Source organism: Paenibacillus sp. MB22_1, from assembly GCF_047200555.1.
In the GTDB taxonomy this organism is placed as follows: domain Bacteria; phylum Bacillota; class Bacilli; order Paenibacillales; family Paenibacillaceae; genus Fontibacillus; species Fontibacillus phoenicis.
This window is the reverse complement of the sequence record NZ_JBLADV010000002.1, coordinates 1,713,187-1,770,857: the sequence shown is the minus strand read 5'-3', so window position 1 is coordinate 1,770,857 and position 57,671 is coordinate 1,713,187. Positions and strand designations below refer to the sequence as shown.

General features: G+C 53.2%; 41 protein-coding genes and 1 pseudogene (1 of these 42 running past the window's edge). 17 read left to right on the top strand and 25 right to left on the bottom strand.

All coding sequences use genetic code 11. From position 1 onward, the window contains the following. Positions 1-108: 108 nt before the first annotated feature. The 5 genes from ACL02P_RS19990 to ACL02P_RS19970 all read right to left on the bottom strand — a co-directional run bounded on the left by ACL02P_RS19990 (position 109) and on the right by ACL02P_RS19970 (position 7,190). Positions 109-882, bottom strand: coding sequence for a GNAT family N-acetyltransferase (locus ACL02P_RS19990; RefSeq protein ID WP_412837952.1), 774 nt, complete (start codon positions 880-882; stop codon positions 109-111). Next, positions 879-1,877 (bottom strand): glycosyltransferase, encoded by a 999-nt coding sequence (locus tag ACL02P_RS19985; protein ID WP_412837951.1) that lies wholly within the window; start codon positions 1,875-1,877, stop codon positions 879-881. The genes ACL02P_RS19990 and ACL02P_RS19985 overlap by 4 nt, the downstream gene beginning before the upstream one ends. A gap of 271 nt (positions 1,878-2,148) precedes the next feature. Further along, positions 2,149-3,120 carry a phosphotransferase gene (locus tag ACL02P_RS19980; RefSeq protein WP_412837950.1) on the bottom strand — a complete coding sequence of 324 codons (972 nt, stop codon included), beginning with the start codon at positions 3,118-3,120 and terminating at the stop codon, positions 2,149-2,151. A gap of 155 nt (positions 3,121-3,275) precedes the next feature. Then, positions 3,276-6,359 (bottom strand): stalk domain-containing protein, encoded by a 3,084-nt coding sequence (locus tag ACL02P_RS19975; protein WP_412837949.1) that lies wholly within the window; start codon positions 6,357-6,359, stop codon positions 3,276-3,278. 171 nt (positions 6,360-6,530) lie between these two features. Further along, positions 6,531-7,190, bottom strand: coding sequence for an MOSC domain-containing protein (locus ACL02P_RS19970; RefSeq protein ID WP_412837948.1), 660 nt, complete (start codon positions 7,188-7,190; stop codon positions 6,531-6,533). Between the two features lie 215 nt (positions 7,191-7,405). Between ACL02P_RS19970 and ACL02P_RS19965 the strand changes: the two genes are divergently transcribed. Next, positions 7,406-7,825, top strand: coding sequence for a hypothetical protein (locus ACL02P_RS19965; protein ID WP_412837947.1), 420 nt, complete (start codon positions 7,406-7,408; stop codon positions 7,823-7,825). A 68-nt stretch (positions 7,826-7,893) separates the two neighbouring features. Here ACL02P_RS19965 and ACL02P_RS19960 read toward each other — a convergent pair whose 3' ends face one another. Further along, a complete protein-coding gene (locus tag ACL02P_RS19960; RefSeq protein WP_412837946.1) occupies positions 7,894-9,825 on the bottom strand; it encodes an LTA synthase family protein in 1,932 nt (643 codons plus the stop codon). 85 nt (positions 9,826-9,910) lie between these two features. Next, a complete protein-coding gene (locus tag ACL02P_RS19955; protein ID WP_412837945.1) occupies positions 9,911-12,460 on the bottom strand; it encodes a beta-mannosidase in 2,550 nt (849 codons plus the stop codon). Between the two features lie 276 nt (positions 12,461-12,736). Here ACL02P_RS19955 and ACL02P_RS19950 point away from each other — a divergent pair, with 276 nt between their 5' ends. The 9 genes and pseudogenes from ACL02P_RS19950 to ACL02P_RS19910 all read left to right on the top strand — a co-directional run bounded on the left by ACL02P_RS19950 (position 12,737) and on the right by ACL02P_RS19910 (position 25,383). Then, positions 12,737-13,930 (top strand): transposase, encoded by a 1,194-nt coding sequence (locus ACL02P_RS19950; protein WP_412837944.1) that lies wholly within the window; start codon positions 12,737-12,739, stop codon positions 13,928-13,930. A 214-nt stretch (positions 13,931-14,144) separates the two neighbouring features. After that, positions 14,145-15,143: a substrate-binding domain-containing protein gene (locus ACL02P_RS19945; RefSeq protein ID WP_412837943.1), complete on the top strand. Its 999-nt coding sequence runs from the start codon at positions 14,145-14,147 to the stop codon at positions 15,141-15,143. Continuing rightward, positions 15,133-17,058 carry a cache domain-containing sensor histidine kinase gene (locus ACL02P_RS19940; protein WP_412838269.1) on the top strand — a complete coding sequence of 642 codons (1,926 nt, stop codon included), beginning with the start codon at positions 15,133-15,135 and terminating at the stop codon, positions 17,056-17,058. The genes ACL02P_RS19945 and ACL02P_RS19940 overlap by 11 nt, the downstream gene beginning before the upstream one ends. Further along, positions 17,055-18,296: a response regulator transcription factor gene (locus ACL02P_RS19935; protein WP_412837942.1), complete on the top strand. Its 1,242-nt coding sequence runs from the start codon at positions 17,055-17,057 to the stop codon at positions 18,294-18,296. Before ACL02P_RS19940 ends, ACL02P_RS19935 begins: the two co-directional genes overlap by 4 nt. 193 nt (positions 18,297-18,489) lie before the next feature. Next, positions 18,490-19,548, top strand: a complete 1,059-nt coding sequence (gene chvE, locus ACL02P_RS19930) for a multiple monosaccharide ABC transporter substrate-binding protein (RefSeq protein ID WP_412838268.1) — start codon at positions 18,490-18,492, stop codon at positions 19,546-19,548. A 95-nt stretch (positions 19,549-19,643) separates the two neighbouring features. Further along, entirely contained in the window at positions 19,644-21,173 is a 1,530-nt protein-coding gene (mmsA, locus tag ACL02P_RS19925) for a multiple monosaccharide ABC transporter ATP-binding protein (RefSeq protein WP_412837941.1), read from the top strand. Positions 21,174-21,177: 4 nt separating this feature from the next. Continuing rightward, entirely contained in the window at positions 21,178-22,341 is a 1,164-nt protein-coding gene (gene mmsB, locus ACL02P_RS19920) for a multiple monosaccharide ABC transporter permease (protein WP_009223865.1), read from the top strand. Between the two features lie 308 nt (positions 22,342-22,649). Further along, positions 22,650-24,229: pseudogene (locus tag ACL02P_RS19915) on the top strand (oleate hydratase). 152 nt (positions 24,230-24,381) lie between these two features. Continuing rightward, entirely contained in the window at positions 24,382-25,383 is a 1,002-nt protein-coding gene (locus tag ACL02P_RS19910; protein ID WP_009223863.1) for an Rpn family recombination-promoting nuclease/putative transposase, read from the top strand. A gap of 35 nt (positions 25,384-25,418) precedes the next feature. Here ACL02P_RS19910 and ACL02P_RS19905 read toward each other — a convergent pair whose 3' ends face one another. The 6 genes from ACL02P_RS19905 to ACL02P_RS19880 all read right to left on the bottom strand — a co-directional run bounded on the left by ACL02P_RS19905 (position 25,419) and on the right by ACL02P_RS19880 (position 31,876). Beyond that, entirely contained in the window at positions 25,419-25,604 is a 186-nt protein-coding gene (locus ACL02P_RS19905; RefSeq protein WP_009223862.1) for an aspartyl-phosphate phosphatase Spo0E family protein, read from the bottom strand. Between the two features lie 204 nt (positions 25,605-25,808). Beyond that, complete coding sequence (locus ACL02P_RS19900) at positions 25,809-27,221, bottom strand: helix-turn-helix domain-containing protein (RefSeq protein ID WP_412837940.1); 1,413 nt, start codon at positions 27,219-27,221, stop codon at positions 25,809-25,811. A gap of 196 nt (positions 27,222-27,417) precedes the next feature. Continuing rightward, positions 27,418-28,311 (bottom strand): aldo/keto reductase, encoded by an 894-nt coding sequence (locus tag ACL02P_RS19895; RefSeq protein ID WP_412837939.1) that lies wholly within the window; start codon positions 28,309-28,311, stop codon positions 27,418-27,420. Between the two features lie 25 nt (positions 28,312-28,336). Continuing rightward, entirely contained in the window at positions 28,337-28,630 is a 294-nt protein-coding gene (locus tag ACL02P_RS19890; RefSeq protein WP_412837938.1) for an L-rhamnose mutarotase, read from the bottom strand. After that, positions 28,631-30,190 (bottom strand): IS5 family transposase, encoded by a 1,560-nt coding sequence (locus tag ACL02P_RS19885; protein WP_412837309.1) that lies wholly within the window; start codon positions 30,188-30,190, stop codon positions 28,631-28,633. Positions 30,191-30,442: 252 nt separating this feature from the next. Next, complete coding sequence (locus tag ACL02P_RS19880) at positions 30,443-31,876, bottom strand: aldehyde dehydrogenase (RefSeq protein ID WP_412837937.1); 1,434 nt, start codon at positions 31,874-31,876, stop codon at positions 30,443-30,445. 375 nt (positions 31,877-32,251) lie between these two features. Between ACL02P_RS19880 and ACL02P_RS19875 the strand changes: the two genes are divergently transcribed. Beyond that, positions 32,252-32,809 (top strand): molybdopterin-dependent oxidoreductase, encoded by a 558-nt coding sequence (locus ACL02P_RS19875; RefSeq protein WP_412837936.1) that lies wholly within the window; start codon positions 32,252-32,254, stop codon positions 32,807-32,809. Beyond that, a complete protein-coding gene (locus ACL02P_RS19870) occupies positions 32,691-32,999 on the top strand; it encodes a molybdopterin dinucleotide binding domain-containing protein (RefSeq protein WP_412837935.1) in 309 nt (102 codons plus the stop codon). Before ACL02P_RS19875 ends, ACL02P_RS19870 begins: the two co-directional genes overlap by 119 nt. 68 nt (positions 33,000-33,067) lie before the next feature. On the opposite strand, the gene ACL02P_RS19865 is transcribed toward ACL02P_RS19870, so the two are convergent. From ACL02P_RS19865 to ACL02P_RS19825, 9 genes are all read right to left on the bottom strand, one after another. After that, positions 33,068-33,514 (bottom strand): Hsp20/alpha crystallin family protein, encoded by a 447-nt coding sequence (locus tag ACL02P_RS19865; RefSeq protein ID WP_009223855.1) that lies wholly within the window; start codon positions 33,512-33,514, stop codon positions 33,068-33,070. A 575-nt stretch (positions 33,515-34,089) separates the two neighbouring features. Further along, positions 34,090-34,938: a DsbA family protein gene (locus ACL02P_RS19860; protein WP_009223854.1), complete on the bottom strand. Its 849-nt coding sequence runs from the start codon at positions 34,936-34,938 to the stop codon at positions 34,090-34,092. A 166-nt stretch (positions 34,939-35,104) separates the two neighbouring features. Further along, positions 35,105-37,297: an alpha-galactosidase gene (locus ACL02P_RS19855; RefSeq protein ID WP_412837934.1), complete on the bottom strand. Its 2,193-nt coding sequence runs from the start codon at positions 37,295-37,297 to the stop codon at positions 35,105-35,107. Positions 37,298-37,333: 36 nt separating this feature from the next. After that, positions 37,334-38,152, bottom strand: coding sequence for a carbohydrate ABC transporter permease (locus tag ACL02P_RS19850; RefSeq protein ID WP_412837933.1), 819 nt, complete (start codon positions 38,150-38,152; stop codon positions 37,334-37,336). After that, positions 38,152-39,030, bottom strand: coding sequence for a carbohydrate ABC transporter permease (locus ACL02P_RS19845; protein ID WP_260070076.1), 879 nt, complete (start codon positions 39,028-39,030; stop codon positions 38,152-38,154). Before ACL02P_RS19845 ends, ACL02P_RS19850 begins: the two co-directional genes overlap by 1 nt. A 66-nt stretch (positions 39,031-39,096) precedes the next feature. After that, the gene (locus ACL02P_RS19840) at positions 39,097-41,274 is read right to left on the bottom strand and encodes a histidine kinase (RefSeq protein WP_412837932.1); all 2,178 of its coding nucleotides are present in this window, start codon (positions 41,272-41,274) and stop codon (positions 39,097-39,099) included. 46 nt (positions 41,275-41,320) lie between these two features. Then, positions 41,321-42,262 (bottom strand): hypothetical protein, encoded by a 942-nt coding sequence (locus tag ACL02P_RS19835; protein ID WP_412837931.1) that lies wholly within the window; start codon positions 42,260-42,262, stop codon positions 41,321-41,323. 722 nt (positions 42,263-42,984) lie between these two features. Next, entirely contained in the window at positions 42,985-44,199 is a 1,215-nt protein-coding gene (locus ACL02P_RS19830) for an IS256 family transposase (protein WP_174351738.1), read from the bottom strand. Positions 44,200-44,483: 284 nt separating this feature from the next. After that, entirely contained in the window at positions 44,484-47,852 is a 3,369-nt protein-coding gene (locus ACL02P_RS19825) for a DUF5107 domain-containing protein (protein WP_412837930.1), read from the bottom strand. 121 nt (positions 47,853-47,973) lie between these two features. Here ACL02P_RS19825 and ACL02P_RS19820 point away from each other — a divergent pair, with 121 nt between their 5' ends. Next, on the top strand, positions 47,974-48,921 hold the full coding sequence (locus tag ACL02P_RS19820) for a helix-turn-helix domain-containing protein (RefSeq protein ID WP_412837929.1): 948 nt from the start codon (positions 47,974-47,976) through the stop codon (positions 48,919-48,921). A gap of 34 nt (positions 48,922-48,955) precedes the next feature. Here the strand turns inward: ACL02P_RS19820 and ACL02P_RS19815 are convergent, their stop codons facing one another. From ACL02P_RS19815 to ACL02P_RS19805, 3 genes are all read right to left on the bottom strand, one after another. After that, on the bottom strand, positions 48,956-49,324 hold the full coding sequence (locus ACL02P_RS19815) for an MmcQ/YjbR family DNA-binding protein (RefSeq protein ID WP_412837928.1): 369 nt from the start codon (positions 49,322-49,324) through the stop codon (positions 48,956-48,958). 111 nt (positions 49,325-49,435) lie between these two features. Further along, complete coding sequence (locus tag ACL02P_RS19810; protein ID WP_412837927.1) at positions 49,436-49,705, bottom strand: glycoside hydrolase family 95-like protein; 270 nt, start codon at positions 49,703-49,705, stop codon at positions 49,436-49,438. Continuing rightward, a complete protein-coding gene (locus tag ACL02P_RS19805) occupies positions 49,627-51,816 on the bottom strand; it encodes an AraC family transcriptional regulator (RefSeq protein ID WP_412837926.1) in 2,190 nt (729 codons plus the stop codon). The genes ACL02P_RS19810 and ACL02P_RS19805 overlap by 79 nt, the downstream gene beginning before the upstream one ends. Positions 51,817-52,169: 353 nt before the next feature. Between ACL02P_RS19805 and ACL02P_RS19800 the strand changes: the two genes are divergently transcribed. The 4 genes from ACL02P_RS19800 to ACL02P_RS19785 all read left to right on the top strand — a co-directional run. Continuing rightward, positions 52,170-54,386, top strand: coding sequence for a helix-turn-helix domain-containing protein (locus ACL02P_RS19800; protein WP_412837925.1), 2,217 nt, complete (start codon positions 52,170-52,172; stop codon positions 54,384-54,386). Between the two features lie 42 nt (positions 54,387-54,428). Further along, entirely contained in the window at positions 54,429-56,036 is a 1,608-nt protein-coding gene (locus ACL02P_RS19795; protein ID WP_412837924.1) for an extracellular solute-binding protein, read from the top strand. A 248-nt stretch (positions 56,037-56,284) separates the two neighbouring features. Further along, positions 56,285-57,232 carry an ABC transporter permease gene (locus tag ACL02P_RS19790; protein ID WP_009223835.1) on the top strand — a complete coding sequence of 316 codons (948 nt, stop codon included), beginning with the start codon at positions 56,285-56,287 and terminating at the stop codon, positions 57,230-57,232. Between the two features lie 17 nt (positions 57,233-57,249). Beyond that, positions 57,250-57,671, top strand: partial view of a carbohydrate ABC transporter permease gene (locus tag ACL02P_RS19785; protein ID WP_009223834.1) — the start only. It continues 451 nt past the right edge of the window; only the first 422 of its 873 coding nucleotides appear in the window; the start codon lies at positions 57,250-57,252; its stop codon lies beyond the right edge, outside the window.

The window sequence follows — 57,671 nt, the reverse complement described above, 5'->3', positions numbered from 1 at the left end:
GGAACCTAAACCTATAGTTCATAAGTTTGTAATTTCGCTTACACCCTGATAATTCCTGCTCAGGCAAAAAAAATAAGGGCAATCGGTATCCGACTGCCCTTTCCGTTATCAGCTATTGAGAACTCTGTAATGATATTCCGACACGACCGTAAAGCCAAGCTTATTATAGAGCTCCAACGCCGGTGCGTTGTTCGCCAGCACTTGCAGGTGCATACCTTCCGCGCCGTTCTCTATCGCCCAAGACGCTAGCGCACGCAGGAGGCGGCCGGCGATCCCCTTGCGGCGGTGGCGTGCATCGACAACAACATTGCTGATCCCGGCCCGGCCCTCCTCAATGACCACGGTAGCTAAGCCCACCGGCTCACCCGCTTCATAGATTGCCACAAACGCCTTAGGTGTGGGCATTGCTGTAAAGATCGACGTATATCCGGCCCGGCGTTCCTCCGGAAATCCCTCCATCCGTAGAAATGCGTCCATCCATGACTCGACCGGTCCCGCTTTATAAACCAACTCCACATCGTCAGCCTCGTAAACGGTGGATCGCTGAAGTACATCCTGGCTAGAAGCCGCCAGCAGCAGGCAGTTCATCGAGATCTCATACCCCGCCGCGGCCAGCAGCCCATCCAACTCTTGAGGTGAAGATTCACTGACGTGAAAGCAGGGTCTCAGTCCACGTTCCCGGTAAAAGTGCTCCACGATGGCAAGCCAATCGCCCTCTGGAAAAGGTCCGGCTGCCAGCACACTGTTCGCTCTTGTTGTGACGCCGTCGTTTGCCCGAAGCCGCCAAGTGCCAAGCCATTCCAACTCGCGCGGAGGCCACCCACTTGCGGCCAATTGCTCCAATCGATCAGCTACCTCGGTTTCTTCCGTCCGCCCGCTCATTTGAGCCACTCTCCAAAGAAGCGCTCGTATCCTCTCTTCATCACTGTCGCCGAAAACTTCTCAAAGGCGTAATCCCGGTTGTCCCTGGAATACTTCAGCGGTGAGGCTGCCGCCATGTTGACCAGTTCAAACCAGTTGTTCTCGTTGCCGGCAAAGGCGTGACGGGAGCTAATGTGACCATAGCAGGGATGCTCCGGCTTGACGACGATTTTGCCCATCGCGAGCGCTTCGGTCAGCGGCATTGCAAAGGTATCAAACCGGGAGCAGCTCCAGTACACCTTGGCCGAGTTCATCAGCGAAAACACTTCATCCTGGCTTAACGCAAACCGCAGGGTGACGTTGTGGGGGATGTTGTATTTTTTCACACTTTCCTTGTAACGCTCCCCGCCAAACACCATCACGACGTCCTTGTCCGGATTTTGCCGCGCATATTCCAGCACCAGGTCCGGCCGCCGGTTCTCCTCGTCCCGTCCGATCCAGAGTACCCGATTCTCCACGATAACCGAGGGGTCAAAAAACCGCTCCGCCAACGTTTCGTTAAATCCGATGGGAATCACGTCCACATCCGTCACACCGAACACGTCGTTCATTTGCTTCCGCAAAAACTCCGTCTGTACGATCGCCTTGTCCACAATCCCGTAAAACGGCTTCATCATCTCATACCCGGTCAACGCCGGGTCAGGGAAACTGTGTGGGAACAGTACGCTCTTGGGGAGGAACATTTTGAGAAAAGTAAACCCGGATACCGTATAAATCACGTGCTCGATGTTCTGCGAATAAATTTGGTCCAGCACGATATCGTAATTGACCAGATCGCCCTTCTCGTGCTCATAGCCGGGAAGCCAATCGTGTCCGCTGACATGGCGCTCCGGCGAGATAAATACAACCTCCACGCCTAGCTCCCGGCCGATGTCGCGTAGCCGCTCCGCAAACACGCGCGGGCCTTGGGCTTCCGTAAACTGAATTTTTCGCATGACTAAACCGATTTTCTTCATTTGATCCCGCCTCTAGTTGATATAGTAATATGTGCTTGCCACGTCATGTCTTGCTTCGTCAACCGCTAACGGACCTGAGGGACGTTAATCGCTACGAATTCGGGACTACGAGGTTTTAACGGACTTGAGAGACCTTATTGTAGGCAAATCCGATAGAAACACCTCTTTATAGCCCAAATAGCGGCTTTCAGGTCCGTTAAAGCGGGAAATATTCCGAAAATGAGCTGATAAGGTCACTACAGTCCGTTAGCAGATCGTAAGTGTTCATATGCTACCCATGGTTCTCCAGCAGTTCAAGGCATCCGTCCAAGCCGTCCAACGTCTCTTCCCGCTGTCGCAGCAGCCCTTCCGTCGTCCACACGCCGCCGCCTCGGTGCAGATCTCCTTCGATTAACAAGAGCATCCATATCGAAAAGATCGCAGCAAACCAAGCGTACTCCCGGATCATCACATCCTTGCCCCATGGCGTGCCCTGTTTATCCGCTTCCGTAAGATAGGTTTCAAGCAGATGCATCCGATCCTCTGCCGACATCCTCTTCGGAAACCGGGGATGCGACATGTCGATCAGATGATACAAATCCCAATACGGGAGGCTCCGGTGCGCATGCTCCCAATCGAGCAACACCACGCGCCCCGCCTCTGTCACGGCGTAGTTGCCCTGATGCAGATCGCCGTGCGACAGCACTTGCCGTTGGGCTGTGAAGCCGCGACCGTCCCGGACCGCTGAGACGACTGCCGAATCCAACCATTGATCCGGCAGTCCCCGTCCGCTAAGGACAGCCGACGCCTCTTCCCGCCGCTTCAGCACATCTGCGGCGATGGCTGCGATGCCGGGCTTCGGGCCTTGGGCAAGCAAGCCCGGCCATTGTTCCGCGGGAGCCGCGTGCAAGCGGGCCAGCTGCTTGGCTGCCGCCTGGGCGTACACCAGCCGATAGACATGGTCCAGCGGCCCGAGGTTCTCGAAGATCGCCCAGCTCTTGGCGCCGCTCCCCTCCGGCGAGGCGGCAAGCAGCATCGGTGCGGTGATCTCAGGCAGCTCCGCCAGTACGTTCCGGTACACCCACGCCTCCCGGTCTGCCGATTCACCGTTCGTCAGCGGCTTGAAAATATAGCTCTGCCCCGGGGCGATATAGATCCGCTCCACCCACTGGCCGTTCATGCCTTGGTACACCGGTTCCCGGCGCCAGATCTTGCCTTCATCCAGCGTTCCGTCCGCTTTGACCACTTCATCGATGTTCTGCATTCGGTTTCCTTCCCGCTCCCTAGTTTGACCTTAATGTTACATAAATTTTGAAAAGATTGTCAATCCGCCGCCGGCGTATAGCAAATTGCAGGCAAAAAAGAGCGGCGCCTTAAGCGAACCGCTCTTTTCTGAATATTTTTCTATTTACAAATAGCTTATGGTGTGGCTGGCGTTGTTACTGAAATGGGTCCGGTAATGGCATAGTTGGTGGAACTGCTCATATCCGGAACGGTAATGACGTAAACGTTGTAGGTGTTGTTCTCCAAATCCAGCAGATTACCTTGATAATCTTTATCCAAAACAGCCGAATAAGGTCCTGACTTCGAAATAGCTGCCCCTTGGTAACTTTCGGATGCTACGATACCTGAAGCCCCCGAGGTTGGGACTGCAATGACAAGATATCTGCTGATGCTTTGATCATTGCTTGGTTTGCTGAAAACCACCTCAATGCCGGAGCCATTCACCACAGCGCTCACATCCGTTGCAGCAGATACAGGTACGGTGCTTGGATCAACCTTTAGCTTCACTTGACCGGAAGGACCGGACAACAGATTCGTCATACCTGAACCGGATTTTGCTACCGTCAGCACAAATACTTGATAGGTCGTGTTGGCATCCAACGGTACGCCATATGCTGTATTCGGCTTGCCTAAAGAAACCTGAATGTTCCGTCCGTTCGGTTTCACAGCGGTATAGTTATCTTCCAGAGTCACCGTATTGGCATATTCCAGATTAAAGCTGCTCACATTCGCTGCCGGAACAACCATAATGCGGTATTCCTCAACGTTGCTTTCATTCGGCTGTTTGTTGAAGCTTACCACGATATCGCTGTAGGAATAACCGCTACCTGTGACATCAGCCGAAACGCTTAATGGCTGAAGCGCTGTGCTGTTCACCAGCGTAACCTCGTTCGAATATCCCGACAGGACGTTCGATCCGCCGCCGCTTGCGGCAACCGACAGGACGTACACCCGGTAAGGAACTCCGTTGCGAATCGCTTCTCCATCGGTGTCCTTCGCGCCGTTAAGGTTTACGCTTAAGGTAGCCCCGTTTTTGTTGACAGTCGTATAGTAGTTCGACGAATTGGCTGCGTTCAGGTTAAAGCTCTTCGTCGCTTTCACCACAAATACCCGGTAATGGCTAATATACGTTTCATTCGCAGCACGGGTAAAGGTTACCCGCAGATCACGGCCGTCCCCATAATCGCTGACGTCCGCCGCACTCAAGTTCGAGACCGCGCTAACCATATTGTTCGACAATGTAATCGGCGAGGAGTAAGAAGACAAGGCGTTGCTCAGGTTATATCCGCTGCTGGCTACCGACAGGACAAACACCCGATAGCTGACGCCGTTACGGATCGTCGCTCCGTCAACATCTCTCGCCCCCGATTTCAGAACCGTGGAGAGCGTATAGCCGCTCTTGCTCACCGTCGTATAGTTTGCGCTGCCGACATTGTTGGCCTTGGCTAATGTAAAGTTATTCGCATCCGAGGTTTTGACCACCAGGATCCGATAGTTGCTAATATACGTTTCATTCGCAGCACGGGTAAAGGTCACCCGCAGGTCACGGCCGTCCCCATAATCGCTCACATCTTCGACAGTAACGTTCGATACCATATCCACCGTGCTGCCATTGGTTAACGTAATCGCAGCCGAAGCGGACGACAGCGTATTGGTCCCTGCGTAAGCTCCGGTGCCCACGGCCATAACGAATACCCGATAGCTGACACCGTTGCGAATCGTTGCCCCGTCTACATCCCGCGCATTGGAGGACAAGGCATATGACGTAATATTCGAACCAGTCTTATTAACCTGCGTATAGTTTACGTTGGATACCAGGTTTGCTTTTGCCAGGCTGAAGTTGGCATAGTCGCTGGCTTTCACAACGAAGATCCGGTACGAGCTGATCCGCGTTTCATCCGAGATCCGGCTGAAGCTCACCCGCAGGTCACGGCCGTCGCCATAATCGTTCCAGTCTTCCACCTTCGTGATGACCGGTGCGATAATCGAGCCTTGCGCGAGCGTGATCGCGGAGGAGCCGGACGACAATTTGTTCGAATATCCCGTATTATTGCTCACCGATAACACAAACACCGTGTAGGACACGCCATTCTTGATCAGTTCTCCGGACGTATCCCGAGCGGAAGAGGCCAGCTGGCCGGTTAATGTCGAACCGCTCCCTGATTTGGACACAAGCGTAGAGTAGGAGCTCGGCAAGTTGTTCGACGTGCTCAGTGTAAAGCTGCTAGCGTCCTTCGTCTTAACGACGAACACGCGATAGTTGGCGATGTTGCTTTCATTTTGCGCTCTTGTAAAGGTGACGCTCAGGTCGCGGCCATCGCCGTAATCGCTCACGTCGCTGACCTTAACGTTCGATGGAGCCGCTACGGAAACGGTATTGGTCAACGTAAAGGCCGGTGATGGATTCGACAACGTATTGGCGCTGTTGCCTTTGCCAATCACCAATACATAAGCAACGTAAGATTGATCCTCACGAATGGCAGCCCCGTCAACGTCCCGTGCGCTGGCCGACAGCGTTAAGGACGGATCGGATCCCGACGGAGACAACGACGTGTAATTGGCCGATCCGACTTTTTGGGCTGCTGCCAGATTAAAGCCGGAAGCATTTGATGCTTTCACGATCATCACGCGATACTGTTCAACGCGCGATTCGTTCGAGGATTTCGAGAAGCTGATCTGCAAATCCCGTCCATCCCCGTAATTTCCCACATCACGGGCAGTGACGTAGGCCACCGGACTAGGATCACTCCCGCTATCCGAGCCACCCGATCCGCCCGAGCCGAAGCCGGAGTTGATGGTAACGATTTTGGCGGAGTTGCTCCACCCCACTTGCTGCCCTAACGCCTCGCTGACGAAGCGAACGGGCACCATCGTTCTGCCTTTGATGCTTTGCGCCGGCACGTCGAGCAAGACCGTCTCATTGTTGATGGTTGCCGAACGCGACATCAGCTTCAGCGTGATGGTCGTGCCGTCTTTGTAGGCGGTAACGGTTTTCAGCGTCTGGTTGTAATTCACCTTGGCATCCAGCGCTTCAAAAATCGCCCGGAGCGGCAACATCACCCGTCCGCTAATGATGACCGGGGCCTGGTCTGTAGTCAGCCGGTTGCCATCAATGTAGATGCTGATTGGCGTAGCCGCTTGCGCCGTCGTCTGTTGAAAGATTGGTATGATTAACAATGCGGCTAAGAGCGAAGCCCAAATTTTTTTCAAAAATCTCATCCTCCCCATGCTAATGAACAGCTAAAGAAAAAGTAACTCTTCCCATTTGACGTGTTATGCCAAGCAAAAGTTTCTATGTTTGCCGCTTGTAAAAAAATTTCACTCCCGGATGCCTATCCCCGAACAAAAAAATCCGCTTCCCATCACGGGCAGCGGATTTAATGGAAGACGCTATTTGCCGGCCAATCGATTCAACCGGGCCGTCAACTGTTCACGCCAGCTGGCTGACAACTCCTCCACGGCTAAAATACGCCGGATCCCTTCGGCATCCTCTTTGTCGACGTGCATTACGCGGTTGGCAAACGCCAGCGTGACTCCTGCGGGGTGCCTCTCGACAAGCTCCAGTTGATCCCCGGGCCGAACCTCTCCTTCCTGGAGCACCCGGAAATAATATCCGGTGTATCCGGTTTGCTGGATCGCCTGCGGCAGCTCGGGCAAACCATGCTTAACGCCCAGCTTGAAGCAAGGCTGCCGTGGTTGGCTGACCTGAACCATCGTGCCGCCCATACGAAACCGGTCACCGATGCAGATCTCGTCTTCGAGCATCCCTTCGGTCGTGATATTTTCCCCAAATGCCCCAAGTTCCAAGGTGATCCCGAACTTCTCCTCCCAATAAGCATAGCGCTCGTACGGATAAACGCAGACCGCCTTGTCCGGTCCCCCGTGAAATTTAAGGTCCGCTTGCTCATCACCGGCAAAATTCACCGACGATAAATACCTCGCTTCCGTCACCGGCATTTTGAATATGCCTGTTCGTATTGTTTTGCCTTGATGCTCCACCTCGATCGGCTTTCCCACGTTGAGCGAACGAACTGTCATATGATCGCCCATTCCTCTCAGCCCCCTCTGTTCCGAAATTCAGCGTGAAATAAATTCCATTATAAGGGACAACTTCATCCAGCACCACCTTATATTCCAAGGGAGCTGCCGGACGATTGAAACTTACCGGGCACCTGAACCGTATTACTAATAGGCATCAATGATCTCACGACAATCATTTATTACGATGAATACTATCCCTTGCACCAAAGAGAGGAATTAAATCTATGAAATTTAAGCTTAAAAAAGTCGTTATTCTCGGCACGATGGCCCTTGTCATTACGATAAACCCCAGCATGTCCAGTTTTGTAACCAGCCTGACCTATGCGGCTCACCCCTCCAAGCAATCCAGCCTCAGCAATAAGGCGGAGCGTCCGGAGGACGAGCTGAACCGGGTGCTTGGCGCTTCCTCCGACCGGGAGGTTTACGACGCTTTGCTTGAAGGCCAGTCGCTGGCGGATATTGCCGAATCCCGCGGCCAAGATGCGAACCAGGTTGTCCAGCTGCAAATTGCCCAACTGCAGGAGCAGCTGCAGAAACGGTTAGACGAAGGCAGCATCACCCGTGAAGTTTATGAGCTTCAGCTGCAAGAGCTGCCGGAGTTGGTTGCCGAGAGCGCGAAAACGAGGTATACAATCCTCGGCTAATTTATTAAAACGAAGGCCCTGCGATGGACCGCTTATTGCTTGCGGTATCCAGCAGGGCCTTGTTGCGTTTATTTTCCCCGTTTCGGGAGGAGCTTGACATATTCATCGGAGAGCTTCATCAGCTGCAAAATGTAATCGTAGTCGCTGCGGTACGGCGCAATATCGGTGACAGGCTGCAGTGTGTCCAGTGAAACCGCGGTGCCGTCGTCAAAGCCAGCGCCCGGCACGAACATGACTTCATCGTTAAAGAACGAGCCTGTCGGCAGATAATACCGCATCCCCACCACATTACGGTCCAAATTCAACAGGTCGTGCCCGAAGGCGGTAAATCCCTCATTCTCCAGCGAGATTCCGAGAAGATTGGCTACGGTCGGCAAAATATCGACCTGGCCTCCGGTGCGCTCGACGACTTGACCTTGTTCTTGGCCAGGGATGTGAATGATCAGCGGGATGTTGAACCGGCTGATCCGCTCGTCGTAAGCGATCCCCAGCTTCTCACTGATTTGCTTAGCGGGAACGTCCTTCTCCTGAAGGCCAAAGTGATCCCCATAGAACACCAGCATCGTATGGTCCCACAGACCCGTTTGCTTCAACCCGTCAATCAGCTTGCCGATCGCATAATCCGTGTAGTTGACCGCCTCGATATAATTCCCGAGCATCGTGCCTTCTAGATCGGCCGGCAGTTCGATTTGGCGGCGATCCTTCGGCACGACAAACGGATTATGGCTTGAGGTGGTGACGAATTGGGCGTAAAACGGATTGCCTTGCGCCTTTAGCTCGGCCAGCTTTTCGACGCCAACCCGGTACATTTCCTCATCGGACGCGCCAAAATCGTTAAAATGATCGTTTGTATAATACGGCTTATCGTAATATTTATCGAAGTTCAGCGCCGGGTACATTTTGTTCCGATCCCAAAATGTCACCTTATTGATGTGGAACGTATTCGCCGTGTACCCGTATTTTTGCAGCAGGCGCGGCAGACTGGGAAGCTCCCGATCACCATAGCCGGTCGACATCGCCTCCGCAGCTGTCGGATAGATCGACGTATTGGACATAAACTCGGCATCGGACGTATTGCCGGGGCCGATCTGCTGGAACACGTGCGGGAAATAGAAGCCTTCCTTCGCTAAACCGTTAAGTACGGGCGTAATTTCTTGACCGTTAATTTTCAGGTTCAACGGGAAGTTCTGGAACGACTCCATCTGCACGATGATCAAGTTCATCCCTCGGGCTGCGCCAAAATAAGCCGGTACCCCTGTAACATCCATTTTGTAAGGATAGCTGCTCTCAAGCTGCCGGACTTTGGCCGCCGTCTCCTGCAGATTACCTTCCGCGATCATCCGCTCTTCCTCCTGGTTGCGGATCGCCGCATCGACCTGGAAGTTAAAGAAACCTACGCTTTCGGCGCGCACCAGCTCGTTGTCGATGTCTTTTCCCCAGCGGATATAAAGGCCGGACAGCATGAGGCTGACGATCAGGACGAAAGCCACCCCCACCTTCCACGCCAACGAGCCGCGCGGCCGGTCGTTACGGAAGCTGAGGCTCCCCGCCAGATAGAATCCCCGGGAAGCCCGGCGCCTGCGAGCCGTACGAAAGATGCGAACCGCAATCAGCACTGGCAGATCGATGAAATATAGAAATTGTTCAGGCCTTAGCAGCGAAGCAACGCTGGCTTTGACCTCAGGAACCTGGTTGAGCCCGCTCAGCACCGCATACGTTGGTACCGTGCCAAAGTAGGCGTTATATACCGTCGCCGCAAACAGGGTCACGGAGATAATCCAGTTCAATCCGAGGTACACTCCCCATTTGACCTTAGCCGGCGTCAACAGCTCAACCAAACACATCAGCGCCAGCACCGATAGCCATTCACCGGGCAATCCCTGAACCCCAAGGCTCCCATAGAAAAAATATCGCAGCAACAACAGCTTCATGCCAATTAGCACGAACGTTACGACGAAATGAATTCGACTTGAGTTACTTGAGTTACGTATGATCTCCATCTCTTTTCTCCGGAATTTACCGTGTTTTTACATAGCACGCAATTTCTATTTGTTTATTATAACACGGTAAAATCCAGAGTCGAATTTAGACGAAATCAGCCATGGAGCGGACGGTCAGCTTGCCGGGATGGCCCGCGACAAAGGGCTCTGCGCTGCCTGTGCCGCCCCGCCGCCGGAACTCCACCGTTACCGGAATGCCAGGAATTAGATCAAAGTAATTATCGGAGAAAATCCCTTCTTCTTCCGCCGAAATCCATACCTGGCGCGCCAAGACATCGCTGACCAGGGTATAACGGCTTCCGCCGCTGCCGGCCTCTTCTTGAAGCGTAATGTTCGCCTGCGGCAACGAAAGTTCTCTAGCCGAAGCGAAGTAAAAAGGCTTGCTGTCCACGGCCTGCCCCTCGATCTCCAGGACCGCATGCAGCACGACCTGGCGCGGATCATGGCCTTCCAACCATTCCGCCCGACTGAACACCGCAGCTTCAACAACCGCATCTGCAGCGGCGTGAACCTCCAACGCCTGTTCTTTCAACGAGGCCCCCTGGAAGTCATACAGCGACAACCGCAAGCGGCCCGTAACCGGCTTCTGCAGATCAGACACCACGCTAACCGAGATCGGGCCATTCTCCGGCTCGTAAATCGCCAGCATGACCTCGCGGAAGCTGCGGCGTACCGCATACTGCAGCGCCTTCCAACGTCCGTAATAGTCCATCCCCGCCCAGGACGCCACCGGCCAGCAATCGTTCATCTGCCAGTATAGCGTCCCCATGCAGTAAGGCTTGTTGCGGCGATGTGCTTCAATTGCCGTACGGATCGCCTCGGCCTGCAGCACCTGACTCATGTACAGGAACGAAGGGAAATCCTTCGGCTCCGGCAGATAAAGGTCCATGTACTCCTTGATCAACTGGTTCCCTCGGCCATTCTTCTGATGGGCCAGCATGATCTCGGACTCCAGCGCCAGCTCGCTCTCCGGCGCGTAAGTCAGCACCGATTTCAGCTCCGGAAAGGATTGAAAGCCGTATTCGCTCATGAAACGGCCTACCCGGAGGTTATAGTTATCAAACGGCTCAACCGCATGCCAGACCCCCCAGTAATGGACGTCCCCTTCACCGGTGACTTGAAGTGCATGTTGATCCGCGTCCCCCGTCAATCTACGGATCGGCGAAGACGGCAAGTAGGCGACGCCGCCGCCATGACGTTCCACGGCCTGAGGAAGAATTCGATGGAAGATCGCCTCGTAATCCGCCCAAATCTGTTCACGCTGCTCTGCGGTGTAATTCTTTTTCCACCCCCAGCCCCCATCCTCGACATAGTGGGCCCAAGCCGAATCGATTTCATTGTTTCCGCACCACAATGCGATACAGGGATGATTCCGCAACCGCTTGAGGTTGTCCTCCGCTTCCCGCGTAACGCTGTCCAGAAACTCCGAATCCCCCGGGTACATACTGCACGCAAACATGAAGTCCTGCCAGACCATGATTCCGTATTCATCGCACAGCTCGTAGAAAATATCCTGCTCATAAAGGCCGCCGCCCCAGACGCGAAGCATATTCATGCCGCTTTCGGCTGCCGTGGCGATTTCATGGCGATAACGCTCCTCCGTCACTTCAGTCAAAAAGCTGTCGTTCGGGATATGGTTCGCCCCTTTGGCGAAAACTGGCACGCCGTTTAACTCGAAGCGGAAGCAAGCCCCTGCATCGTCCTTCTCACGAACCAGCCGGATGTCGCGCAGCCCGGTTCGAACAGACGCTTCGGCGACCGCTTCCTGCCCGCCGTCCGTCACAAGCTTGGCATGGAAGTTATACATCGCCGGTTCGCCCAGCCCCCGGCACCACCACAGCTTCGGCTCCGCAATGACCGCCGACACCTCTACTACATTCGTTCCCGGCTCTAATACCACAGGACGTTCCCAGGTCAACTCGCCGTCAGTGAGCTGCAGCTGACCTTCCCAGCGCTCAGCAGTTTCAATTTCTACCACGGCCGTAAGCTCCGCAGCCGAGACGTTGACCCGGTCCTGGCGAATGAACAGGTCACGAATCACCGGGCCGCTCCAGCCCTCAAGCCGCACCTCGCGCCAAATCCCGCTGGTCACAAATCGCGGCCCCCAATCCCAGCCGTAATGATACGGCGCTTTGCGGGCAAACACGCTGACCCGGCGGTCGCCTAACCCGCCCAGCTCCGATTGGTCGTTCGCCGCCGGCAGGCCATACCCCAGCTTCTCGAGCTTAGGCAAATCCTCCGCGATGGGAGAGCGGAAGCGTACGGCAACCGTATTGTCGCCTTCGCGCAGCAGCGGCTTCACATCGATTCGCCAAACGCGGAACATATTGTCGGCCGACAAGACGTGCGTCCCGTTCACCGTGACATCGGCATACGTATCCAAGCCGTCGAAGACAAGCTCCAACCGCGGCAAAGCGGACCAAGCCTCATCCAATTCGAAGGAGGCTTCGTATTCCCAATCTTTTCGATCAATCCACTGCAGGTCATGCTCGTTAGTTCCATAGAACGGGTCAGGGATCAACCCGTTGCGGTGCAGATCCGTATGCACGGTGCCCGGCACGCGGGCCGGCTTCCACTCTGTCTCATCACTCGCTTTGAAGCTCCAATGCTGGATTCGATAACTATGTTTGTTCATATGTCCTCCATCAAGTTGTAAGTTACCGTTCATTATATACTAATTCCGTTATGATTTGTTATATATTTGTTAGTGATTTTGCAGATCAAATTTTTATATGATCTTTCTTTGGGATTAAAGGTGAGCTATAATTGTAAAATTACTAATTGAGCGTTTTGCAGTAATCTGAGGCCTTGAGCCGTAAGGATTTTCGGACATAAAAAAGGGACTTCACCCCAACTTGGAGAAGTTTTCAAGTGACCGAACCCAAAAACCTCAAGGATGGAGGAAGTCACTTTGTATATTCTCCAAGAATGTCTGTTTTCCTTCGAAGAACTTTTAAACATTCAACCCAAGGAGAGATGGCCGATCTTCTTCAGCTCTCTCGATCTGAGACCGTATGCCAAGGAACTGAGAAGCCGTTCACCCCGAGGCGCTGAGGGATACTGCAGACAAGGGATTCTACGAGCACTCTTGGCTGCGCCGCTTGAAGGAATAAGTACCTTTTCAGGGTTGCATAAGCGTTTGGATACGGATCTCCGGTTTCGTTATCAGTGTGGTCTTCCGCTGGATCGAGAAGCTCCTTCCATATCCACATTAAGCCGAGTCTTCTCAGAACTGACGAGAAAGGACTTGGCAAAACGGCTTTTTGAGGATTTGGTCACACGCTGTCAGCAGGAAGGTATCATAGAAGGCAGTAACGTCGCCATAGACAGCGCCGCTCTCCGCGCTTACGAGAAAAAGCAGCCCAAACGCAAAAGCGAGCAAACGGGTAATGCGAACTGGGGCGCAAAAATTGATTCCTTCGGCAATAAAATCACATGGTTTGGTTACAAAATTCATCTGGCGGTCGATACGAAAAGTGAATTGCCGATCGCCTTGGAAGTAACGCCGGCGCATGTCAATGATGGAGAAATGGCGCCGGGCCTGATCGAGAAAACAGCGTCCAGGACGAGCACACGATTTTTCATACTCGATGCGGGCTACGACCAAATGAAAGTTTATGAGGCCGCCCGCAACGTCAAGGCACAAGCCATCATTCCCCTTAATCTTCGGGGGGAGAAGGAACCGCCTGCTGGCATGACCTCGAACGGAACACCGTGCTGTTCCATGGGTTATGCGATGACATACTGGGGAGTTGACGGCGATATGCATAAATTTCGCTGCCCGCATGCCACGGGTAAAGTCGACTGTCCGCTTGGCATGGCTGCCTGCTCGTCTTCAAACTATGGAATGGTCGTCAAAGTAAATGCGAAGGATGATCTCCGGCGATACAGCATCCCTCATCGGGATACAAAGCGTTGGAAGGAACTTTACAATGAACGAACCAGCGTAGAACGCTGCAACTCCCGATTGAAAACCTATTTGACGGCAGACGCCGCACATGTCCGGGGCATTCAGAAAGTCACAACTCACCAGTATTTGAATGCCATTGTTCTGCTTGCATCTGCGCTCGCCGTTTCTCATCATTCAAAACGGGCTGCCGCTTAAAAAATGAGCTGTTCTAAAATTCTGCAAGTCTGCCCTTTTCTTCATCCATATAATACCATTTTCGAAAATTACCCCTTAACGACAGTGAATATGCTATCGCTTCTTCTCTGAAACGGAATTATGCAAAACACTCAATTATCAATTTCGACGAATCATAGTATGATGTTGTCGAAAGTGAATCACTTGGCAACTCTTCTTATGAAAGGGGTTTCATATGAAGAAGATTTGGATGGTGTACTTGCTGCTCTTCGCTTGCTTTGCGCTATACGTGCTCGATTACCGCTCCCAGATTCGTTTGAACGACGAATGGAATTCCGGGGGCCTCCGAGGTTCCATCGATGAGAAATACGTGATGGTGACGTTTCAAATGGGTATCGACTATTGGAAAAGCGGGCTGAAAGGCTTCGAAGACGCCGCCCAGGCGCTAAACGTCTCCGTAGAATACCGCGGCTCCACCCAGCGCGATATTCATGAGCAAATCACGGTGTTGGAGCAAGCCATTGCTAAAAAACCGGCCGGCATCGCGATCTCCGCGATTCATCCAACCGAACTCACCGCCACGATTAACAAAGCGGTCGACGCCGGCATTCCGGTCGTCTTGTTCGATTCCGACGCCCCCGGCAGCCGCGCTTTTTCCTTCCTTGGCACCGACAACTATTCCGCCGGCGTTGAGGCCGCGCGGAAAATGGCCGAGCTCACCGGCGAACGCGGGGAGGTCGCCGTCGTCACCGTGCCGGATCAACAAAATCATCAAGAACGCACCGAAGGTTTTTCCGATACCATTACCCAGGAATTCCCCAACATGCACATTGTCGCCACCAAAAACGGCAAAGGCGATGAGCTGTACTCGCGGCAAGCGGCGGAGGAAATTCTGCACGACTTCCCCGAAGTCGCAGGCATTTTCACCACCGAAGCCAACGGCGGTATCGGCGTTGCGGAGGCCGTAAAGGCCTTTGGCCCGACCTCCTCCAGTCCGAAGATCATCAGCTTCGACACCGATAAGGGCACCTTGGACTTGGTCAAAAGCGGAGATATCGCCGCCACGATGGCCCAGGGCACCTGGAACATGGGATATTGGTCGCTGCAGCTGCTCTTTTCGTTGAAGCACGATTCCGATGGATCTTCGCCCCCCGGCCCTCGCGTTCCCCAGCGTTTGGATACCGGCATCACCGTCGTCACACGGCAGAATGTGAATGATTACTATGCGAAATAGATATGGAAAGCGGTCCTGGGAAATCCGTCGTTTTTCGCTGAATAACTTGCCCATCCGCTACAAATTAATCGTCCACTTTATGTTGATCAGCATCCTTCCTTCGATCGGGCTGGGCGTGCTGACGAATTGGACGGTCGACCGCATTATCGAACGGCAGATTACGAACAACACGCTGCAGTTAATTGGCAAGGTGAACCGGTCGTTGGAGACGTATGTGGAGAATTTGCAAAACATGACGTTCCTCATCTCCTTTAACCCGGACGTGCTGCAGTTTCTCGAGAACAACAACGAGGCGGAACTCGTTCTATCGGCACCGTCAGTCAAAACACCTCCACGAACAACAACACCGGTAGATACCGATCACTACGAAATTCGCAAGTTCCTGCAGGGCTTCACCACCTTGTATTCGGAAGTCGCGGGCATTCTAATCGTCAACAGCCGCGGCGAATATATCAGCAACGAAATGTATGCCCGCACCGCAGAAAACCTGACCCGGGAAGAGTGGTACCAAGAAGCGGTCCGCAATAAAGGAATCTTTAAGATCATCGGTCATCCGCGAGACCGCAACGTCACTACGCATGTCAACTACAAGGACAGTGAAGTCGTCTCTGCCGTAAGGGCGATTCTCGACCCCGAAACCCAGCAGGTCAAAGGCGTCGTCTTAATCGACCTCAAACTGCGGGTCATTGCCGAGACCGCTCAGGACGTTCGTTTGGGGAAAACGGGCTATCTAACGGTGGTGGACGGCAACGGGGAACTGATCTATGCCCCGCCAGCCCCCTATATCAACCGCGTTCCGCTGGAGCGGCTCGGTCAGGACGGCTCAGGAACCTACGCAGAACGGGTGGGCGGCCGCGATTTACAGTTCATCTACCGACATTCGCCGTTTACAAACTGGACGACGGTCGGCGTCTTTTCCATGGCGGAGTCCGCTACGGAAATGCAGGAAATTCGTTTTTACGTGGTTAGCTTTGTTTTTATCGTCTGTTTGCTGGGGATGACGGCCTCTTTCTATCTGGCTCACACGATTTCCAGGCCAATCGGGCAGCTGGCGTCCTTTATGCAAAAAGCCCAGTCCGGCGATCTGACCATTCGCCACTGGAGCGACCGAACCGATGAAATCGGCCTGCTTGGCCGCCGTTTCAACGCCATGCTGCAGCAGATCCACCGACTGCTCTCCCTGACCGAACTGCAGGAGCGTCAGAAGCGGGAGGCGGAGCTAAGAAGCCTGCAGGCGCATATCAAGCCGCATTTTTTGTACAATACCCTGGATACGATTCATTGGATGGCCCGCCGCAACGGCTCGGAGGATATCGCGGAAATGGCGGAGTCCTTGTCGAAGCTGTTCCGAATCGGCCTTAGCAAGGGGAATGACATCATCCCCCTGAACGATGAAATCGAGCATGTTCGCAGTTACTTGCATATTCAACACGTCCGTTATCAAAGCAAACTCGATTACTCGCTGCACATCGCTCCGGAAATTCGCGGTGTCTATGTGTTGAAGCTGATCCTTCAGCCGATTGTGGAAAATGCCATCTACCATGGAATCAAGGAACGCCGGGGGCCGGGCCGCGTGGTCATCGAAGCCGCCGAGGATGCCGGCATGTTGGTGATCACCATCCGGGATGATGGGAAAGGCATTCCGCCGGATAAGCTGGCCCGGCTGCAAAAAGAACTGCAGTCCGCAGGCACCGCGGATGGCCGGGAAAAGGGCTCCGAACCGGCAGGGGCATCCAATGCAAGCGAAGGCGGACAGGGATATGGGATGCTGAATGTGCAAGCTCGGATCGCATTAACCTTTGGTCCGAAATATGGCCTGACGATCCAAAGTGAGGAAGACCGAGGAACCGTAGTAACCGTCACCCACCCGATCATTCGGGATGAACAAACCCGTTGGGAGAGGATTGAATCATGAGCGGAACCTACTCAGAAACTCGTTGGAGGGTGCTCATCGCCGACGATGAGTGCATTATTCGCGAAGGGATACGCGACAGCGTGGACTGGGAGAGCTTGCGCCTTACGGTAGTAGCTGAAGCGGAGGATGGCGAGGAGGCGCTGGAGAAGGCGATCCGGCACGACGTCCACATCATGCTCGTTGATCTCAACATGCCGATCATGGACGGGATCGAACTTATGAAGCAGGTGCGTGAGCGGCTGCCGGACTGTAAAATCGTCATCATCACCGGCCATGACGAGTTTGCTTACGCCCAGAAGGCGATTCGCCTTCAGGTCAAGGATTACATCCTGAAGCCGGCCAATCCCGAGCAGTTAGAGAAAGTCCTGCGACAGGTGCGCGGAGAGCTGGAGGAAGAAGCGTCCAGGCAGCAGCAATGGCAGCAGGCCTCGCGGCAGCTGTCCCGCAGTTATCCGCTTCTGAGGGAGCGATTTGGCCAGCAATGGCTGGACGGGGGCATGACCGCCGCTGAAATCTCCGAGCAGCTGCGGTTCTTGCAGCTGCCGGACGCCTGCCCGGATTGGCTGGGCGTCATCCGCTTGCCAGAACCCGCCGCCTCGCCCGCTTTGTTCAAGGAGGACGAACGGCAGCTGTATAGCTTTGCAGTGGAGAATATCGCCGCCGAAGTACTTGCCTCCTATCCCAAGACGATCTTCCGCGACCCCTTTGGCCTGATCGTTGTCCTGCTGTGGGGGGTGGAAGCTGAGGCCGATTTTTACCGTATTGAAACCTTGGTGCGAACCCACTTGAAAATCGCTGCCGAGGTGTATTTGGCCGAGGGCGCTGGTGACGTGCTGGAGCTTCCTTCCGTATACCGGAAAGCGAAATCCGCCGTGAACAAGGAGAACGCCGTTTCCCCGCTGGTACGCCGGGCCAAGCAATATATGCTGGAGCATTTCAGCAACAGCGGGCTGACGCTGGAAGCGATGGCGCAAGCCCTGCAAACTTCCCCGGCTTATTTAAGCCGCATGATCAAGCAGGAGCTGGGCACCACGTTTAACAGCTATTTGACGCAGCTCCGCATCCGTCGGGCGAGCCGCCTATTAATCGCCACCGAGCTGACAATAGCCGAAATCGCCGAGCAAGTCGGCTACGAAACTCAACACTATTTCAGCACGGCGTTCAAGCGCGCGACCGGCCTTTCCCCACTGCAATACCGCAAAGGCGCATTTGAACATGAAGATGCTCAGGGGGAGTAAATCTCCCCCCTCTCAGCCTCCTATTTTGGAGTCATGCCCCTCCATAAAGGTTCGATTTTTATAAAAAGAGTCAAACCACTGTAAATACGACCTCCCCCTTCGCTTGCTATACTCCGAACTGTAAACGCATTCATTTCAAGCATAGGGGGAATCGACTTTGAAGAAGGTAACGGCCATTTTACTTACTTTGGTGATGGTATTCGCCCTCGCGGCTTGCGCCAACGGCGGAAACGGCGGCAGCAGCGGATCGGGCAACAGCGAGAAAGGAACGATCGGCATTTCCATGCCCACGAAATCGTCCGAACGCTGGGTGAACGACGGCAACAACATGGTCAAGGAGTTTCAGGCTCTTGGCTATGGTACGGATCTGCAATACGGAGAAGACGTCATCGAAAACCAGGTGTCCCAAATCGAAAACATGATCACCAAGGGCGTCAAAGTCCTTGTCATTGCGGCCATCGACGGAGGCTCACTAACCGATGTGCTGCAAAAAGCCCACGATCAAGGCATTCAAGTCGTCGCCTACGACCGGCTGATCATGAACAGCGAGTACGTTGACTACTACGCCACCTTCGATAACTTCAAGGTTGGCGTGCAGCAAGCCTCCTACATTGAAGAGAAGCTGGGACTTAAAGAAGGCAAAGGCCCATTCAATATCGAGCTGTTCGGAGGCTCTCCGGATGATAACAATGCCTACTTCTTCTATAACGGCGCCATGTCTGTGCTGCAGCCGTACATCGATTCCGGCAAGCTCGTCGTACGCAGCGGTCAAACCAAAATGGAGCAAATCGCCACGCTGCGCTGGGACGGCGCCACCGCCCAGGCTCGCATGGACAATTTGCTGAGCGCTCACTATACCACGGAGAATATCGACGCCGTGCTTTCCCCTTATGACGGAATCAGCATCGGCATCCTCTCCTCGCTCAAAGGTGTGGGTTACGGCTCCGGAAGCAAACCGATGCCGATCGTAACCGGCCAGGATGCCGAGCTGGCCTCGGTCAAATCGATCCTTGCCGGAGAGCAAACGCAAACCGTCTTTAAGGATACCCGCGAGCTGGCGAAAAAGGCGGTCTCCATGGTCCAAAGCATTCTGGAGGGCACGGAAGCCGAAGTCAACGACACGAAGACTTACGATAACGGCGTGAAGGTGGTTCCTTCTTACCTGCTCGAACCGGTCTCTGTCGACAAGGACAACGTTGAATCGGCGCTCGTCGACACCGGCTACTACTCCAAGGAAGATCTGGGACTCTAAACATCATTAACTTGTGGTGACCGGCATAGCGGCGGACGCGGATTCGGGCGGCCGTCGCTGTGCCCGTACCGTGAGCGAAAGGCCAGGTGACGCATGTGAGCAACACGATTTTGGAAATGCGGGGCATTACGAAGACGTTCCCGGGGGTCAAGGCGCTCAGCAATGTCAATCTCAAGGTCAAATCCGGGGAAATCCATGCCTTGTGCGGGGAGAACGGGGCAGGCAAATCGACATTGATGAAGGTGCTGAGCGGCGTCTATCCGCATGGCTCTTATGAAGGCGAGATCTTGTTCGAAGGCAAGGTCTGCGAATTTAAAGATATCAAAGAAAGCGAGCAGCTGGGGATCGTCATTATCCATCAGGAGCTGGCGCTGATCCCCTACCTCTCCATCGCGGAGAATATTTTTCTTGGCAATGAACAGAGCAAGCACGGACGGATCGACTGGAACGAAACGACGGTGAAAACCAAAGCATTGCTGAAACGGGTGGGCTTAAACGAATCCCCGGCCACGCGCGTATTGGAGCTGGGCGTCGGCAAGCAGCAGCTGGTGGAAATCGCCAAAGCCTTAGCCAAACAGGTCAAGCTGTTAATTTTGGACGAACCCACGGCCGCCCTAAACGAAAATGACAGCGAAAACCTGCTGGAGTTGATCCTGGAGCTGAAGAAACAAGGCATCACCTCCATCATCATTTCCCACAAATTGAACGAAATCAGTAAAGTTGCCGATTCGATTACCATTCTTCGGGATGGCCGGACGATTCAGACCTTAGATATGAAGGCCGATCAGGTGACCGAGGATCTCATCATCAAGGGCATGGTTGGCCGCGATCTTACCCACCGTTATCCGGAGCGGGTTCCCCGGATCGGTGAAGTGATCTTTGAAGTCCGGGGTTGGGAGGTCACCCATCCACAGCAAGACGATCGGAAAGTGCTGGACAATATTAATCTCAATATCCGTCGCGGAGAGATCGTGGGGATCGCCGGTTTGATGGGAGCCGGCCGGACCGAACTGGCGATGAGCTTATTCGGCCGATCCTATGGGCGGCATATTAAAGGTCAGCTGTTCCTGCATGGCAAAGAGGTCCGATTTAACGACATCAGCCAGGCGATTAAGCATGGCGTCGCTTATGTCACCGAAGACCGTAAGCAGTATGGCTTAATTTTGATCGACGACATCAAACGCAACATTTCGCTGGCTTCGTTAAAGAAGCTGTCCCGCCGCGGCGTGATCAATGAACGGGAGGAAGTGTTGGTCGCGGAGGAGTACCGGAGCAAGCTGAACATTAAAACGCCCAGCATTTTGCAACAAACGGTCAACCTGAGCGGCGGCAATCAGCAGAAGGTCGTCCTCAGCAAGTGGATCTTCGCCCAGCCGGAAATTTTGATTCTCGATGAGCCAACACGCGGCATTGATGTCGGAGCCAAATATGAAATCTATTCGATCGTCAATCAACTGGCAGACGAGGGCAAAGGCATTTTGTTCATCTCCTCGGAGCTCCCGGAGATTCTCGGGATGTGCGACCGCATCTACGTCATGAGCGAAGGCCGGATCACCGGGGAAGTGCTACGCGAGGACGCCACCCAGGAAGTATTGATGAAATCCATGACTCGAGGCAGGGGGTAGACCGATGCAAGCGGTTAGCGAACTTTTTCGAAAAAACATACGTCAGTACGGCATGATTATCGCCTTAATCTTCATCACCATCTTGTTTCAAATTTTGACGGGCGGCATCTTACTCAAACCGCTCAACATTACGAATCTGATCTTGCAAAACAGCTACATTTTGGTGCTGGCCATCGGGATGGTGCTTGTGATCATCACTGGACATATCGATTTGTCCGTCGGCTCCATCGCCGCCTTTATCGGGGCTTTGGCTGCCATCATGTTGGTGGATTTTCAGTTGCCAACGTTCCTTACCATTATCATTTCACTGGTGATCGGCGGGCTGATCGGTGCCTGGCAAGGATTTTGGGTCGCTTACGTAAAAATCCCCGCCTTTATCGTCACATTAGCCGGGATGCTGCTGTTCCGGGGCTTGACGATGATCGTGCTTGGCGGCCAGTCGATCGCACCATTCCCGAAATCGTTCCAACGCATCAGTTCCGGCTTCATTCCCGACTGGTTTGGCGGCAGCAGCCTTCATATCCTGACGATTCTGCTTGGTCTGGCGCTCTCCCTTCTCCTCATTTGGCAGGAATGGAAGGAGCGGCGAACCCAGCTCAAATATCAGTTTGAGGTCGCGCCGATTTGGGTGTTCGTCACGAAGCTCGTACTGCTCGTTGCCATCATCAACATATTTACCTTTGTGCTGGCAACCTACAACGGGCTGCCGAACATCTTGATCATCCTGTTCTTCCTGATCGTCATTTATTCGTTCGTTATGAACCGAATGGTGGCGGGCCGCCATATCTATGCGCTTGGAGGCAATGAGAAGGCCGCCAAACTCTCCGGCGTCAAAACCAAAAAGGTGACGTTCTGGGTCTTCGTCAACATGGGCGCCCTGGCTGCACTGTCCGGCCTGATCTTCGCCGCCCGCCTCAACTCGGCTACGCCGAAGGCCGGGACGAACTTTGAGCTCGACGCGATCGCGGCCTGCTTCATCGGTGGCGCCTCTGCCTCCGGCGGCATCGGTACCGTCATCGGCGCGATTATCGGCGGCCTGGTCATGGGCGTGATGAACAATGGCATGTCGCTGATCGGGCTTGGGGTGGATTGGCAGCAAGGCATCAAAGGGCTGGTCCTGCTTCTCGCCGTCGCTTTCGATATTTACAATAAGTCGAAGACGACTTAACCCCAGGACCTTGATGTTCCTAAACCTCCGCTATCGATTTGGCGGAGGTTATTTTTTTGAAGGCTAGCTTGAGCGGGAGTATAATGAAAGACAGGATGATCTACCTATTTTTTCCACAAAGCAGGTGATTCCCTTGTCCAGCTCCCATCTGACCAAGGCGAAATCTGGCTGATTCCGTCGGAATCCTAGACACTCCTTAGGGAGTGTCGTTTTTTTATACAGGCGCCCTGCATTGTTGATTTCGCTCGCCCCCAAGACAGATTACATTGAAATTGTTCCATTCATCACATTCTTTGGAGGTGAAAGTTATGTCTGCAGATCGTCACACCCATCACGTTTATTTTGTTGGCGGAGGGATCGCTTCACTGGCGGGGGCCGCGTTCCTGGTTCAGGACTGCGATTTTCCCGGCCAACATATTCATGTGCTGGAGGAAATGAAGGTGCTAGGCGGCAGCAACGATGGTGCCGGAGACGGTGAACGCGGATATGTGATCCGCGGCGGCCGAATGCTGAATGATGAGACTTATGAAAATACATGGGATTTACTGCGCTCCATCCCTTCCTTAGACCATCCGGAGCTCTCGGTGCGAGATGAAATCATCGCTTTCGATACCGCCCACCCAACCCATTCCAACGCAAGGTTAGTAAACCGAGACGGCCAAGTGGCGGACGTCACCTCGATGGGCTTTGATATGGCGGACCGGCTTGCGATGGTCAAGCTGATCATGACCCCGGAAGAGAACCTGGGCACCGCGCGAATCAATGACTGGTTTGGCCCGCATTTTTTTAAGACAAATTTCTGCTACATGTGGGCAACAACCTTTGCCTTCCAGCCCTGGCACAGCGCCGTGGAGTTCAAAAGATACATGCTTCGGTTTATGCATGAATTCCCGCGAGTCCATACGCTGGAGGGAGTCACCCGCACACCTTATAACCAATACGACTCCGTCATTCTCCCGCTGCAAAAATATTTGGAGGGGCACGGCGTAGACTTTTCGCTGAAATGCACAGTTACGGATCTGGACTTCCGCGAAGGCGATGAAATCACCGTGACGCGGATGCACTATCTGAAAGACGGAGAGCCCCGAGTCCTGGATTTAGGAGAAGGGGATCTGGTGATCGTCACCAACGGTTCGATGACCGAGGGCTACAGCCTGGGCTCCATGAACACCCCGCCGAAGCTGAACGGCAAAGGCAGCTCTTGGCAGTTATGGGAGCGGATTGCCGCCAAGAAACCGGGCCTTGGACGTCCATCTGTCTTCGCCGACCATATCGACGAGTCCAAATGGGAGTCGTTTACGGTGACTTGTCAGGGCTCGCGCTTTTTTGACCGGATGGAAGCTTTCTCCCGCAACAAGACGGGAACCGGCGCACTGGTGACCTTTAAAGATTCAAGCTGGTTCATGTCCATCGTGCTGGCTCATCAGCCGCATTTCCGTAATCAGCCGGAGCATGTGAAGGTCTTCTGGGGCTATGGATTATTCCCGGATGGCATTGGGGATTATGTGCCTAAAAAAATGTCCGAATGTACCGGTGAGGAGATTCTCACCGAGTTGCTGCACCATCTCCACTTCCAAGAAGACATGGAAGCGATCTCTCCACCGCCAACTGTATTCCATGTATGATGCCGTTCATCACCTCGCAGTTCATGCCTAGAGCGATTGATGATCGGCCGAAGGTTATCCCGGACGGCTCCACAAATTTAGCATTTATCGGCCAATTCTGCGAAATCCCGGACGACGTTGTCTTCACTGAAGAATACTCTGTTCGGACGGCCCGTATGGCCGTGTATGGCCTGTTGGGACTGAACAAGCCGATTGTCCCTATCAATCAGTACCAGTACGATGTACGTACGTTGCTGCAAAGCTTGGTCACTTCCTTCCGCTAAGAATGGACAGGGGTGATAAAAATTGCCAAAACGACCCATTTCGGATAAACTAGGCTTAATTGAATCTTAAGCAAAGTGAAGCACACTTACGCATCTGTCCATCTTGGCGCGCGTAGTGTGCTTTTTTGCGTTTGGAAAGGAAGTGTGACCTGTTGTTGGTATCAACATCATCTTTAGTCCAACAAGTCGGTGAGGAATCGCAAAGCGGGAACTATGGGAAGAAAATCATCCCTCATGACGAAGCGTTTAAAAAGCTGTTGCATACGTTTTTCGCGGAATTTATCGCATTGTTTTTTCCTGAACTTGAATCGCAGCTGGACTTCAGCCAAACCCGTTTCCTTATGCAGGAGCAGCTTGTGGATGTGGTGGGAGAAGAAGCGCGTACGCTCGATCTCCTGCTGGAAACCAAATATATCGGTACGGATGCCTTCATCCTCATCCATCTGGAGCCTCAATCGTACCGACAAGCAGACTTCCACGAACGGATGTTTATCTACTTCAGCCGGCTCTTTGAGCGGCACCGGAAAGAGCACCAGCTCATCATCCCTATCGCCATCTTTACATCCGCAGAGAGTAAAAATGAGCGAAATTCCTTAAACATGTCGATTCTGGGAGAGGATATCCTCCAATTTCGGTTTCTGAAAGTCGAGCTCATCAACCAACCCTGGCGCAGATTCATTGATTCCAACAACCCCGTGGCTGCTGCATTACTCGCTAAAATGGGCTACAATAAAGGGGAGGAACGGGAGCTCCGTCTAGCCTATCTGCGCATGCTGCTGCAGCTCAGCCAAAGACTGGATCAAGCCCGTCTAGCGCTAGTGATGTCTATCGCCGATTTATATTTCGAGCCGGATCCCCGGCAGGATGAAGAAATGCTTCGGGAGCTGGCGAAACAATATGCAAAGGAGAGTGAAGTGATCATGGAATTAATGCCCGCATGGATGCGTCAAGGATATGAGAAAGGGTTGGAAGAAGGCCTGGAGAAAGGTATAGAACAAGGGATCGAAAAAGGATTTGAAAAAGGGATCGAACAAGGCACCCTCATCGAACGCCGGCAAATCGCGCGCAGGTTGTTATCCAAGGGCTTCACTCTGGAAGAAATTGCGGATATGACCCAATTGTCTATCGAGGAAATCAAGAAGATTATGAATTAAGGAATTAGCCAACGGACAAAGAAAAGAAGCCGCATCTACGCGATCGGCTTCCTTCTTCGGTAATTGGAATATATGACTTGGCTATATTTATTTAACAAGCGGTCAAGAACAACCGACTGATGGAGAACCCGTGCATGGCGCATTCCGTATCTCTGTGCGAGCCGATTTAATTCTTGTCTTTCCAATTCGATCCGAAATCTGATTTTTTCAGAATTGTTCATCACTATCACCCTAGGAACATATTAGAAGAGGTTGCCAAATATTGCATAATGAGACCTAATGCAAGAAACAAAAAAATTCCATTTTTTGAAATGGAATTTTAAAATAGGGCCAGTAGGATCTAGCCAAGCCTTATTATAGATTTCTATTAGTAAATGAATTAACCCCATCCGTGAGAAAATAACGTCATAGCTACCGGATAAAAGCTAACCATAATTATAGCCGAAACCGCCCAAAATGCTTTCTTTTTCATTTTCCCACACCTTTCTACATAACTCAGAATAAGTATTGCATTGTTTCAAAGAGGCGTGCTTCCGATGCAACTCAAATAATGCCATATTATTAACTATCAGATCTTTGCTGTTTAACAATATACTTAACTCCATACTGAATAAGAGATGATATATCCCTTCTTCATATAGAGCTTTTCGAAAATAATAGAGTGCGTAGTTCTGAAAAAAAACTGCACGTCTAAATATAAGTGATGGCTCTTTGTAATTCGATTTTGATGTCTGTTTGATTTTTCTATAATCATCAATATCATCGGAGAATTTATTTAAAATTTCATCGATAAAGTAATTATGTCGATTAGACGCCTCAATTAACGTGGTTAGCCCTTCAACAATTTCACCTGGATGCTCTTCAAGGAATTTTACATACTCCCCTATCAACTCTTGATTTCCTGATTTGATATCCATGCACATCCAGTTAGCGTATGCAAACATCTTAAGTTGCTCTACTTCGGCTTTCCCCGCTTCATCGAGACCCTCAAACCAGCTCAAATCTGCATACTTCGGAATCCACTTCTTGGATTCTTCAAACATTCCACGGTACTCATAAGAGCTAGATTTAATTAAATAAGCTCTTCCATAATAGTAGACCAATGGACGTTTAGGTTTGAAGTCTTCATCCATCCAGATGCGTCTGTTGTAAAGGGCTTCGGTGAATTGACAGAGCTCATCCGCATAATTCTCAACTTCAGACCAATTAAATCTCAGTGCGTAAATCTCAGTTAGCATCAGTAAACCATCGAGAGCATAGGCTTCAGGCAACCGATATCTGTAAGGTAAAAATTGCAATGCAGCTTTAAAGCCTCTTCTCGTATCAGTTTGAAATATTTGAAATATCCGATAATAACTCATCGCCAAGCGTTCGGAGTGGCTAGATCGCTCACTTTCGATAACGCTTTCATAGAGTATAACCGCAGCCTCTTTCCAACCTTGTTCATACATCATTTCGGCTGTATCGAAAATGCCCGCGATTTGTTTCAAATCCTCTAACAAACGGTTTAGAACCTGTTTAATGCAGTCATGCTTCTGCAACTCGGCGCATCTCAGCAGGAACGGCCGCAGCCTCCTCCAATGCGGAGCCGTTGAAGTAAAACATTCATCTGCGTATAAATCGTAAAAGTGTCCTTCAGGCAACCCCATCGCAGCCGTAATCCGATCCAATTGTCCGATGGCAATCGGCCGGTTCCCGTTAATAATTCCGCTTAACGTTCCGACGTTCACCCCGGCGGATTCCGAGAAACGGTGCAGGGTTGTCCCTTCGCTCTTGATGTAATCTTCCAGTTCTGCGCGAATCGTGGTTGTAGATATCAAAAAATTATCACCCCCCAATTCCGCGACCTTCTGCGAGCCAAAGGATTCTCGGCTAACAGAGGAGTCAAACGACATCCAATGACATCAAGCAACACCATATCCTACTAAACTTCCAATATATGTTTACATATTAATCCTAAATTTGACAATTGTCAATATGAAAAAAGACCGATAAGCAAACTTTTTGTCTGCTTATCGATCTTTATGGGGGTTCTTAGATTTCCAGCTCCGCCGCAGCCGCATTAGCCTCCACTTGCGCAGGGTTCTTGCAGCCCGGAATCACCGTGCTGACAACAGGATTCTTCAGGCACCAGGCCAAGGCCCACTGAGCCATGTCCACACCCTCCGGCACTTCATTCCGCCGAATCTCTTCCACTTCCTCCAGCTTGCGCCGGGTGCTTTCCGGATCATGACGATGGCGTACATCGGTTTCGCTGAACACCGCGCCCGGTTTATACTTGCCGCTCAGATAACCGCTCGCCAGAGGAACTCTTGCAAGCACACCGAGTTGCTGGCGCTCGCAGGACGGGAACACCCGATTCTCCGGCACGCGGTCGAGCCGGTTATAAACCACCTGAATCGCCTCCACCCCTACCTTCGATGAAGCTTCGGTCTGATGCAGGTTGTCGTTGCTGCCGATCGACGTGCCCAGATGGAGGATTTTCCCGGCTTGCTTTTGCTTATCCAGCAGCGTCCAAAGTTCATCATTATCAAACGCCGCATCCGGGCCGGAATGAAACTGATACAGATCGATATAGTCCGTCTTCAACGCTTTCAGCGAAGCATCAAGCTGTTGTAGTACCGCCGCAGCATCAAAGCGGTCCGTCCGCGTAAACCGTTCATGAAATTGATGCCCAAATTTCGTGGCGATCAGCCAGTCCTCCCGGTTGCGCCGGCTCAGATAATCCCCGATAAACGATTCGGACAGATGGTCGCCATAACATTCTGCCGTATCGATCAGATTGATGCCCAGCTCCCGGCCCCGATCCAAGATCGCATCCACTTCCGCTTGCGTGTAGTTTAAACCCCACTCCCCGCCGAATTGCCAAGTTCCAATGCCGACCACGGAAACGTTGAGACCGGTTTTTCCTAATGTCCGATATTTCATGTTCAAGAATCCCTCCGATTCGCCTCTATTTCAAGTAAAATACCTCGCGCATCGGCACGATCGGCTGCGGCTCATTAAAGTCAAACGAACCCTCCACCATGCCCGACGTAATTGCATTCCACCGCTGACACACCTCGCTGGCCGCAATGTACTTGAACGCCGCGTCCGGATCATCGCATTCAAAGCAATAGAAGAACTGATTCCCCTGCTGAAAAATCGAATAATTGCGAATCCCGGCTTTGCGATGCTCCTCCAGCACCTCGGGCCATGGGTTCAAATGCATCTCTACATAGGGCTTGCTGAACAATATTCGTTCCATCTACACCCAACGCAAGTCTCTAAACCCAAGCAGTCTGAAAAAATGCAAAAAGAGAACACGCAGTCGCCGCTCCAGATTCATGACCAGAAACTGAAGGGCGATGACGGTCAAACTGGTTTCGGCGCCACGCGCCCGAATGCGACCTAGGCCCAATTTGCGCTTGCCTTCTCCAAATTTTCCTTCGATCGCATTACGCTGTACAGCGTCCTGGCGCTCTTGCCGACGATCGGCGACTTCACTTTGCTCTTTCGAGGGTCTGCCGAGCTTCGGGCCACTAAGGCGAATCCCTAGCGTTTTGCAATAGTTCAGGTTGTCTCGATTGCGGTAGATTTTATCGGCTAGAATGACGGCGGGATAATACCCGAATCGCTGTTTGTACGCTTCCACCGATGCTTGCAGCGTGGTTGCCTCGTTGAAGCTGTCCCATTGTGCCGTTTCGATCCAAGCGTAACCGTCCACCAGACTGACGGCGATTTTGGCGCCGAACTCCACGTTCGCTCCAGCTTTGCCTCGAACCATCGGACGTACATGCGGCTGTTCGATACTCACGATGCGATCGGCGACGACATGCGTATTCTTCTCTAGCATTTCGCGCTGCTGACGGTAGAGCTCCGAGATGATCAGAAGCTGGCGATAGTGTCTTTTGCTCAGTTCCGTGAGAGGCGTATACTTCAAGAGGGCTTCAATAATCCGCAGATTCCGTCCCACGTAGCCAAGTTGCTTTTTGATCGCTTTGCGGATCACCTTGCCCGATGCCTTGCGTTGCTTGGAAACACTCAGGTACGATTTTCTGGCTTTCTCGCGGTACGTGCGCGGCTTCTCCATCGCTCCGACATGGGGACGGTGCAGCACGTCGATGATGTCTTCCAGGATTTCACGGGCGTGATTCAGCAGCCCCAAGTCAGTCGGATACTTGATGTCCGCAGGCGCGCATGTCGCATCCAGCATGAGGGTGCCCTTGTTCATGACTTCCGCTGTCGGTGCGGCTGTAGATGGCAGGACGTGTAGCTTTTTCGCCATGTTGCGGGGTTTCTTCGCCACAACAGGGGGCTCCTCGGGAATAGAGAAAGCGTCCCCTACCTCCATGGTGAGCTGCGAGCCGCCCGCGTCGTTGTCGTCGTCATCGCGATCTCGCTTGGACGATTTCGGTTTCGCCTCGACCTCTCGCTCTGCTTGCAGCGCGGCTTGGGCGATCCAGTCGTTGACTTCAGCTAGGATTTCCAAGCCGAGCCGTTCCCGAAAATGCGTGAGCAGGGAGTGATGAAACGGCACTTTATCGACATACGCGGTGTAGCCCAAGAAGAACTGCAAATATGGATTTTCCTGGATTTGTAAGGTGGTCTCGCGGTCACTTAAACCAAGGCGCTCTTTGATGATGAGCGAGCCGAGGGCGATACGTGCCGAGTATGCCTTTTGGCCGATGGCTGGGGACTTGAACGAGCTCACATATTTCTCTTCTACTTTGTCCCAAGGGATGATCGCCGCAAGCTGCACCCACCGATTGGTTGGATTTAATTTTCCGCCAAAGGGCAAATAGAAGTTTTCCAACAAGTCTGCCATATCTCGATTCAGCACGAACACTTTCGCTCACTCCATCTGCAAGGTTTTTTACCGATTTTCCGTGTTTTCTTTGCAGATGAATTCGACAAAAGTGCCTCTAAACCCTTGTGAGATAAGGATTTTTTGATTATTCAGCAAGCCCTACATAAGCCTCCAGTTGATCTTCCTTCACCTGCCAGGTCCAGGCAAATTTCCGGCTTGGACTGATTTCCATGATCATCCCTCCCATGAAATTTTCATACCATTAGCATACTACTTGAAAAAACGTCGAATCAGCTTCAGCTTGCCAGCCGTATAAGGCGGATAGATGAAGCTCAAGTTCACCCGCGTTGACTTTTTCAGCACGCTTTTCCGATGAGAGAAGGTTTCATAGCTGTAACGGCCGTGGTAGGCTCCCATCCCCGAAGAGCCGACACCGCCAAAGGGCAAATACGGGCTCACCAGATGCATGACCGTATCGTTCACGCACCCTCCGCCAAATGAAACGGACTCCATCACCTTCCGTTCCGTGGCGGCATTGCTCGTAAACAAGTACAACGCCAGCGGCTTGGGCCGCTCACCAATCTCCCGGAGCGCCACATCTAGGTCTCGATAGTCCAGCACCGGCAAAATCGGTCCAAAAATCTCTTCCTGCATCACGGAGTCTTCCCAGCTGACGTTGTCCATAATCGTTGGCCCCAAATACAGATCCTCACGGTCTCCGTCCCCGCCAACCACAACTTTGGACGGCTCAAGCAATCCCATCAGTCGGCTCCACTGCTGCTCATTCACGATCCGCCCGTAGTCAGGGCTTTGCCTTGGATCCTCACCGTAGAAGGCTTTGATCTGCGCCTTCATTTTGGCAACCAGCTCCGCTCGCACCGACTCGTGAACGAGTACATAGTCCGGAGCCACGCAGGTCTGACCTGTATTTAGGAACTTGCCCCAAACGATACGCTGCGCAGCCAGATCGAGGTCCGCCTCTTGATCCACGATGCAAGGACTCTTCCCGCCAAGCTCCAGGATAACCGGCACCAAATGCTCCGCAGCGGCCGCCATGACGATCTTTCCAACCCGAATACTTCCGGTGAAAAAAATAAAATCCAGCGGCGCATGGATCAGCGCAGACGTCGCCTCCGGCCCTCCCTCTATGACTCGTATGTAATCGGGTTCAAAATATTCGCCAAGCATCTCGGCGATCACCCTGGAGACATGAGGGGTATACTCCGAAGGCTTCACGATCGCGGCGTTTCCCGCAGAGATCGCTCCGATCAACGGGTCGATCACCAGCATAAACGGATAGTTAAACGGGCCGATGATCAAGGTCGAGCCGTAAGGCTCCCGATAGATGTAGCTGCTGGAGCCGATATGGGCCAGCGGAGTTCGAACCCGCTCCGGCTTGGCCCAACGCCTCAGATGCTTTATCACGTAGCGGATGCTGTCGTAAGCATAACCCACTTCCGTGCTGTAGCCTTCAAATTCAGGCTTGCGCAAATCTCGCTGCAGCGCTTCCAAAATGCGCGTTTCATAACGTTTAATCGCGGTCTTCAGACGTTCCAGCTGACGCAGCCTGAATTCTACCGGCCGCGTGGCACCGGATCGGACGAATTGCTGCTGCGCGCGGACGACCTCCGAAATAGTTTGCTCTAAGGTTTGCGCCGGTTGCGGTTCGGTTGGAGCTTGGGTAGAATTTGCAATTTGGCTCAAGGCGGTTCCCTCTTTTTCCCGAATAATCAATGTCATTCCTGTCTGTCTCTTCTATTGTAACCCGAAATGGGGGAGCTGGGCATCTTTGGACATTAAGCTTCAATTCAGGTTAGCGGCGTATGATGGTCTTGCCTGCTGCCAAGCCCTATCTATCTTGGCTTGAGGCGAACCTCAATGCAACACGGAATGGAGTGAAAGACCCATGAGCGAAAATCTCAAGAGGGCCGGCCGTCGCACTTCGAAAAAGAAGCTGGCCATTTATTTCCTCGTGCCTCTTTAGGGGCATTGGCGGGATTTTATATGGTTTGGTGGACCGCTATTTGATCGAGCATGTGGAAGTGGTTGTAACTCACCTATTACGTGGCAGATGTGCAAGTGAAGGATGCTCAGGTGCTGCAGTCCGCTTTTGCAGAAGACAGCTTTGGACGTAACATCACACAGACTACGTACCGGGATCCCCTAGGACACGATCCGTCAAGTGGCTCGGGGATTCGCCGGGGCAAAGCGCGGAATGGTTCTTACCGCGCGGGGGTTGGAGCAGCAGGTGAACGGCGTGGAGCATACGCTGCAGTACATGTCGTCGTCGACCTGTTCGAGACGGAGACGTCCGCCTACGCGGATTGGCTGCTGCCCGGCACGTCCTTCCTCGAAGTGGAAGAGACGATGACGAACCTCGAGGGCCGGGTGTTCTGCCGGCCCCGGGTGTTTGAGCCAGCCGGCGCGGCGCTGCCGGACGCCTGGCTGCTGTGCGCCCTCGCCGAACGGCCGGGCCCGCTTGACCACGCTGCGCGGGTCGCTGGAGGTCGCCGCCAAGGTGACGGCGGACATCCATCCGCGCACGAAGTTTGTCCCGTTCCATTGGAGCGGCGACTTAGCTGTGAACCGGCTGACGAACGACGCCCTGCACCCCGTCAGCCGAATGCCGGAGTTTAAGATCTCCGCCGTTAGGGCGGAAAGCGTGGAAGCGGGGGACACTGGTTCCGGCGCAGACACAAGTGCTGACGGCGCTTCTTGGGGCAGCGCCCGGGACGACGGGGAGGCCAAGTACACTGCTGTGCAACACACCGCCGAGCGCACCGCTGATCCCGCCGCTCTTGTGGCATCTCGTCATGAGCGAAGCTGATGATTTATGTAACACAAAGGAGGCTATCCTCTCCAGCAAATTTGCTGGAGGGATAGCCCCTGTTTATATTAATCGCCGTCTTGAATTTGGATGCGTTTAGAGCGGGTCGGTTGCCGTTTCGGCACCTCCAGCTTCAGAACGCCATCCTTCAAGGACGCGCGAATATCTTCTTCAGCAATGTCCTGCACGTAGAATCTGCGTACGTATTCGCCGTGCCGGCGTTCCTTCCGAACGATTTGATGGTTCGTATCCTCCATGTTGTGGTCTTCATTACGAACCGCTTTGATTGTCAAGTAAGGTGCGGCATAGTCGATCTCGATGTCCTCTTTTCGGAAACCAGGCAATTCCGCTTCAACCAGATACGCTTGATCCGTTTCACGGATGTCCGTTCTGAAAGAAAGCGGCGAATTTTTAAACGGTGCAAAAAAGTCATCATTGAACACATCATTAAACGTTTTAGCCAACTGTCCAAACGCATCTTCCCTGTGTCTGCCAAAAGGAATCAAATCAAACATGATTATTCATTCCCCTTTCTTTAGTTTGACCTTATTTGACCTTACATCCTCATTATATGCTTCCACGACCAAAGTGACAAAAGTGATTTTAGCCCAAACAGCCTTGTATCGGGCGATTTTCGCGAATTTTTCCTCGTCGCTTAGGGCTTGACTTTTGATTTGACCTTCTTTGACCTTTGATCTTCACCAAATTTCCTCATAAAGATTTTCTGTCCTGCTGCCCTTTGGATATGGAAGTAACGCTATCGTTAAGATACCTCGAGATATCGCAACCTATTCATGGTAAAAGTAAGATAACGAATTTATATCCTTACTGTTTACATGCCCGGACTAATGGTTTTTACATGGAGGTGGAGTTCTTGAACAAAACCATCAAACTTCGCATCGTCTGGATCATCCCAAACGTATTAATGTATCTTTTTTTCATCGGTATTGGTACTTTTATACTTTGCAATGCGAAGGGTCTAAGGGAAATCCATCGATTTGGCTATCTAAAAACTCGAAGGCTACGAAAAAAGCGACTTCAACGTCGCTTTTCATAAGACTTAATATGAATATCCTATTATGTCCGTGAATTAGTCGGTTTCCGCCAGCTCCGCCTCAATCGCCGCCGCCAACTCCTCGTAGGAAGCGCTTGGCAGCAGCTCCCCGTTCACCATGAATTGAGGGGTTCCGTTGACCCCGTAGTAACCACCTGTTTTGAAATCTTCTTTGACCGGCAGCATGTAGGTATATTCTTTTAAATCCTTCGCGAACCGATCATAGTCGATCCCCTCGATATTCTTCTTCACGAAGTCCAGCAAAAAGTCAGGTGTCGCCCAAATTTTCGTCTCATCGCCTTGGTGTTCATACAGCTTACGCTTGAACTCCCAGAACTTCTCATTACTCTGCGCCGCGATCGCTTCGCCCGCGCTGGCCGCCATGATCGAATCCCGGTCAATAAACGCATAATTAATGAAAAATAACTCGATTTTACCGGTATCGATGAAGTCCTGCTGCAGCTGGTCCATATAAGTTTCTTCCCACTTCTTGCAGGCCGGGCATTTGAAATCAGCGAACTCGATGACTTTGACCTTGGCGTTCGGATCGCCCAAATGCGGCTGTTTCTCATACTTCAAGCCCTCGGCCGTGTAGTCGCCTTTGATTTCCGTGTAGTTCGGGAGATCCTTTAATTCAGAAGTATCCGAATCTTTCAGGAACACAACAGCCAGGGTGATGACCAAGACTCCGATTAAAATGAGAGAACTAACGAAAATCAAACCGGATTTCGTACTCCCCCGACCGTTTTCTGATCTGCTGGCAGCTTTACCTGCCTTCCCCTTGCCTATGTTCTTGTTGTCAGGGGTTGTCCGGTTGGATACCGTCTTGTGGGTTGAGGCTGGTTTCCCGCCGCCGCTCCGATTGCTTCCCTTGTTATGGGCCATCCGCTATCCTACCTCCATATGGATTCGTTTCGTCCCCATTCTAGCGTATGGCCCACGGCAAGGGACGTAATTTAGGTCACAGAGTGCTGCTTCTTCAACTCCTCGATTTGTTGTTCGAGTCTTTGGAGGCGTTTATGCACTCTATAGAAATACGGTTATCATTCTGTTATAACCGCCGCAAGTATACAAACCGGCTGGCGTAATCGCCGGCCAAGGTCAGCGGCAGGCCGAGGCGCATCAAGGTGGAGCCGTGCCAGACGTTGTCTTCGGCCAAGTCGGAGGCGGAGCCGACGGGTTGGGCCGCGCGTTGATCGGCGGTGTTGTCCGCCTCCGCGGGTAGTGCCTCCCCCGGCACTGCAACCCGATACCGTGCATCCGGCTCTAACCCCCGCAGGCGCAGCCGCAGCTCCGCGTCGCCGAAATATTGTGCCTGCCGAAAGGCAAACACGGCGATTTCATCCCGGTCTCGGGCCACATACTGCCATGCGGCGACATCACCTTCCGCAAAAGAGGCCAGCCGATACAAATCGCCCTCAGCCACCAGATGACGCACCTTTTTATACAGCGCCACATAACGGCTGGCTTCGGCTATTTCCGCCTCGGACCAGCGGGCGATGTTCGCGCCGATGCCCAGCCCGCCCAGCATGGCGCTGTGGAAGCGGAACGACAGCGGCAGCCGCCGGCCGTTCATACCGTGCGGGGACTCCGTGACCCAGCACATCATGACGGAGGGGCTGTAGGCGTAGGAGAAGCCCTCCTGGATCGTCAGCCGGTCCCGGGCATCCGTATTGTCGCTGATCCAAGCCTGGTCCGCAAACCGCAGCATGCCGAGATCGATCCGCGAACCGCCTCCGGCGCAGGTCTCGAACTCCACCCGCGGGAAACGGCGCAGGAGCTCGGCCCAAATCTCGTACAAGTGGTTGACGTGCTTGATCCATACCGACTCCTCGGCGTGCTCGTGCAGCGGGATTGCGCCCGGCTCCGTGATCGTGCGGTTCATATCCCATTTGACGAAGGCGATGTCGTAGGTACTGAGCAGATCCGTCATAAACTCAAGCACAAACGCCTTGACCTCCGGCTTGCCCAAGTTCAGCATCAATTGATTGCGCAGCAACGTTCCTTCACGCGTTGGGAATTGATAGACCCAATCGGGATGGTTCCGGTACAACTCGCTGTCCGGATTGACCGATTCGGGTTCAACCCACAGTCCGAAATCCATGCCAAGCCGTTTCACCTCGTCGATCAACTCCTGCAGTCCGTTCGGGAATTTCTGAGGGTTCACCTGCCAGTCGCCGAGACCGGCCCGGTCGCTGTGGCGCGCGCCAAACCAACCATCGTCGACGACAAACCGCTCCGCGCCGATCCGGGCCGCCTGTTTAGCCAACTCGATTTGCTCCCGGACGTTCACCGCGAATTCCGTCGCTTCCCAGGAGTTGTACAACACTTTTCGTTCCCGTGATCCGGGCAGCACGTAGTCCCGTTGATAGTTGTGCAAATTCCGGCTCATCTCTCCGAAGCCGCCGGAGACAAAGCCCCCCGTAAACACGGGGGAGGTGTAGCTCTCCCCGGGGCCCAAGGTAAACGCCCCATCGAAGTCATTGACCCCGCCGACAACGCGGACATGGCCAAAGGTGGTGGATTCCAGGACGATTTTCCAGTTGCCGCTCCAACTTAACGCGCCGAACCAAACGTTCCTGGATATCTCGTCCGCCTTGCCGCCATCCAGCGCAAACCAAGGATTGGCATGCGCACCGGTGAAGCCCTGCCGCGATTCCAGCACCTTTTTGCCTTCGGTGAGCGGGGCCCGCCGGAGTTGGTATTCACCGGCCCAGCGGCCGGTCACATGCGTCAGCCGGACGGACGGCTCGGCTGGGGCAGACCAGGCCGCCGCCATGACTTGATCGATGCGAATCGGCGTCCCCTCCTCGTTCACTACCTTGACCGAGCGTTCAATTAAATCATATTCCTCAATGACCCGGTAATGCAGCTCCACCCGCAAGCGATAATACTCGTCGCTCAGGCGGACCATCAATTGGCCGCCCCGCTCGCTACTTCCCATCTCGTATCCTTCATAACGCAGCCGCAAATCGCGGACGCCGTTTTGGAACCTCACCTTCAGGCAGGGCTCTGCATATAAAGTACCGCCCCAACCTCCATACTCCTCTCGTTCCCGATTCACCTCGGCATCGAAGGAACTGTGGTGACGGAGGTGAAGCAAATCGGCGCATTCCGCAGCCTCCACGGGCTCCCCCCAATAAAGGTGCTGCACCGTCCCGTTTTCGTTAATGCCAAATACATAAGACGAGCTTTTCATGCGGATATCAAATATTTTCCCTGCTTCCAAAACCTGAATCGCCAAATGAATAACCTCCTCTTCCCGCTTTGTCCCGTAACCTCAGCCTTTGACCGCGCCAGCCGCGATCCCTTTAATGATAAACTTCTGCATCAGCAGGAAGAACGCGATGACCGGAATCATGCCCATGACGGCATAAGCAAACGCCAGGTTCAAATCACTGCTGTATTGTCCGAAGAAGAAATACTGCTGCAACGGGATCGTACGGTACTGGTTATCCTGCAAATACAATAGCGGCAGCAGGAAGTCGTTCCAGATGTACAAGGCGTTTAAGACGACAACCGTCGCCGTCACCGGTTTGAGCAACGGGATAATAATTCGGGCAAAAATGCCCGGCGTACTGCAGCCGTCGATTTTGGCCGCCTCCTCGATCTCGCGGGAAATTTGGCGGATGAACGCAGCGTAGAACAGCACGCCCGTCTGAATTCCGAACCCGCCGTAGATGAGAATGATCCCCCAATGCGTGTTCAGCATCTCAAGGGTTTTGCCGAGTTTGTACAACGGCAGCATGGTGACCTGGAACGGAATCATCATGCCGGACAGAAACACCATGAACATGATGTTGTAAAACGGCTTATTCCTTCTCGCAATGGAATAGCCGGCTAACGCAGATACCAGCACGATCAGTACGACGGAAACCCCCGTGACGATCAGGCTGTTCATAATCGCTAAAGGAAATTTCGATGTCTCCCAGGCATGGACGTAATTGGCGAAATCGAGACTGGAAGGCAAGGCGTAGAAGTTATCGAACGTTTGCTTCGCCGTTTTAAACGACATCAACATAGCCACATACAGAGGGAAAAGAAAGACGAGCGCCAGCACCAAAAACAGGAGGAATGTGATAACTTTGTTCGCTTTCATTACAGCTCGACCTCCCGTCTTCTGGAAATGGACATCTGCACGACCGTCACGAGGACGAGTATCAGGAAAAACATCATCGACAGCGCCATTCCATATCCCCCCTTAAATGAGGCGAACGACGTCCGGTAGATGTAAGTGGACATCACTTCCGTCGCAAAACCGGGACCTCCGTTTGTCGTGACGTAAACGAGGTCAAACACTTTCAGCGAGCCGGTGAGCACCAGCAGCAGGTTGATCGTCACGGAAGGCGCCAGCAAGGGCAGTGTGATATGCCGGAACGTTTTCCAGGTTCCCGCTCCATCGATGCGGGCGCTTTCGAACAGTTCCCCCGGTATGCCCTGCAGGCCGGCGATGTAAATAATCATGGGAGAGCCGACGCCCTGCCACAAAGCGATCAGGATCAAGCCAAACAGGGCGTAATCCGGATTGCCCAGCGGACTGGACACCTCCAGACCCAGATGACTGAGCAGGTTCGGAATTCCCGTGCTGTAGTTATAGCTCCAAACGAAGCCCGCCAGCACGATCGAGATGACGCTTGGCAGGAAAAAGACCGTCCGAAACAGGTTGCGCAAAGGCAGGAAGGTATCCAGCACCAACGCTAACAGCAGGGATAGGATGTTTACTAGAATCGTTAGGATGATCGCATATTTAAACGTGTTCCACAGCGCATCCCAAAAGCTTGGATCGCCAAACGCTTGCACGTAATTCTCAAAGCCTACGGAAGCAAAGGAATCGGATACCCCGTCCCAATTCGTGAACGAATACCGGGCACCCATCACCAGCGGAATCACGACCGCCAGCACGAACAGCGCGATCCCCGGCAGCATAAACAAGACGTACCACATTTCATTTTTTGCCATGCGTTTTAAAGTTCCCATCGGTTCACCCTCTCCTAAACCAACGAAAGGCACAGGCCCCCGCCCATGCCTTCCGTGAAGTTCGCTCTATTTGTGGTTTTTGCTAACCCAATCGTCCATATCGGCTAAGATTTGATCCATCGTCGTTTTGTTAAAGAACAATTTCTGCAGATTTTGGTCGAACTGGGAGCGCCAGTCGATCGTCGTTTTTGCCAAATAGAGCTGGGAGTCGTAGGTTTGACCGTTATCGAAGTACGGTTGCAGGTCTTTTAATGCCGGCGCGATATCCGTCGACGTACCCTTCACGTAGCTAAGCGATTTGATGTTCTCCACCCAGGCGTCCCCGCCTTCCTTGCTGCTCATGAACTCCAGGAATTTTAAAGCGGCTTCCTTATGTTTCGTCTTACTGCCGATCGCCAGCGAAGCATCCGCGTTGAAATCCAGCTTGTTGGCATTCTCATCATTGCTGAACGGGTACGGGAAGTAGCCGAGGTCATTGTTGTACAGCTCCGGATTCTTCTTCTCGATGTCCGGCAGCGGCCAAGTGTCAATTTCAAGACCGTAAGGGGGTCCGTAAAAGAGGCGGATCCGCTCATGGACATTCCGAAGACCGATGGATACCCCTGAGAACACCTTGGAAGCGGGGCGAGCTAAGACTGCCCGTAGGGCCTTCAGCTTGTCCGGTTCCATGCCGGGACCGTCGTCGGAAATGGAAATCCGGATATGGCCGTCTTCCCGTTGCGCGGATACCTCGATCTGAACCGTACTCCGTCTATCTTTGCCCAAAGCATGCACCATGATATTTTCGAGAATCGGCTGCAGCACGAAACGGATGATGGGGGCGTCCATCAACTCGGATTGCACGTCAAATCGGGTTTTTAGGGATTCCTCGAACCGGAACTGCTGAATGTACAAGTAATTGTTTAGATGGGCCAGCTCGGCCCCAATCGTCGATTCCATGTTCCCCTCATAAAAGCTGTAGCGGAAGATATCCCCCAAGGCCCGGCACATCTCATGGATTTCATAATCCCCGGCCAGCACCGCCTTGCCGCCGATCGTCTGCAGCGTGTTGTAGAGAAAATGCGGGTTGATTTGCATCTGCAAGGCCAAGAACTGCGCTTCCTTGTTGCGCAGCTGCAGCTTGTACTCCTTCTCGATCAATTCCTGAATCGTCCGGGTCATGAAGTTAAAGCTTGCGGTAAGCTCGGACAGGTCATCATGCCAGCGATTCGTAGGCAGGACAACGTCGAAATTCCCCTTGCGTACGGCCTTCATCGCCTTTCCGAGATATTGAATCGGCCTTGTGATGAACTGCTGAGCCAACAGGGAAAATGCCGCAATCACCAGCATTACCAGGGCAAGTGCGGCGATTGTAATGCTCAGCGTGGTTTTCCGGTTATGGGCAAGTTCGGTGCTGGGATATACGATACTCAGCCCAATGTTCCCATGGTCCAAGGGGGATGTACTGATTAATAGTTCCCGGCCTTCCGTGAACTGGAGTACCTGTTCGTTGCTGTCGCTGAGCTCGTCAGGAAGCCGATACGGCTGGATCTCGGCGTCGTAATTCGGGTTCGTTCGATAGAAGGCTTCTCCCTTGCCGTTTTGCAGCACGATCACGTTCGGGGCCCGGTTGTAGGTTTCGACTTTCTTGGCCAGGTCTTTGCCCAGCACATAGAACAACAACGTCCCGAATTTCTCGCGATAAAACGGGTCATAAATTGGCAACGCATAGACAAAAAGATCCTGCTTGATCGCGGGATCCTGATACGTAAACATGAGGGAATGTTGAAACGGCAGCTTTACAATGTCACCATAATGGGGCGTAGTCTGGTTCAGGGCGATCGCGTTGTAACTGTCGGCACGGGACCAGCTGTCCCGCAGCGTATTATCGCTGCCGTACACCATGATTTTGATGATGTCCGCATTGTTGCTCACCGCCAGCCGGTAATAGCTGGCCAGCGATTCCCGGACGTCGATGATGTCGGCGACGTTGTAATTGGTGCCGTATTCCATGAGGTCGATGACCCGCTTAAAACCGTAGACCTGAAGGGCGGATGTAGAGAAGCTGCGAAAATACTCGTTCAGGTAATCGGATAAGTACTCCGCATTCTGGTCTGAGCTGCGCACCATCGCTTGCTCCAAGGAGCGTGTGCTGTTCTGGTAAAAGAGATAGGACAGGACCAGCAAGGGGACAAGTGATATCAACACGGTGCTCCAGACGATTTTGGCGCGGATACTTTGGTTCATGAACAGACGTTTGATCATATAGGCTCCCCCTGCGGTCCTGAATATAGTCTAAAAAATTTCTTAATTACTTCATGCTAATGTCCAAATGCCAACGATACACGCCGCGAGCCGGAACAACGGCGGCTTCCCCTTCGCGGACAGCATGGGCGAGTTCGTCCATGCGGCCTGTGGCCGGTTCCAGGGCAACGTGATAGTTGCCGCCGAAGCCGCCGTAGTTGGCCCAAACGGCCAAATACGGCACTCGGTCGGCTGGGAAGTGGAACATCAGCGCCTCGCCGGTCGCCGGGTCGCTGATGCCGGCGTACCCGGTGCTGAGCCGGCCGGAGAAATAATATTTCTCCGCGAATCGGCCAGCGTTGGGTTCCACGGTGCTCAGGTCAACCGGCCCTCCGGCTGCGCTGCGCGCCAGCGGCCAAGACTGCTTGTCGCCAAATGCACCTAGCCTTCCTTCCACGGAATAGGAGACCTCGATGTTCGTTAAATCGGCCGGAACATGCAGCTTCATGCCTTCCCGTACCTGCAGCAAGGGATGGGCCGCCCACAGAAAGGAAAACGGGGCACCCGACAGGTTCGTCACGGCGTAATCGATACGAAGTGTGTCTACGGCCGGGAACGTATACGTTTTCTCCAGGACATAGGGAAATTGCACGCCGCCGATGCGACAGGTCAGGGCCGAGCTTGTGGCCTGATGCTCCCAAGCCCGGGACCACACCTCTCCGTGATCGGGGATCGCCCGGCCTTGCCAAGGCGCCTGCGGATAAGCACCGGCGTTGATGGCCGGGAACATTTCGTCCCAGCCGCTCTCGTCGCCGGAGGCAAAGAACGTGCCATAGCCTTCGTTCCCCAATGGTTTAGCGCTCCGCCACAGCCATTCTCGCCCCGTCTTGCGATTCTGCAGCGAAACAGCCTTGCTGCCCAGCTCCGGAACAACGGTCACCGCTATCCTGTCGGTCTCCCCTATCCAAGCTTCCCAGCCTTCCACCGCCGTCTTTCGCCATTGGTTCATTCGCCTACTCCTCCTCCAACCGGATCGCTGCAAGGTAAAAACGTTGATTTGTTACTGGTGACTTGCTTCGCTTGAGAATTGTGATTCGGGATTTGTTACTTGCGATTAGTTTGACTGCTGACTGGTAATTGGTTACTTGTTACTTGTGATTTGTTACTTGTGATTTGTTACTTGTTAGTTGTGATTTGTTACTTGGGGCTTGTGGCTTGTTATTTGTTACTTGCGATGTGCGTTGCGTGATTTGTTATTCGTGATTCGTAATTCGCGTCCACTTTCCACAGCTAGTTTGCCCTCTTGCAACTGGTTGTTCTCTTACCACGCGGGGGCAGGATCGTCTAACGCTTGTGACCGACACTATTCGCGCAAAAAAAAGGGGGTTTTGGATCTAACGCTTACCAGACACCTTATTTGCTCATTTTAGAGTAAAAAGGGGGCTCAATCGCCCCCATAAGCACGCTGATCAGCGTTAGAAAATAAAAACCGCCATTTTAAGTCAAATAAGCGTTGTGGCAAGCGTTAGCGCAGAGCCACTGAAGAGCGACTGAAGTGCCTCTGCAAAGAGTCTGTCAAGAATTTTGTGTAAACTCGGTTATACAAAGTTTGGTGCTGGACTTGACATGGAGCCTCTGGCGGGCATGACTTCTCGCGATTGGGCGATGCTGGAAAGAAGGCATCGCGAGGCTAGCCAGCCTATCATGCCCGCCCCCTCCATGTCAAGTCCTTTAGAGAACTTGTATACGATCTGGGAAGTGCACCGTGAGTTGCAGCAGGATTTGTCCCCAGTTTTGAACGCGTCCTGTCCACTTTCGAAGCACATCCATTGTCGCAAGATACAGCATTTTGAGCAACGCTTCGTCATTCGGGAAGATGCTTTTTCCCTTCGTGACTTTGCGGAGCTGGCGATGGTAGCTTTCAATCATATTCGTCGTGTAAATCAGTTTGCGTAGTTCTGGCGAGTATTTGAAAAACGTGGCGAGCTCTTCCCAATTGTTCCGCCATGAACGTACGATCAGCGGATACTGCTTGCCCCATACGGCCTCGAATTGATCCAGCTCCTGCAGAGCGGCTTCCTCCGTTGGAGCGGTGTAAATCGGGCGTAATGCGGCGGTAACCTTCTTTAGGTCCTTGTAGGATACGTATTTGATCGAATTGCGTATTTGATGAATAATGCACTTTTGAATCTCCGTCTTCGGGTAGCATGCCGCAATGGCATCGCTAAATCCTTTCAGATTATCCACGCAGATGATCAGAATATCCTGGACGCCGCGGTTTCTCAAATCGGTCAAAACACCCAACCAGAACTTTGCAGATTCATTCTCGCCAATCCAAATGCCGAGTACATCTTTATAGCCTTCCAGGTCAATCCCGATGACCATGTAAGCGGCTTTATTGATAATTTGCCCGTCCTGCTTGACTTTGAAATGAATCGCGTCCATGAAAATGACAGAGTAGACCGGCTGCAGAGGGCGATGCTGCCATTCCTTGATCAGTGGCATGATTTTCGCCGTTACGTTCGAAATGAGGGTCGGCGATACGTCAATGCCGTACAACTGATTCAAATGATCCTGAATGTCTCGCGTGCTCATGCCTTTGGCATACATCGATATGATCTGATCCTCGATGCCGGTGACCTGCGTCTGGTGCTTCTTGACGATCATCGGTTCAAACTCGCCAAGCCGATCCCGCGGGACCTCGATTTCGATTTCGCCGTATTCCGATGTTACGGTTTTAGAACTATGCCCGTTACGGCTGTTACTCGTCTTCTTATTCTTTACATCATGCTTGGCGTAGCCGAGTTCCGTTTCCAGTTCGGCTTCCAGCATTTCTTGAAGAGTCTCAGCAAACAGTTCTTTTAGCGTTTTCTGAACATCTTCGACGGTCTTCAAGTTGTTCTCTTTGATGAACTGACGAAGTTGATCTTTTGGTAGTAGTTTCATGATGTGTTCTCCCTCAACCTTTCGTTCTCTCTCGATTGTAATAGATTTAGGTTTGAGAGTTTACACAAAATATTTTACAGTCCCTCTGCAAATCCTACTTAATGCCCACATCAACGTCTACCTCTACGTCCACTTCAATATCTCCTTCTACATCACATTTACATTTACATTTACTTTTACTTCTACTCCTACGTTTACTGCAACATCTACTACTTCTATATCTACTACTTCTATATCTACTACTTCTATATCTACTACTTCTATATCTACTACATCTACTACTTCTACGTCTGCTTACCTCGGCACATCCGCCGATGGATCATCGCCCCCTGATGGCTTGGCTCTAGGGCCAGCACCTCATCGAACTGCTCGGCGGCTTCTTCCGGCCGGCCAAGGCCCAGTTTCCCCAGTCCCCGCATGAAGCGGCAGTGGATGACGTTGCGCCGGTTCAAGTCGTCCTCGAACACGAGAAAGTCCGGGAGGGATACGGCAAAATAGTCGAATTCCACCTCATCAAACAAATGCTTCTCGGCATAGTCCACCAGCTTATTGAACCGGCGTTTCGCTTCCTTCTCCACGCCTAACTTCCGCCAAGCCAGCCCTTGATAAAAAATCATCTCCGGCGGCTGATCATTATAGTACATCGCGCCGGCCGGCTCCTCCAGCCCTTGCGAGGCGGCCTGCCAATACGGTGTTGCTTCCTCAAGCCGGCCCAGCCCCTCGTACGCGCAGCCCAGGTAATACAGGATGTCGTTCTCCTGCGCTCCGGTGAGCTTGCCTTCCCCGAGATTCTCCGGGTAAACGAGCGCACGCTCCAGCAGCTCGATCGCCTGCTCGGCGTTCCCGGCCGCCAGCGCTTGCTTCCCAAGCTCGACGAGGGCGAACCGGTACTGCCCGGTCACTTTGCCTTCGCCGCCTTCCCAAGGGTGGAACTTCCGGGCCTCCAGCGCCCGCAAAGCTTCGTCGTGGCGGTTCAGCGTATTTAGCAGCGTGACGTACTCTAAATACAAATCGTCGCGCTTCTCCACGAGCGCAAGATGGCGTTCCAGCGCCGCAAACCGCTCCGCCGCCGGACGGCCCAGCTTCTTATAGAGCTGATCCAGCTCGTAAAACACGCGGGCGTCCTCCGAGTTCAGCGCAAACGCCGTCTCCAGCGCTTCCCGCGCCGCATTGACATCCTGGCGCTTATTGTAATAAGCCAGCGCCAAATTGCGGTGCACGGTCGGGAACCCGGGGTCCACCTTCCGGGACGCCTCCCAGTGAGCGATCGCTTCGTCCGGGCGTTTTTTGTCATACATCCAGTTGCCGAGGTAATAATGCGCCTTCGCATCGCCCGGGTTCGCCTCGATCGCGCTTTGCAGCACGAGCAGATCCGTCAGGCTGTTCGGGAAGCAGTAGTCCGCCGGCGCGGCGGCGCCTGCCTGCCGATGACGCGCGGCCAGTTCGCTGTGGCCGGCCCGCTCATGCGCATAGGCCAAGGTGTAGTGCAGCATCGGGTAAGCCGGCGTGTCTGCGTCCGGCACAATCCGCTGCAGCACCTGCACGGCTTCGTCATACAGGCCAAAGCCGAGGTAATCCGCGGCCAGCTGCAGGGCGTTGTGCGCGTCACCGCGCATCAACCGCTGGAGCTCGGCCAAGACCGCGTCCGCCTCAGCCGCATCGCCCAAGGCGCGCAGCGCGGCCCAGCGCTCGTTGGCGGCGCCGAAGTCGGCCGGGTCAAGCGCCAGCGTCTCGCCCGTGTAGGCGAGCGCTTCCGCCGGCCGACCGAGCTTCCGCAGCAGCGCCGCCTTCAAATGCCGCGCCTTATAGTTGCGGCTGTTTCGGATCAGCGAGCGCGTGGCCAGCTCGAGCGCTTCCGCATATTCGCCGCGGCCGCAGGCAATCGCGGCCAGTGAATAGTAGCCGCTGTCCTGCCAGGCGGCGGACCAGACGGCTTTGTAGAAGGCGGCGAACGCCTCTTCGTCCCGCCCTTGCAGCTGCAGCGCCAACCCAAGCTGGTACAGCGCTTCGCTGTCGTACGGGTTCGGGTTGCGCCAGGTCAGCGACTTCACCGCTGTGCGGAAATGCGCCTCCGCCTCGGCAAACCGGCCCCGTCGCAGCAGCAACGTGCCATAAGCGACGTTGATGCGGATATCGCTGGCGTCCCGCTTCAGGCCTTCCAAATAATACGCCTCTGGCTCAAACGTAGCATGGCGATACTGCTCCAGATGCAGACCGGCCAGATACAGCTGCTCGTTTGTCTTCAGCTCCTGCGGCTTCGGCAGCGGCTTGGCGGCTTCCGGCACCTGTTCAATCGACGGCTTGGCCGGGCGATACGAAATCAGCAGCCGCCCTTCACTGTCGCGCACCGTCACAAGCAAGTCATGAGGCTGGTCGCCTTCATCCAACGGGACAACGGTTTTGTAGGTCGAAACCGGCGACAGCCGCACGGTGTCGGATACGTAGGTCCGGCGTGCGCCTTTGAGCTCCACAACCGCCCCTGCATAATCGGAGGTCGCATACGCCAGCACCGTTGCCGTCCGCGCCGTCTCGTCGACTTCGAGGTTAACGGCCGCTTCGATGGAAGCATTTTTTACAACACCGATGTCCTTGTAAGGCATAAAATACTGCTTAAACGACTTCTCCTCATACGGCTGGAGCCAGGTGAAGTCCGGCTGGTTGTCGGTATACACCCCGGTCATCAGCTCGATGTACGGGCCATCCTCGTCCGTCAGGTTGCGGTCCCAAGCCTGACCAAATTCGCCGTTCCCCCAAGTCCATTGCTTCTTCCCCGGGGAAATGTGGTGATTGGCGACATGCAGCAGGCCGGCTTGCACGCCGTGATCGTACCCGCCGACGAAGTTGAAGTCGGATTTGTAAGCCATGTAGGACGTGGGGACCGGGATGTTTTTGTAACGAGAAATATCTACGCCCTCCGAATAATCCATCTTATAGTACGTGCCGGTGGCAATCGGAAACCGTGAGACGTCGCGCTTGCCATGATCGAATACGGCGGTAACGTCCGGCGGAAACACGGACTGCGTATGATCATTTACCGCCACGGCCGGGTTAGCCCACCACAGGAACGTTTGCGGCTCCGGCGTCCGGTTGTACAGCTGCGCGGATATCTCCAGATACGCCTTGCCTGGGTACAGTGTAAACCCGGCGGTCATCTTCGTGCCATACATACGGTCAATTTCGCTGACCCAAACGGTGGCGCTGCCGTCCTCTCCCTGCTCCAGCCGGTACTCAACCGGGCCAAAAGTGTTCGGCCGGTGATGCTGCGGCCAGTTGAACTCGATGCCGCCGGAAATCCACGGCCCGGCCAGGCCAACTAGCGCTGGTTTGATCACGCGGTTGCAATAAACGAAATCGTAGTTGTTCGTCTTGTCGAGCGCACGGTAGATCCGTCCGCCGAGTTCCGGCATGATTTCGATCCGCACGTACTCATTTTCCAAAATCGCCAGCCGATAGCTGACCTCCCGCTTCTCATCATAAATCTTATCGATGACCGGATAGGGATATACCCGTCCGGAGCTGCCTTGATATACGCGTTTTTCCAAAAACATCGGGTTCTTGTCCGGCTCTCCAACCCCATACGTCGGGATCAGCTTATTTTCTTCCCAGACTCGAACCGCAGCCTTTGGAGACGCCTCCCGCTGTTGAACGTTCATCTCAAATCCTCCCCTTCATTGGTTGAATCGGTTGTAACCCCAATGTACCCCGGAGCTGAAGGAATTCCAATTGACGAAATACGGGGAATGATGGACTATATTCTTATGAGGAGGCGTTTCTGTGGATCATCAAATTCGCAAGCCGGACGGTTTTGAGGCGCAAAAGCTGTTCGTTCAACCGGACTATATGCTGAAAGAACTGAACAGCTCCACGTTGACTCGGCCGCTGTTCGTCAGCGACATCGGTTTTTTCCCGAATGCCCGGCATCACTATCGGGAGCGCCCGGAAGGGGCGGACGCTCATATCTTCATCTATTGTGTGGAAGGCGAAGGATGGGTGGAATGGAGCGAGGAACCCACGGACGGCAGACCAGACCGCTCAGGAACGACGACGAGCAAAATGCAACAAAGCTACCCGCTGACCGAGCGCCAGCTGGCAGTGATCCCGGCGCATAAGCCGCACCGATATGGGGCTTCGACCGATAAACCCTGGAGTATCTACTGGTTTCACCTGCAGGGCGAGGATACCAACGCGTTGATTCACACCTACGGCCTGGACCAGGGCGGCCCTGTCCGGCTGCCGCTGAGCGTACATGCCCAGCTGTTGGAGCATTTTGAGCAGTGTTACCGCCTGCTTCATGACAAGCACTACTCTCTGCCCGTGCAGATCCATGTCGCCCAGACCATGCGCCACTTGCTAAGCAGCATCGGGCTCAGCGCCGAACGGTCGGCGCAGGACCGCAAACGCGAACGCTATTTCGATGAAGCGGTCCGCTACATGACCGAGCGGCTGACAGAGAGCCTCACGCTGTCCGAACTGGCGAAGCAGGTTGGGCTGTCCAAGCAGCATCTCGTCTACTTGTTTAACCGGGAGGCGGGGCTTCCGCCAATCGAATATTTTCTGCGGCTGAAAATGCAACGGGCCGGACAGCTCCTTGACCTCACCGGCTTAAGCGTCAAAGAGATCGCCGGTGCGGTCGGCTTGTCCGACCCGTATTATTTTTCGCGATTATTTAAGAAAATCATGGGGTACTCCCCAACCGAATACCGCCGTATTCCGAAGGGATAAGCCCCGGAGCGGCCGAAGCCTTCCTGCGCCGACATTACTTGCCGATGCGCATCAGGACCGCCTCGCGGGCGGCTTTCGTCAAACCGCCAAGCACCAGATCGTACGAGTGGTTGATCATGGCCCGCAATTCGTCCATCGACAAGCTGCCGTCCACGGTGACCGTATTCCAGTGCTTTTTATTCAGATGATACCCCGGCTTCACGCATTCATGCTGCTCCCGGAGATTGGCGGCGATCACGGGATCGCATTTTAGCGAGATGCTCGCGGTCTCATCGTCGGCCGTGACAGGCAGCAAGGCGAACATTTTGCCCCCGACCTTGATGACCGTCGTCTCCGAGCCAAAAGGATACTCCTCGACGGCCCCTTTTTTGGACAAACAATACGCTACCAGCTTACGGTACACGACCCTTCCCCCTCATAGGCTTGCTTATGGTGTAACTATATCATGCAGGCCACGGGAGGAAAAGCCGCTTTCCGTTTCCGAATTGACCCCGATTGTGTTGCAGAGCCAGAGCTATCCGTTTTGAAGCGTCAACGCCCCATCAAACCGATACTCCCCGCCAGCTTTGGCCTCAAAGGTTACGCGGCGGTCGCCAAGACTTAAGGTAAACGTACCCGGGGAATACGTGCGCACGACTGCGCTGCTCAACCGGCCCGCTTCCCAAGCGAGATCAACCTCGGCGTTGCCCTTCGCCCGCAGTCCCGTCACCCGTCCCGTCGGCCAAGCCGCCGGAAGCGCCGGAAGAATGCGGATGTTGCCGCCCGGCCGGCTTTGCAGCAGCATTTCCGCAATCGCCGCCGTACCGCCAAAGTTACCGTCGATGACAAAAATGTTCGTCTCTGCCCCGGCGGTCCCCGATATAGCGTCAGGTCCGGATCGGCATAGGCTTCGGCTGTATACTGATAGATCTGTTTGATCAGCTGGGCGTGTGAATCCTTCTTCTTCTTGGCGATAAAACCGCACAGTTCTTCCATAATCCCATGGATATCCTGCTGAATCGTCTCCAGCGGCACAGTAGGGCTGATGTCAATGATTCGCTGCTTGACGCTCTCGAACAACGGGGATTCCAGGAAGATTTTCTGATCCAGCAGCTTGAGGAACGTCCCCTTGATTTCCCCGACGAGCTGGTTTTTCATTTCCACCGACAGCTCGCGTTGCTCCAAATTCTGCGCGATGATCGAATCGATAATCTTCTGGGCTTCTTCCAGCTCCCCGGCCCGGATCGTGCTGATCAGGCGATGCTCCGTATCGAGGGGGTAATAGTAGGTCGTGTTTGTGCTTTGCGTTTCATGGCTCCACAGGATGCCTTTCTTGTTCAAGTAAACCGCATATTCCAGGGCCTGCTTCGCCTGATCGAAGGATTGGCCGACCTCCGTGACGCTGGCAAAGGCTTCGCCAAATCCGGCTTGCATCGAGATTTTGTATTCGGTGAACACATGCTGGGCAAGCTCCTCCATCAGTGTGGTAATCCGCTCTTCCTCCGCCGGCCCTGGCAGCTGATCCGCTTCGCAAAAGAACAGCAGTACGATTTTGTCCGACCCCACATCGGTCATCGGCACCGGCCCTGCAAGCTCGGTGATCGCCTGCTTCATCAGCAGCCTTGCGGCGTTTAGCTCATTCAGCACCTCTACGGTATCCATGCCGGCGTATCCGTTGATTTGCAAAATACCAACATAGCCTTCGCCTTGCCGGAGCGGAATGTCGGCCTGCGCCGCCGCAGAGACGATCTCCTCCCGCGATTCAAATTCCCCGGCAATCAGCCGCTTCAGGAAAGCGTCGCGCACCAGCGGAAGCTGGCGATGAAGCTCCGCCTCCAGCAGTTTGTTCTTCGTAATCATGCCGGCAATGTTCCCGCTTAGGAAGTCAAACTCGTTGTGCCCCGTATCGTCATCCTTACCGAACTGCTCCTTCATCACGCCGATTAATCGGTTGATGGGGAGACTGTTCCGGTAAGCCAGGAACAAGCCCACCAGCAATCCGATTAACATCGCGCCGCCCGTAATCATCCAGGAGATCCGTTTGATCTGGTTGGGTTTCTCCATGAGAGTGCTTCGTGGGATGCCGGCTTGGTAAACCCAGCCGTTCTTATCGGATCGCGTCGTGATCACGAGATCGCTGCCATAAAATTGGCTCGTCTTGCTCTCGTCAAACTTCGGATCAGAGTGCAGCTTGGCGATATCCGGTACCGTTTCCCCCTGAAGGAAGATCGTATTGCCCTCCGCATCGTAGATATGAACCCACCCGCCGCTTTGTTCCGTTAAACCGGATAACAGTCCGGCAATCGTCTTCTGATCTATTAATACAACGACGATCGCTGGTGAGGTATCGTTAAAACTATCCAGAGGCAGCGATTGCATGTAGGTGATCACGGAAGTTTTCATGTCCCGTTCGCTAAACGGAGTCAGCGGTTTGATTTCGCTGCGGTGGGTTGTGCCCAACACCTGCTGCTCCCATTCCTCAAACGACAGATTATCATAATGAAAATACTCATAATAATGCTCCGGCCGGTAAGACGATCCGGAGGTGATAATTAAGTTATAGTTCGCCAGATATATAAAATAGTTACGCAAAAAATCGTTGGTTTGCCCAAACGTCAGAACGTTGCGCATCGCCTTCCAGATGCCGTACACATCCCTCTCCGTACCTCGGTCGTTCATCAGGGCGTTAATCTCCTGGCTGATTGCCAGCTGCCGAGTCATGCCCTCTACTTCCGCCATCCGGTGCTCGAGCAGCTCTTGGCTTTTCTCCAGCTGAATGACGCTGTTCTCGATGGAGATCGACTCCGTCACCGAGATGGAAGTCCGGTACGAGATATACCCGCCGATGCAGGGAATGAGCAGGATAGCGACATACGAAATCAGAAAGCTGCGGAAAACCCGGGAATGCCGAAGCATGGGATGCCCCCCCATCTTTATTGGTAGCGCTCTCATTTACGGCCGAGCCGTCCGCTTTTTTCGTTTCATCATTATATCTATATAGCCATTTCATTCTGTCCAGCGGCATGGAGCGCCCCTTCAATCCAAGCATATCGAGGTTCGCCTCGCTTGGATAGGTACTCCTGGGTAGCTGAGCGTACAATTTTCCCGGCTTGTCCCTCGCAGAACCGCGCAGCGGCGCGGGTTTGCAGAAATGTTCGACGAAGTGTGCAACCTGCGCCAAATAAAAAATGAGAATTTCGAATAAATTGTGAATTAACAACATGAATGGGATCTCTTATAATAAATGAAACGGTTTAGGAGAGTTGGATATGCGAATGAACTGGTATTACCGTACGATTCTTTCCTATGCTCCGATCCTCTTCGTGATCATTTCTTCCATGATCTTCGTGATTTTCTTAGCCCTCAACAACGCTTCCGAGCGAAAATACTTGGAAACCAACAAGGCGATCCTCGATCGGATCGTCTTTAACGCGGATGCGAATCTCATGCTAATCGAGCGCAACGTCGTCAGCAAGGTGTTGATGGACGGCGAGATTCAGGACTACTTCGCGAACGCCTCACAAGATGCATTGGGTGACTTCTTGCTGCAGAAAAAACTGATTGACCTAAGCTTAACTTTGCCTTTTGCCAACACCATTTACATTTACAATGAAGCCGAACGACGGATCATTTCGGATTTGGGGTCCTATTCGCTGCGGGCGTTTGGGGATGCAGACTTCCTGACAGCCAACTACGGCAGGAAGGAATCCGCAGGCTGGTTTAATCCACGCTCTTTCGCTTATTCGCCGCAAGGAGAGGAAGCGCAGCAGGTGGTCTCCTTGGTGAAATTTGTTTATACCGGAGACGATATGCGCGGGGCACTTGTGGTCAACGTGTATCAACGCTCTTTTATGGAATATCTTAATTCTTTTGATGAAAGCGATTACAACCATGTTCGATTAATTGATGCCGCTACCGCTTCGGAATCCCCGGACAAGGCGCCGACGATGAACCCGATTCAAGTTCAGTCTGATTATACCGGCTGGACCTATGTTTCGGAGGGGGTCCATGATCAAGGCTACAACTGGTTGGCCCTTTTCTCCAACGCGTGGATGGTCATTTGGGTCATCTTGATCCTGCTGGCGCTGATCGGGTTTACGATCATCACCCACATCCATTACAAGCCGATTCAATCGATTATGGAAAAGGTCAGCCAGTTTTCGAACCGAAAAAGCGAGGAATTGGGCATTAAAGGAGCGGACAATGAGTTCACCTTCATCGAAATGGCGCTGGACCATCTCTTGAAGCGGTCGCTGGACTACGAGAACCTGCACAAGGAAGACAGCTTACTGCGGCAGCAGCGGCTGTTTCACGATCTGTTAGCCGGGCATCTCGTGCTTACGGATGAAGAATTCCAGCAACGGCTGGCCGAGTTTAATCTGTCCGCCCCCTATAACCGGTTAGGCGTGATGGTTGCCGAACTGGACCGATACGCCGAGTTTACGGATAAATATAAGGTCAAAGACCAGCATTTGCTGAAGTTTATTATTGAAAGCGCCTTCCGCGATCTGGGACAAAGCCATCATGCCTTTGTCTGGCATGCCTGGATGGAGCCGCATCGCATCGCCTTTGTCGTGCATCACACCGCCGATCCGCACAATACCCAGGCGACCACCACTTATGCAGAGGAATTTAAAAAATGGATTCATCAGCATCTGGAGCTGACGCTAACGATCGGCATCGGGGCCGATTCGACTTCGATTGATACCCTCGCAGATTCCTATCGGAACGCGGTGGAGAATGTGGAGCTGAAGACGGTACTCGGCATCCATTCCATCATCGATAATCGGAAAAGCGCCGGCATTATGAATCTGGACCGATATGCATACCTGCAAGCTTTGGATTATGCCGCCCAGTCCTTCCGCATGAATGAAAGCGAATGGCGGGAGAAACTAACCCAAGTCTTTGGTGAACTGAGTAAAATGCGGTTTCGCAAGCGGGATATGGCGGAGTTTGCACAGGCGTTCCTTAAACGGATGGAACAGGCTGTATTGGCCATGTCCTCCCCTATTCAAACGCGCTGGAAAAGCGATTATCAAGACCGGTTCGCCAGCCTGACCGAAACGGCGGAGACGCTGGCAGAATTTCAAGAACAGTTCATGAGCCTCATGAATCAGTTCGAAGCCTGCGTGGAGGAAGACCGGCAAGCCCGCAGGCATCATAGCTTGGCGATGCAGGCCAAACATTACATCGATGCGCATTTCACCGATCCGGGTCTCTCCCTGGTTCAGGTCAGCGATTATTTGAACCTTCAGCCCAGTGCGCTAAGCGTTATTTTCAAAGAGGAAATTGGGGAGAAATTTGTGGATTATGTCTTGAAGGTTCGGATGCAGCAAGCCAAGCAACTCCTGCTGGAAACGGAGGATTCGATCCAGTCGGTGGCGATCAACAGCGGTTATCAGAACGTGAATTCCTTCTACCGCGCATTCAAGAAATTTCAGGACATTCCACCGGGGGAATACCGCAATATGTACCGTGCAACGTAAAAGATCTATAATCTGTGTTCCCAACGAGGAAGGAGAGTTCGCATGCCCCTTTTGAGGTCGTGGTTATCGAAGTTGGCGGTCATCGCTATTCTGTGCGTCCTGACAGGCTGCAGCGGATTTGGGGATACGGATCGGTTGGGCTGGGCTGACGGCCCTCTCCCAAATTTTGATTCGGACGGATTCACTGCCAATCATGACGGCTGGACAACGCTTCGCATTGAGCTGTTTGAGCGAAGCAACAAACCGATCGGCGCCCCCACAATTACCGATAATACGATGACGCAGTACATTCAGGAGCATTTCGGAAATCCGGAGCGGATCAAGATCGAATTTGTCACCGTCCCCCGGGCGGAAGAAGTCCGGAGGCTGCAGGTGTTAATTGCCGCAAATCAAGCGCCGGATATCGTGTTCACCTATGACCTGCCTACCGTCTACAATTTCTACACCCAAGGGAAATTAACCGATTTGTCGCCTCTGTTGGACCAATACGGTTCAAGGTTGAAGGAGCTCCTCGGGGAAGAGGTGTTGAGTTATGGGCGGAGGCAAGGAACACAGTTTGCAATTCCCGCAAGGCGGGTGTTGACGGCCCGAACGACGACCTTGATCCGGGAGGATTGGCTCCGGGAGGCCGGACTCTCCCTGCCGGAGACGACGGAGGAGTTTTACCAGGCGCTCCAAATGTTTAAAAAGAATCGGTTGCAAAAGACCGGAGAGGTCATCTATCCTTACGGTCAAATCGATTATTACCATACCGCCCCGCTGCAATACTCGTTCTGGGATTGGGACCAGATCACCGAGGAGGACTTATACGCCGAGCCGGGTTGGACGATGCCCGGGAACAAGGAGGCGTTCCGGTTCCTGAACCGCCTGTATCACGAGGGGCTGATTGATCCCGATTTTCATTTGGACCGATTCGCCCAGCAATTTCAGAAGGATCTGGTGAACGGCCGGGTTGGAGCCGCATCCCCCAATACGAATGAGCCGGTTTATATGGGATATCTGGCTGAACTGTTAAAGAACGACCCCGATGCCATCCTAACGCCAATCGATCCCTTCACAAGCGCCAGCGGCAAGAAGTGGAAGCCGATCCTGGAAAACACGGGCATGTACATCATGGTTCCGAAAACGAGCAAAAACGCCGAAGCAGCGATTAAATATTTGAATTGGATGGCGCAGCCGGAGAACATTATCACGCTGCAGAACGGCGTGGAGGGCGTGACCTACCGGATGGAGGACGGTGTGCCGGTAACCCTGGAGAACGAGGATGTAAATCGATTGTTATTTAATTTTTTTGACTACTGCATCATTTTAAATGGAAAATATGTCAGCAGCCAGGACGAACGCTTGAATCTAAAAGCGAATGCGACCAACAAACGCTTTGAAGAGTTTACGCGCAAGAGCGTGGAGTACGGAATGAATGACGGGATCGAAACCCCGCGCATTCATGCGATTTTGCCTTCCGAAATTCGGTATGCCGCTGCTTTAAATGAGAAGAACGACGAAATTTTCGTAAAGGTCATTACGGCGTCTCCGCAAGCCTTTGATACCGTTTACGACGAGGAGGTCGCAGAGTATCTCGCCATGGGCGGACAGCAAGTTCGCGAGGAGAAGCATCGAGCGTATCAAATGCAAAACGGCGGAACACCATAAGCTGCTGCCACTTTAGAAATCCAATCATCCCAGAGAGGGGTTATCCCTTTCTGGGATGATTTTTTTAGGCGCTTAACCCTCCTTCCGCCCCCCCTGAATAAACAAAGGATAGTCATATAAAAAAGGTGAAAACCCCCGCAGGAAAAAGAGAAGAAGCCCCCAAAAAAGGAGAATTTCCTGCCATCCGCCCCTGTTGTATAGTAAGCAGCAACCAAGCCATGAACTTACCACCCGAAAGGAGGATGCCGATGCAAACGGAAGTCAGGCAGGCCCGTGCCCCGCTCCCCGTTAAACGACGGAACAGCATGGCGGCCTTCAAGCGGCAATGGCCATTGTATCTGCTGATGCTCTTGCCGATGACGTTCTTTATCGTATTTAAGTACATTCCAATGGCGGGCGTCGTAGTTGCTTTCAAGGACTACAACATTTTTCAGGGGATCTGGGCCAGCGAGTGGGTCGGATGGGACGTATTTCGCGAGATCTTTGGGATGCCGCAGTTCTATAAGGCGCTGCGCAACACCTTGATGTTAAACGTCTTCTCTCTGCTGACGTTCCCGGTTCCGATCATCCTGGCGATTATGCTGAACGAGCTGCGGGTCCATTGGTACAAACGCGTAAGCCAAACCTTGCTGTATCTACCCCACTTCATCTCTTGGGTCATTGTCGGCGGGATGGTGCTTCAATTACTCGCGACCAATACGGGCAGTGTCAACGAGTTGATCAAGAGCCTCGGCGGCCGGCCGATTCCGTTCCTCGAGGACACGGTGCTTTGGATTCTGACCTACACAGGAGCCGGGGTTTGGCACTATGCGGGCTGGGGAACGATCCTTTATTTGGCAGCGCTTACAAGCATCAATAAAGAGCTGTATGAAGCCGCCGAAGTAGATGGGGCCAGTCGGCTGCGACGAATCTGGCATATTACGCTTCCCGGGATTAAGCCCACGATCGTGGTGCTGTTTATTATCCAAATCGGCCATATGGCGGATATCAGCTTCGAGCAGCCTTATGCCCTGCAGAACGGCTACGTCATGGATGTCGCTCAGGTGATCAGCACCTATGTGTACACGGTGGGCATTCAATCAGCGCAATTCGCGCTGGCAACCGCCGTGGGATTGTTCCAATCGGTCATCGGGCTGATTCTGCTGCTCACGGCCGAACTCATATCCCGAAAAGTAAACCAGCAAGGCATCTTCTAGCTAAGGAGGGAGCTCACGTGATCCGGAATCCGGTTGATAAAGTGATCGATACGATCGTCATCGTGGTCATCGGTTTATTTGCCTTGTTTTGCGTCGTGCCGATGATCCATATCTTTGCCTTATCCTTCAGCGGCAACCGGGCCATTATGTCCGGGGAGGTGTTCCTGTGGCCGGTCGACTGGAACTTCCATTCCTATTCCGCCGTATTCGGGGACATCTCCATGATGCGGTCCCTGTTGCTGACGGTGATTCTGGTCGTCGTCTATACCGCGGTCGCTTTGGTGATGACCATTATGGCCGCGTATGCGTTAAGCCGCAGAAACTTCAGAGGCCGGAACGTGATGTTTGGGCTCATCATCGTCACGATGTTTTTTAACCCGGGGATTATCCCCAATTACTTGCTGATCAAAGAGCTGGGCCTGCTCAATTCGCCGCTGTC

Excerpts from the sequence above, each read along its gene's own strand:
- ACL02P_RS19990 (WP_412837952.1), bottom strand. The coding sequence starts at position 882 with ATGAGCGGGCGGACGGAAGAAACCGAGGTAGCTGATCGATTGGAGCAA.
- ACL02P_RS19985 (WP_412837951.1), bottom strand. The coding sequence starts at position 1,877 with ATGAAGAAAATCGGTTTAGTCATGCGAAAAATTCAGTTTACGGAAGCC.
- ACL02P_RS19980 (WP_412837950.1), bottom strand. The coding sequence starts at position 3,120 with ATGCAGAACATCGATGAAGTGGTCAAAGCGGACGGAACGCTGGATGAA.
- ACL02P_RS19975 (WP_412837949.1), bottom strand. The coding sequence starts at position 6,359 with ATGAGATTTTTGAAAAAAATTTGGGCTTCGCTCTTAGCCGCATTGTTA.
- ACL02P_RS19970 (WP_412837948.1), bottom strand. The coding sequence starts at position 7,190 with ATGGGCGATCATATGACAGTTCGTTCGCTCAACGTGGGAAAGCCGATC.
- ACL02P_RS19965 (WP_412837947.1), top strand. The coding sequence starts at position 7,406 with ATGAAATTTAAGCTTAAAAAAGTCGTTATTCTCGGCACGATGGCCCTT.
- ACL02P_RS19960 (WP_412837946.1), bottom strand. The coding sequence starts at position 9,825 with ATGGAGATCATACGTAACTCAAGTAACTCAAGTCGAATTCATTTCGTC.
- ACL02P_RS19955 (WP_412837945.1), bottom strand. The coding sequence starts at position 12,460 with ATGAACAAACATAGTTATCGAATCCAGCATTGGAGCTTCAAAGCGAGT.
- ACL02P_RS19945 (WP_412837943.1), top strand. The coding sequence starts at position 14,145 with ATGAAGAAGATTTGGATGGTGTACTTGCTGCTCTTCGCTTGCTTTGCG.
- ACL02P_RS19940 (WP_412838269.1), top strand. The coding sequence starts at position 15,133 with ATGCGAAATAGATATGGAAAGCGGTCCTGGGAAATCCGTCGTTTTTCG.
- ACL02P_RS19935 (WP_412837942.1), top strand. The coding sequence starts at position 17,055 with ATGAGCGGAACCTACTCAGAAACTCGTTGGAGGGTGCTCATCGCCGAC.
- chvE (WP_412838268.1), top strand. The coding sequence starts at position 18,490 with ATGGTATTCGCCCTCGCGGCTTGCGCCAACGGCGGAAACGGCGGCAGC.
- mmsB (WP_009223865.1), top strand. The coding sequence starts at position 21,178 with ATGCAAGCGGTTAGCGAACTTTTTCGAAAAAACATACGTCAGTACGGC.
- ACL02P_RS19905 (WP_009223862.1), bottom strand. The coding sequence starts at position 25,604 with ATGAACAATTCTGAAAAAATCAGATTTCGGATCGAATTGGAAAGACAA.
- ACL02P_RS19895 (WP_412837939.1), bottom strand. The coding sequence starts at position 28,311 with ATGAAATATCGGACATTAGGAAAAACCGGTCTCAACGTTTCCGTGGTC.
- ACL02P_RS19890 (WP_412837938.1), bottom strand. The coding sequence starts at position 28,630 with ATGGAACGAATATTGTTCAGCAAGCCCTATGTAGAGATGCATTTGAAC.
- ACL02P_RS19885 (WP_412837309.1), bottom strand. The coding sequence starts at position 30,190 with ATGGCAGACTTGTTGGAAAACTTCTATTTGCCCTTTGGCGGAAAATTA.
- ACL02P_RS19865 (WP_009223855.1), bottom strand. The coding sequence starts at position 33,514 with ATGTTTGATTTGATTCCTTTTGGCAGACACAGGGAAGATGCGTTTGGA.
- ACL02P_RS19860 (WP_009223854.1), bottom strand. The coding sequence starts at position 34,938 with ATGGCCCATAACAAGGGAAGCAATCGGAGCGGCGGCGGGAAACCAGCC.
- ACL02P_RS19850 (WP_412837933.1), bottom strand. The coding sequence starts at position 38,152 with ATGAAAGCGAACAAAGTTATCACATTCCTCCTGTTTTTGGTGCTGGCG.
- ACL02P_RS19845 (WP_260070076.1), bottom strand. The coding sequence starts at position 39,030 with ATGGGAACTTTAAAACGCATGGCAAAAAATGAAATGTGGTACGTCTTG.
- ACL02P_RS19840 (WP_412837932.1), bottom strand. The coding sequence starts at position 41,274 with ATGATCAAACGTCTGTTCATGAACCAAAGTATCCGCGCCAAAATCGTC.
- ACL02P_RS19835 (WP_412837931.1), bottom strand. The coding sequence starts at position 42,262 with ATGAACCAATGGCGAAAGACGGCGGTGGAAGGCTGGGAAGCTTGGATA.
- ACL02P_RS19830 (WP_174351738.1), bottom strand. The coding sequence starts at position 44,199 with ATGAAACTACTACCAAAAGATCAACTTCGTCAGTTCATCAAAGAGAAC.
- ACL02P_RS19825 (WP_412837930.1), bottom strand. The coding sequence starts at position 47,852 with ATGAACGTTCAACAGCGGGAGGCGTCTCCAAAGGCTGCGGTTCGAGTC.
- ACL02P_RS19810 (WP_412837927.1), bottom strand. The coding sequence starts at position 49,705 with ATGCTGCTGCAAAGCCGGCCGGGCGGCAACATCCGCATTCTTCCGGCG.
- ACL02P_RS19805 (WP_412837926.1), bottom strand. The coding sequence starts at position 51,816 with ATGCTTCGGCATTCCCGGGTTTTCCGCAGCTTTCTGATTTCGTATGTC.
- ACL02P_RS19800 (WP_412837925.1), top strand. The coding sequence starts at position 52,170 with ATGCGAATGAACTGGTATTACCGTACGATTCTTTCCTATGCTCCGATC.
- ACL02P_RS19795 (WP_412837924.1), top strand. The coding sequence starts at position 54,429 with ATGCCCCTTTTGAGGTCGTGGTTATCGAAGTTGGCGGTCATCGCTATT.
- ACL02P_RS19790 (WP_009223835.1), top strand. The coding sequence starts at position 56,285 with ATGCAAACGGAAGTCAGGCAGGCCCGTGCCCCGCTCCCCGTTAAACGA.